Annotated in this window: 56 protein-coding genes and 1 pseudogene (2 of these 57 running past the window's edge); 26 read left to right on the forward strand and 31 right to left on the reverse strand. The window is 65.9% G+C overall.

Annotation, left to right across the window (positions count from 1 at the left end; translation table 11 throughout):
* Nucleotides 1–262, reverse strand: the start of a protein-coding gene (locus tag IXW21_RS14170; protein WP_194764905.1) for a 5-oxoprolinase subunit B family protein. The gene continues 449 nt to the left of window position 1, outside the view; the window shows 262 of its 711 coding nt (coding positions 1–262); the start codon lies at nt 260–262; its stop codon lies off the left edge, out of view.
* Between the two features lie 9 nt (nt 263–271).
* Complete coding sequence (locus IXW21_RS14175; RefSeq protein ID WP_194764906.1) at nt 272–1,042, reverse strand: LamB/YcsF family protein; 771 nt, start codon at nt 1,040–1,042, stop codon at nt 272–274.
* Between the two features lie 227 nt (nt 1,043–1,269).
* On the opposite strand from IXW21_RS14175, the gene IXW21_RS14180 reads away from it, so the two are divergent.
* Nucleotides 1,270–2,280: a LacI family DNA-binding transcriptional regulator gene (locus tag IXW21_RS14180; protein WP_194764907.1), complete on the forward strand. Its 1,011-nt coding sequence runs from the start codon at nt 1,270–1,272 to the stop codon at nt 2,278–2,280.
* A gap of 216 nt (nt 2,281–2,496) precedes the next feature.
* On the opposite strand, the gene IXW21_RS14185 is transcribed toward IXW21_RS14180, so the two are convergent.
* From IXW21_RS14185 to IXW21_RS14200, 4 genes are all read right to left on the reverse strand, one after another.
* A complete protein-coding gene (locus IXW21_RS14185; RefSeq protein ID WP_194764908.1) occupies nt 2,497–3,849 on the reverse strand; it encodes an MFS transporter in 1,353 nt (450 codons plus the stop codon).
* Between the two features lie 293 nt (nt 3,850–4,142).
* The gene (locus tag IXW21_RS14190) at nt 4,143–4,958 is read right to left on the reverse strand and encodes a DUF1206 domain-containing protein (protein WP_228528573.1); all 816 of its coding nucleotides are present in this window, start codon (nt 4,956–4,958) and stop codon (nt 4,143–4,145) included.
* Complete coding sequence (locus IXW21_RS14195; protein WP_194764909.1) at nt 4,955–5,677, reverse strand: phosphatase PAP2 family protein; 723 nt, start codon at nt 5,675–5,677, stop codon at nt 4,955–4,957. Before IXW21_RS14195 ends, IXW21_RS14190 begins: the two co-directional genes overlap by 4 nt.
* Nucleotides 5,678–5,683: 6 nt before the next feature.
* On the reverse strand, nt 5,684–5,944 hold the full coding sequence (locus tag IXW21_RS14200) for a DUF6458 family protein (protein ID WP_194764910.1): 261 nt from the start codon (nt 5,942–5,944) through the stop codon (nt 5,684–5,686).
* A gap of 117 nt (nt 5,945–6,061) precedes the next feature.
* On the opposite strand from IXW21_RS14200, the gene IXW21_RS14205 reads away from it, so the two are divergent.
* A complete protein-coding gene (locus IXW21_RS14205; protein ID WP_228528574.1) occupies nt 6,062–6,724 on the forward strand; it encodes an ArsR family transcriptional regulator in 663 nt (220 codons plus the stop codon).
* Between the two features lie 66 nt (nt 6,725–6,790).
* Here IXW21_RS14205 and IXW21_RS14210 read toward each other — a convergent pair whose 3' ends face one another.
* Both IXW21_RS14210 and IXW21_RS14215 read right to left on the reverse strand, forming a co-directional pair.
* Nucleotides 6,791–7,834 carry a methionine synthase gene (locus IXW21_RS14210; RefSeq protein WP_194764912.1) on the reverse strand — a complete coding sequence of 348 codons (1,044 nt, stop codon included), beginning with the start codon at nt 7,832–7,834 and terminating at the stop codon, nt 6,791–6,793.
* 117 nt (nt 7,835–7,951) lie between these two features.
* Complete coding sequence (locus tag IXW21_RS14215; protein WP_194764913.1) at nt 7,952–8,980, reverse strand: DUF1852 domain-containing protein; 1,029 nt, start codon at nt 8,978–8,980, stop codon at nt 7,952–7,954.
* 126 nt (nt 8,981–9,106) lie between these two features.
* Here IXW21_RS14215 and IXW21_RS14220 point away from each other — a divergent pair, with 126 nt between their 5' ends.
* Nucleotides 9,107–10,048, forward strand: coding sequence for a LysR family transcriptional regulator (locus tag IXW21_RS14220; protein WP_194764914.1), 942 nt, complete (start codon nt 9,107–9,109; stop codon nt 10,046–10,048).
* A 116-nt stretch (nt 10,049–10,164) separates the two neighbouring features.
* Nucleotides 10,165–10,521, forward strand: coding sequence for a sigma factor (locus IXW21_RS14225; protein ID WP_194764915.1), 357 nt, complete (start codon nt 10,165–10,167; stop codon nt 10,519–10,521).
* Here IXW21_RS14225 and IXW21_RS14230 read toward each other — a convergent pair.
* Nucleotides 10,475–10,924, reverse strand: coding sequence for a BLUF domain-containing protein (locus IXW21_RS14230; RefSeq protein ID WP_194764916.1), 450 nt, complete (start codon nt 10,922–10,924; stop codon nt 10,475–10,477). The genes IXW21_RS14225 and IXW21_RS14230 overlap by 47 nt on opposite strands.
* Entirely contained in the window at nt 10,921–11,160 is a 240-nt protein-coding gene (locus IXW21_RS14235; RefSeq protein ID WP_194764917.1) for a hypothetical protein, read from the reverse strand. Before IXW21_RS14235 ends, IXW21_RS14230 begins: the two co-directional genes overlap by 4 nt.
* Before the next feature lie 215 nt (nt 11,161–11,375).
* Here IXW21_RS14235 and IXW21_RS14240 point away from each other — a divergent pair, with 215 nt between their 5' ends.
* Entirely contained in the window at nt 11,376–11,693 is a 318-nt protein-coding gene (locus tag IXW21_RS14240) for an NIPSNAP family protein (RefSeq protein ID WP_194764918.1), read from the forward strand.
* A gap of 168 nt (nt 11,694–11,861) precedes the next feature.
* Nucleotides 11,862–13,229 carry a D-alanyl-D-alanine carboxypeptidase family protein gene (locus tag IXW21_RS14245; protein ID WP_194764919.1) on the forward strand — a complete coding sequence of 456 codons (1,368 nt, stop codon included), beginning with the start codon at nt 11,862–11,864 and terminating at the stop codon, nt 13,227–13,229.
* Between the two features lie 772 nt (nt 13,230–14,001).
* On the opposite strand, the gene IXW21_RS14250 is transcribed toward IXW21_RS14245, so the two are convergent.
* From IXW21_RS14250 to IXW21_RS14270, 5 genes are read right to left on the reverse strand one after another with little or no spacing between them, the layout of a single operon-like run.
* On the reverse strand, nt 14,002–14,349 hold the full coding sequence (locus tag IXW21_RS14250) for a rhodanese-like domain-containing protein (RefSeq protein ID WP_323742264.1): 348 nt from the start codon (nt 14,347–14,349) through the stop codon (nt 14,002–14,004).
* On the reverse strand, nt 14,346–14,609 hold the full coding sequence (locus tag IXW21_RS14255) for a hypothetical protein (RefSeq protein WP_194764920.1): 264 nt from the start codon (nt 14,607–14,609) through the stop codon (nt 14,346–14,348). Before IXW21_RS14255 ends, IXW21_RS14250 begins: the two co-directional genes overlap by 4 nt.
* Nucleotides 14,606–15,058 (reverse strand): hypothetical protein, encoded by a 453-nt coding sequence (locus IXW21_RS14260; RefSeq protein WP_194764921.1) that lies wholly within the window; start codon nt 15,056–15,058, stop codon nt 14,606–14,608. The genes IXW21_RS14255 and IXW21_RS14260 overlap by 4 nt, the downstream gene beginning before the upstream one ends.
* 13 nt (nt 15,059–15,071) lie before the next feature.
* A complete protein-coding gene (locus tag IXW21_RS14265; protein ID WP_194764922.1) occupies nt 15,072–15,497 on the reverse strand; it encodes a MarR family winged helix-turn-helix transcriptional regulator in 426 nt (141 codons plus the stop codon).
* A gap of 41 nt (nt 15,498–15,538) precedes the next feature.
* Nucleotides 15,539–16,939 carry a carboxylesterase family protein gene (locus IXW21_RS14270; RefSeq protein ID WP_194764923.1) on the reverse strand — a complete coding sequence of 467 codons (1,401 nt, stop codon included), beginning with the start codon at nt 16,937–16,939 and terminating at the stop codon, nt 15,539–15,541.
* A 29-nt stretch (nt 16,940–16,968) separates the two neighbouring features.
* Here IXW21_RS14270 and IXW21_RS14275 point away from each other — a divergent pair, with 29 nt between their 5' ends.
* Nucleotides 16,969–17,583 (forward strand): PadR family transcriptional regulator, encoded by a 615-nt coding sequence (locus IXW21_RS14275; RefSeq protein ID WP_194764924.1) that lies wholly within the window; start codon nt 16,969–16,971, stop codon nt 17,581–17,583.
* On the opposite strand, the gene IXW21_RS14280 is transcribed toward IXW21_RS14275, so the two are convergent.
* The 5 genes from IXW21_RS14280 to IXW21_RS14300 all read right to left on the reverse strand — a co-directional run bounded on the left by IXW21_RS14280 (nt 17,526) and on the right by IXW21_RS14300 (nt 24,498).
* A complete protein-coding gene (locus tag IXW21_RS14280; RefSeq protein ID WP_194764925.1) occupies nt 17,526–19,313 on the reverse strand; it encodes a sulfatase in 1,788 nt (595 codons plus the stop codon). The two genes, IXW21_RS14275 and IXW21_RS14280, sit on opposite strands and share 58 nt — an antisense overlap.
* Entirely contained in the window at nt 19,313–20,125 is an 813-nt protein-coding gene (locus tag IXW21_RS14285) for an ATP-binding cassette domain-containing protein (protein WP_194765043.1), read from the reverse strand. Before IXW21_RS14285 ends, IXW21_RS14280 begins: the two co-directional genes overlap by 1 nt.
* A 68-nt stretch (nt 20,126–20,193) precedes the next feature.
* Entirely contained in the window at nt 20,194–21,954 is a 1,761-nt protein-coding gene (locus IXW21_RS14290) for a dipeptide/oligopeptide/nickel ABC transporter permease/ATP-binding protein (RefSeq protein WP_194764926.1), read from the reverse strand.
* Nucleotides 21,951–22,892 (reverse strand): ABC transporter permease, encoded by a 942-nt coding sequence (locus tag IXW21_RS14295; protein WP_194764927.1) that lies wholly within the window; start codon nt 22,890–22,892, stop codon nt 21,951–21,953. The genes IXW21_RS14290 and IXW21_RS14295 overlap by 4 nt, the downstream gene beginning before the upstream one ends.
* 55 nt (nt 22,893–22,947) lie before the next feature.
* Entirely contained in the window at nt 22,948–24,498 is a 1,551-nt protein-coding gene (locus IXW21_RS14300) for an ABC transporter substrate-binding protein (RefSeq protein WP_194764928.1), read from the reverse strand.
* Between the two features lie 195 nt (nt 24,499–24,693).
* Here IXW21_RS14300 and IXW21_RS14305 point away from each other — a divergent pair, with 195 nt between their 5' ends.
* The 5 genes from IXW21_RS14305 (at nt 24,694) to IXW21_RS14325 (ending at nt 30,246) form a co-directional block, all read left to right on the forward strand.
* Nucleotides 24,694–25,659, forward strand: coding sequence for a formylglycine-generating enzyme family protein (locus IXW21_RS14305; RefSeq protein ID WP_228528575.1), 966 nt, complete (start codon nt 24,694–24,696; stop codon nt 25,657–25,659).
* Between the two features lie 28 nt (nt 25,660–25,687).
* Nucleotides 25,688–28,126 carry a glycoside hydrolase family 3 protein gene (locus tag IXW21_RS14310; RefSeq protein WP_194764929.1) on the forward strand — a complete coding sequence of 813 codons (2,439 nt, stop codon included), beginning with the start codon at nt 25,688–25,690 and terminating at the stop codon, nt 28,124–28,126.
* Nucleotides 28,127–28,217: 91 nt separating this feature from the next.
* Nucleotides 28,218–29,552: an MFS transporter gene (locus IXW21_RS14315; RefSeq protein ID WP_228528576.1), complete on the forward strand. Its 1,335-nt coding sequence runs from the start codon at nt 28,218–28,220 to the stop codon at nt 29,550–29,552.
* Nucleotides 29,549–29,911: a YidH family protein gene (locus IXW21_RS14320; protein WP_194764931.1), complete on the forward strand. Its 363-nt coding sequence runs from the start codon at nt 29,549–29,551 to the stop codon at nt 29,909–29,911. The genes IXW21_RS14315 and IXW21_RS14320 overlap by 4 nt, the downstream gene beginning before the upstream one ends.
* Nucleotides 29,908–30,246, forward strand: a complete 339-nt coding sequence (locus IXW21_RS14325) for a DUF202 domain-containing protein (protein WP_194764932.1) — start codon at nt 29,908–29,910, stop codon at nt 30,244–30,246. Before IXW21_RS14320 ends, IXW21_RS14325 begins: the two co-directional genes overlap by 4 nt.
* A 336-nt stretch (nt 30,247–30,582) precedes the next feature.
* On the opposite strand, the gene IXW21_RS14330 is transcribed toward IXW21_RS14325, so the two are convergent.
* From IXW21_RS14330 to IXW21_RS14340, 3 genes are all read right to left on the reverse strand, one after another.
* Nucleotides 30,583–31,788 (reverse strand): amidohydrolase family protein, encoded by a 1,206-nt coding sequence (locus IXW21_RS14330; RefSeq protein WP_194764933.1) that lies wholly within the window; start codon nt 31,786–31,788, stop codon nt 30,583–30,585.
* An 81-nt stretch (nt 31,789–31,869) separates the two neighbouring features.
* Nucleotides 31,870–32,370: a RidA family protein gene (locus IXW21_RS14335; protein ID WP_194764934.1), complete on the reverse strand. Its 501-nt coding sequence runs from the start codon at nt 32,368–32,370 to the stop codon at nt 31,870–31,872.
* Nucleotides 32,367–33,689, reverse strand: a complete 1,323-nt coding sequence (locus IXW21_RS14340; protein ID WP_194764935.1) for an MFS transporter — start codon at nt 33,687–33,689, stop codon at nt 32,367–32,369. Before IXW21_RS14340 ends, IXW21_RS14335 begins: the two co-directional genes overlap by 4 nt.
* 162 nt (nt 33,690–33,851) lie before the next feature.
* Here IXW21_RS14340 and IXW21_RS14345 point away from each other — a divergent pair, with 162 nt between their 5' ends.
* The 4 genes from IXW21_RS14345 to IXW21_RS14360 all read left to right on the forward strand — a co-directional run bounded on the left by IXW21_RS14345 (nt 33,852) and on the right by IXW21_RS14360 (nt 39,079).
* Nucleotides 33,852–34,769 carry a LysR family transcriptional regulator gene (locus IXW21_RS14345; RefSeq protein ID WP_194764936.1) on the forward strand — a complete coding sequence of 306 codons (918 nt, stop codon included), beginning with the start codon at nt 33,852–33,854 and terminating at the stop codon, nt 34,767–34,769.
* A gap of 121 nt (nt 34,770–34,890) precedes the next feature.
* Entirely contained in the window at nt 34,891–36,012 is a 1,122-nt protein-coding gene (locus tag IXW21_RS14350) for a PLP-dependent cysteine synthase family protein (RefSeq protein WP_228528577.1), read from the forward strand.
* A gap of 82 nt (nt 36,013–36,094) precedes the next feature.
* Nucleotides 36,095–38,647, forward strand: coding sequence for an excinuclease ABC subunit UvrA (locus IXW21_RS14355; protein WP_194764937.1), 2,553 nt, complete (start codon nt 36,095–36,097; stop codon nt 38,645–38,647).
* 63 nt (nt 38,648–38,710) lie between these two features.
* Nucleotides 38,711–39,079 (forward strand): winged helix-turn-helix transcriptional regulator, encoded by a 369-nt coding sequence (locus IXW21_RS14360; RefSeq protein ID WP_091029980.1) that lies wholly within the window; start codon nt 38,711–38,713, stop codon nt 39,077–39,079.
* Here the strand turns inward: IXW21_RS14360 and IXW21_RS14365 are convergent.
* Nucleotides 39,066–39,572, reverse strand: coding sequence for a CGNR zinc finger domain-containing protein (locus tag IXW21_RS14365; protein ID WP_228528578.1), 507 nt, complete (start codon nt 39,570–39,572; stop codon nt 39,066–39,068). The genes IXW21_RS14360 and IXW21_RS14365 overlap by 14 nt on opposite strands.
* 46 nt (nt 39,573–39,618) lie before the next feature.
* On the opposite strand from IXW21_RS14365, the gene IXW21_RS14370 reads away from it, so the two are divergent.
* Entirely contained in the window at nt 39,619–40,548 is a 930-nt protein-coding gene (locus tag IXW21_RS14370) for an AEC family transporter (protein ID WP_194764939.1), read from the forward strand.
* A gap of 37 nt (nt 40,549–40,585) precedes the next feature.
* On the opposite strand, the gene IXW21_RS14375 is transcribed toward IXW21_RS14370, so the two are convergent.
* On the reverse strand, nt 40,586–42,376 hold the full coding sequence (locus IXW21_RS14375; RefSeq protein WP_194764940.1) for a glycoside hydrolase family 3 protein: 1,791 nt from the start codon (nt 42,374–42,376) through the stop codon (nt 40,586–40,588).
* A 9-nt stretch (nt 42,377–42,385) separates the two neighbouring features.
* Nucleotides 42,386–43,663 carry an MFS transporter gene (locus tag IXW21_RS14380; RefSeq protein WP_194764941.1) on the reverse strand — a complete coding sequence of 426 codons (1,278 nt, stop codon included), beginning with the start codon at nt 43,661–43,663 and terminating at the stop codon, nt 42,386–42,388.
* Between the two features lie 120 nt (nt 43,664–43,783).
* Here IXW21_RS14380 and IXW21_RS18675 point away from each other — a divergent pair.
* From IXW21_RS18675 to IXW21_RS14410, 7 genes and pseudogenes are all read left to right on the forward strand, one after another.
* Nucleotides 43,784–43,972, forward strand: a pseudogene (locus tag IXW21_RS18675) (helix-turn-helix domain-containing protein); the annotation flags it as partial.
* Nucleotides 43,973–44,170: 198 nt separating this feature from the next.
* Nucleotides 44,171–45,010: a TetR/AcrR family transcriptional regulator gene (locus IXW21_RS14385; RefSeq protein ID WP_228528579.1), complete on the forward strand. Its 840-nt coding sequence runs from the start codon at nt 44,171–44,173 to the stop codon at nt 45,008–45,010.
* Between the two features lie 67 nt (nt 45,011–45,077).
* Complete coding sequence (locus IXW21_RS14390) at nt 45,078–45,455, forward strand: BlaI/MecI/CopY family transcriptional regulator (protein WP_091030000.1); 378 nt, start codon at nt 45,078–45,080, stop codon at nt 45,453–45,455.
* Between the two features lie 3 nt (nt 45,456–45,458).
* Nucleotides 45,459–46,283 (forward strand): M56 family metallopeptidase, encoded by an 825-nt coding sequence (locus tag IXW21_RS14395; protein WP_194764943.1) that lies wholly within the window; start codon nt 45,459–45,461, stop codon nt 46,281–46,283.
* Between the two features lie 454 nt (nt 46,284–46,737).
* Nucleotides 46,738–46,965, forward strand: coding sequence for a heavy-metal-associated domain-containing protein (locus IXW21_RS14400; protein ID WP_194764944.1), 228 nt, complete (start codon nt 46,738–46,740; stop codon nt 46,963–46,965).
* Nucleotides 46,958–49,015 (forward strand): cytochrome c oxidase assembly protein, encoded by a 2,058-nt coding sequence (locus IXW21_RS14405; protein WP_194764945.1) that lies wholly within the window; start codon nt 46,958–46,960, stop codon nt 49,013–49,015. The genes IXW21_RS14400 and IXW21_RS14405 overlap by 8 nt, the downstream gene beginning before the upstream one ends.
* Nucleotides 49,012–51,261 carry a heavy metal translocating P-type ATPase gene (locus IXW21_RS14410; protein WP_194764946.1) on the forward strand — a complete coding sequence of 750 codons (2,250 nt, stop codon included), beginning with the start codon at nt 49,012–49,014 and terminating at the stop codon, nt 51,259–51,261. The genes IXW21_RS14405 and IXW21_RS14410 overlap by 4 nt, the downstream gene beginning before the upstream one ends.
* A 9-nt stretch (nt 51,262–51,270) precedes the next feature.
* Here IXW21_RS14410 and IXW21_RS14415 read toward each other — a convergent pair whose 3' ends face one another.
* Nucleotides 51,271–51,633 carry a winged helix-turn-helix transcriptional regulator gene (locus tag IXW21_RS14415; RefSeq protein WP_194764947.1) on the reverse strand — a complete coding sequence of 121 codons (363 nt, stop codon included), beginning with the start codon at nt 51,631–51,633 and terminating at the stop codon, nt 51,271–51,273.
* An 87-nt stretch (nt 51,634–51,720) separates the two neighbouring features.
* Here IXW21_RS14415 and IXW21_RS14420 point away from each other — a divergent pair, with 87 nt between their 5' ends.
* Complete coding sequence (locus IXW21_RS14420) at nt 51,721–52,122, forward strand: nuclear transport factor 2 family protein (protein WP_194764948.1); 402 nt, start codon at nt 51,721–51,723, stop codon at nt 52,120–52,122.
* Between the two features lie 80 nt (nt 52,123–52,202).
* On the opposite strand, the gene IXW21_RS14425 is transcribed toward IXW21_RS14420, so the two are convergent.
* Together IXW21_RS14425 and IXW21_RS14430 are read right to left on the reverse strand one after the other, a co-directional pair.
* Complete coding sequence (locus IXW21_RS14425) at nt 52,203–52,781, reverse strand: class I SAM-dependent methyltransferase (protein WP_194764949.1); 579 nt, start codon at nt 52,779–52,781, stop codon at nt 52,203–52,205.
* Between the two features lie 79 nt (nt 52,782–52,860).
* A complete protein-coding gene (locus IXW21_RS14430) occupies nt 52,861–53,463 on the reverse strand; it encodes a DUF5134 domain-containing protein (protein ID WP_194764950.1) in 603 nt (200 codons plus the stop codon).
* Between the two features lie 61 nt (nt 53,464–53,524).
* Here IXW21_RS14430 and IXW21_RS14435 point away from each other — a divergent pair, with 61 nt between their 5' ends.
* Nucleotides 53,525–54,949 (forward strand): PepSY-associated TM helix domain-containing protein, encoded by a 1,425-nt coding sequence (locus IXW21_RS14435; protein ID WP_194764951.1) that lies wholly within the window; start codon nt 53,525–53,527, stop codon nt 54,947–54,949.
* A 59-nt stretch (nt 54,950–55,008) separates the two neighbouring features.
* Here IXW21_RS14435 and IXW21_RS14440 read toward each other — a convergent pair whose 3' ends face one another.
* Together IXW21_RS14440 and IXW21_RS14445 are read right to left on the reverse strand one after the other, a co-directional pair.
* Complete coding sequence (locus IXW21_RS14440; protein ID WP_194764952.1) at nt 55,009–55,851, reverse strand: SDR family oxidoreductase; 843 nt, start codon at nt 55,849–55,851, stop codon at nt 55,009–55,011.
* A gap of 70 nt (nt 55,852–55,921) precedes the next feature.
* Nucleotides 55,922–56,637: the 3' portion of a PDR/VanB family oxidoreductase gene (locus IXW21_RS14445; RefSeq protein ID WP_194764953.1), read on the reverse strand. The gene runs 232 nt beyond the window's last position; only the last 716 of its 948 coding nucleotides appear in the window; the start codon falls outside the window, past its right edge; its stop codon occupies nt 55,922–55,924.

The raw sequence follows: 56,637 nt of genomic DNA on the forward strand, positions 1-56,637 counted from the left end.
GCGGTCGGTCGTGGTCGAGCCCTTCGACCACCTGCGCGAGGTAGTCGCCGAGTCGCGCGAGCGACACCTCGGCGGGATCCACCTCGATCAGCACGGCGTCGTAGGTGGGGATCGCACACACCACACCGGGCACGCGGGCCTCGTCGACGAAGCGCGCAAGGTGATGCACGAGCCGCCACCCGGCCTCGCGGTCGGACAGGGCACTCGCGACGCGTACTGCGGCGGTGCCGCTGGGCGAGATGACGACGGATGCCGGTGCCATGACGGTCGCCTACTCCAGCCAGTCCGCGAGCGGGGCGATCTCGACGTCGGCCTCCTCGAGGCCGGCACGGATCTCTGCGGCCAGAGCGACCGCGCCGTCGGTGTCGCCGTGCACCAGCACGGTGTCGCAGGCGACCGGGATGAGCACGCCGTTGCGGCTCTCGATCACGCCGTCGACGACCATCCGCACGGTGCGGCGGCGGATCTCGTCGCCGTCGTGGATCACGGCTCCGGGCTCGGTGCGGCGCACCAGTGTGCCGTCGTCTTCGTACGCCCGGTCGGCGATGCCGACGATGCCGACGCGGAGTCCGGCGGCGCGGGCGGCATCCGCCAGCATCCCGTCCTGTGCCAGGACGATGAGGTCGGGGTCGATGCGGCGGGCGGCGGTGGCGACGGCATCCGCGTAGTCCTCGCGGACCGCGACCAGATTGCCGAGTCTGCCGTGCGGAGCGACGTGCGAGACCTTCGTGTTGTGGAACGCGGCGATCGCCTGCAGCGCGCCGAACTGGTAGAGCACGTCGGTGCGCACCTCGTCGGCCGTCAGCCCCATGTCGCGGCGTCCGAAGCCCTGCAGGTCGGGGAAGGACGGGTGGGCGCCGATGCCCACGCCTCGCTGCACGCATGCGCGCACCGTCTCGTCCATGATCTGCGGGTCACCGGCGTGGAAGCCGCAGGCGATGTTCGCCGAGGTGAGCACGTCGAGCAACGCGGCGTCATCGCCCATGCGCCACGGTCCGAACCCCTCACCGAGGTCCGCGACCAGGTCGATCCTCCGGGCCATCGCCAGCTCCTCTCGTCGTCGATTCCGCTGTGGGATCAGGCTAGGACGAATGGCATCGAGGGATGCGGGTTAATGCCGCTTCTGTGCCACATGGCGCTCAGAATTCCCAGAAGTACGTGGACTTGCTCGCCGACATGTGGCAAATTTCGTGCCATATCGATCGTTCACTTCGCACGCTCTCGGGTACCATCGAAGACGCACCGATCGCCGCACCGAGGAGATGTCCCATGGTCGTACCAGCCCGCCGGGTGCAGCGACGCGTCACCCTCACCGAGATCGCCGAGGCCTGCGGCGTCGCACCGTCGACGGTGTCGCGCGCCCTCTCGAACCCGAACAGGGTCAGTGCCGAGATGTATGAGCGCATCACCAGCAAGGCCCAGGAGATGGGATACAGCTCGGCACTCCTTCCCGCGACGGAGAGCAGGATCGCACGCGGGACCATCGCTCTGGTGCTGCCGAACCTCACCAACCCGTTCAACCTCGACGTCACGCGCGGCGCGCAGGCGCAGATCCGCGCCGCGAGCTACCTGCACCTGCTGGTCAGCACCGAGGAGTCGCTGCCCATGGAGGAGCAGTGGCTGCGCGAGATGGCGCGCACGGTCGACGGCATCGTCGTGTCGTCGCCCCGCATCGACGATGACGCGCTGCGCGCCGTCGCCCAGATCGCACCGACCGTGATGATCAACCGTGAGGCGCCCGGCCTCTCGGGAGTGGTGATCGACACCCCGGCAGGTCTCGGTCAGGCGGTGCATTACCTGAACTCGCTCGGGCACACGCGCATCGCCTACGTGCGCGGGCCGCACGGATCGTGGACCGACCGCACGCGGTTCGATGCGATCACGACGGCGGCGAGCGAACGCGACGTCGATCTCGTCACCGTCGGCCGCTATCAGCCGACGCTCGCGAACGGAGCGGCCGCCGCCGACGCGGTCGCCCTCACCCGCGCCACGGCCTGCATCTTCTTCAACGATGTCCTGGCCATCGGCGCACTCGACCGCTTCCGCCAACTGGGCGTCTCGGTGCCCGACGATCTCAGCGTCGTGGGCTGCGACGACATCTTCGGCTCGTCGTTCTCGCACCCGCCACTGACCACGGTCACCTCTCCCGGCGAGAGCGCGGGCCGTGCCGCCGTCGACATGCTCATCGGCCGGTTCTCGACGCGGGACCGCTCCGACCGCATCGACCACATCTCGGCGCATCTCACAGTTCGCTCCTCGACGGGGCCACTGCCCAGCTGAGGGAAGACCCCGGCTCGACCCCGGCCCGGCACCGGGCTCGACCCCGACCCGGCCCCGGCCTGGCACCCGGTCGGGCGGAGTTCGCGGTCTCGGGCGGACGCAGCCGCTGCATCTCTCCGCCCCACGGCGAGTTCTCCGCCCCACGTGCGGACACACACGAGGAGGGCTCAGGATGCCGTCGGCATCCTGAGCCCTCCTGCCTGCTGCACCCCGTGATCAGGGGATCAGGATGGACGCCGTCACGGCATCCTTCTCCTTCTGGGTCTGCTGCACGTCGTCGACCTCGTCGAGCGAATAACGACGCGTCTCCTTGGCGGTGAGCGCCGAGATCACCGCGATCAGCATGAGGCCGATTCCGAGCAGAGCCGGACCGCCCCAGCTCTTCAGGTCGTCGCCGGCCAGGGCGGTGGATGCCACGGGACCGATGGCGCCCGCGATCGCGAAGCCGATCTGGGTGCCGACGGCGAGGCCCGAGACGCGCACGCGGTTCGGGAACATCTCGGCGAAGAACGCCGGCCATGCCGCGTTCGCCGTCGAGTAGAAGAGTCCGTTGCACAGGATGCCGAGCACGAAGATCAGCGGCCAGTCGCCCTGCGTGATCGCCCACAGGTAGGGGACGGTCGTGACACCCGCGCCGACCGCTCCGATGATGAAGACCGTCTTGCGTCCGATGAGGTCGGAGATGTAGCCGGCGACCGGGGTGTAGAGCAGCGCGAGCAGGCTCGCGAGCACAGGAACCCACAGCATGGTGGGCTTGTCGAGCCCGTACCCGGTGGTGGCGAAGGCGACCGAGAACGTCGCGAAGAGGTAGCTCACGCCGGCGATCATGGCGCAGGCGGCGACGCGGATGATCGACACCCAGTGGAAGCGCGTGACCTGCTTGATCGGCGCGAGCTGCACCTTGATCGCCTGCGTCTCGACGAACGAGGGCGGCTCCTCGAGGTTGCGGCGGATCAGGTAGGCCACCACGACCACGACGGCCGAGAGCCAGAACGGGATGCGCCAGCCCCAGCTCAGCAGGTCCTCCTGCGGGAGTGCCGCGAACGGGATGAACACGGCCGTGGCGAGGAGTCCGCCTGAGGCCGAACCGCTCGTCACGAAGCTCGTGGTGAACCCGCGACGATTGTCAGGAGCATGCTCGAGGCTCATCGAGATCGCGCTCGCCTGCTCACCCGAGACCGAGAGCCCCTGGAGGATGCGGATGACCACCAGCAGTATCGGTGCGAGCACTCCGATCTGCTCGAACGTCGGCAGGCAGCCGATGATGAAGGTGCAGACGCCGATGCCGAACAGCGTCAGCATCATCACGAACTTGCGGCCGAAGCGATCGCCGAGCGGTCCGAGGATGAAGGCGCCGAGCGGGCGGACCACATATCCCACCGCGAGCGTCGCCATGCTCAAGAGCACGCGGATGCCCTCCGGCAGTTCGGGCGGGAAGAACAGCTGATTCAGGACGAGCGCCGCCGCCGTGCCATAGACCGCGAAGTCGTAGTACTCGAGTGTCGTGCCGACCCAGGAGGCGATCGCCGCCTTGGCCGGCGTCTTCCTGGGTGCAGAGATGGTCGTCATGTCGCCTCCATTGGCGGTTCCGCAGCGGGGTCGGCGATCGGGTCGGGTGCCGATGCCCCGCTGTGCGGGTACCGCTGGTCGGGTTCTCGTGGGCGGCGGGGGGTCGCTCGCTTGAGGGAACTGTATGGATCTGCAACAGGGCGAAACAAGCAATGTGCCACGGAAGTGCCAGATTATCAGCGGGATTCCGTGACTTTCCGGGATGATTCGATAGTGCGGGCGCCCGTTTGTGCCATCGGCTTTGCCACGAAGCGAGCGCTACGGATGCCCACCCGCCGTCTCGTCCACGGACGTCACATGCGCGCGTAGCGGGCGCGGGCGATGCAGAACAGGCCGTACAGAACGAGGCCGGCGCCGACGATCCAGAGGATCACGACGCCGAACGGGAGTCCGGCGAGGGCGCGCAGCGCCGAGTCGAGTCCGCCCGCGGTCTCGGGGTCGTGCGCGAGCGCGGCGATCACGAAGAGCACGCCGGCCACGCCGACGGCGATCCCCTTCGCGATGTACCCGGCGACGCCGAAGGCGACGATGCCACGTCGCGCCGTTCCGTTCGGCGGTGTGAGGTTCTTCATGAACGCCTGAGTGATGCCGCGCACGATGAACGCGATGCCGATCGCGGCGACGACGAGCCCCACCAGCACGAGCAGCACGACACCGGCGGGCACCGCCAGCAGCTGGGCGCTGAACGACTGCGACGACTCGGACGACTGCGACTGGCCGCCCATCGCGTAGACGAGGGCCGTGCCGCCGATCGCCAGGTACGCGGCGGCGGTGCCGAGGAACTTCACCCGGTGCGCCCACTTCTTCTTCGTGTCGGGGTCGCGCTCGACGACGGCCTCGGCGATCTGCCAGATCGCGAGGGCGAGCAGCCCGAGCACGATCAGCCACAGCAGGAAGACGCCGGCGGGCGTCTGCTGGATCTGCTGCAGAGCTCCGCCCTGGTCGGCGTTCTCGCCGCCGCCTCCGGTCGCGATCGAGATCGCGATGCCTCCGATCAGGATGTGCAGGATGCCGAGCACGACGTAGCCGACTCGGGCGAGGACACGGAATGCCGTGGAGTCCTGGGCCGCGCGGGCCGTCGACGATGCCGACGCACTGGTGTTCATCATGGCGCACTTCTTTCGATCGGAGATTCGCGGGACGGTTCTGCCCGCAGGGGGTCTTCTCGCAGAGCGTCGTCGTGAGGGTGTCGTGACTGCTCCGCCTTCGCGCGCGCGGCGCGGCGGGAACGCCAAAGCGAGACGCACGCCCAGACGACCGTGGCGACGGCGACACCCTCGAGCATCCCGGCGACCACGTCGCTGAGCCAGTGGGCGTGCAGGTAGGTGCGGCTCCACATCATCGTGAGCACCCAGATCGCGCCGAGCATCCACACGTACCAGCGCCGGAAGATCAGGCCGAGGATCACCACGACGGTCGTCGCGACGGCCGTATGGCCGGACGGGAACGAGGTCGCCACGCTCTCGGCGAGCGAGTCCTCGGGCCGCGTGCGGCCGATGACGGCGGCCATCGTGGCACCGATCGCGACGACGGCGACCATCGCGATCGCGAGCGTCGCGGCATCCCATCGTCGTCTCCGCCAGAGCAGCCAGACGATCAGCAGGGCCCCGATCACGATCATGCCGACGGTGCCGCCGACGATGGCGGGCACCCAGGCCACGACGATCCAGACGTCGCTCGTGAGTGCGCCCATGAGCTCGTTCCACCAGTGATCGATCGGCAGCGGCTCATGCCCGCCGATCGCCACGACGGCGCGGAGCGCGGCGAAGGCGAGGGTCGCCGCGACACCCCAGACCAGGGCCGTGGTGCCGCGGGCGACGTCTGCCACGACGGATCAGGCGATGGGGTCGTTGTTGCGCATGCTGCGGCGCGTGACCCGCTCGCCGGTGGCCGGGTCGACGGCGGTGCGGTCCACCGTCTCCACGCGACGGCTGCGCATCACGAGCACGAGGCTGATCAGGAACACGATGGCTCCCGCGATCATGAGGATATAGCCGATCAGATCGAGGTCGACGTAGCCGCCGGTGTCGATGTTGAGCGCGAAGACGAGGATCGCTCCGATGACGACGAGCGCGATTCCGGTTCCGATTCCCATGGTGTCCATTCCTCCCCGAGGCCGCCCCTGCGACCTCGCGACGACAACAATATGGTCAATGAGCACTGAGTCAATAGTCATGGACACGACCCCTCCCACGTGGTATGGATGGGAACGATGACTGAGCTCGAACGCCGCGCGGCGATCTTCGCCGCCCTCGCCGATCAGACGCGCCTGCGCATCGTCGATCTGCTCACGCTCGGCGATCTGTCGTCGTCCGAGATCGGATCAGCCCTCGATCTGCGCTCGAACCTCATCGCACATCACCTCGGCGTGCTGGAGTCCGCACAGATCATCAGCCGCACCCGCTCGGAGTTCGACCGGCGACGCAGCTACATCGGACTCCGTCCCGAGATCTTCGACACGCTCGCGCCGCCCAGCGTCGATCCCCCGCGGCGGGTGCTGTTCGTGTGCACCGCGAATTCCGCGCGATCGCAGCTGGCCGAGACGATCTGGCGCGACGTCAGCGCGATCGAGGTCGCCTCCGCCGGCACCCGGCCCGCCGCAGGCGTGAACCCGCAGGCGACAGCAGCCGCCGCCCGCCACGGGCTCGCGATCGATCAGAGCCGTCCGCCCCGTCACGTCGACGAGGTCCGCACCGACGGCGACCTCGTGATCACGGTCTGCGACGACGCCCACGAGAGCCTGCTGAACCGCGACGACCTGCACTGGTCGGTGCGCGACCCGGCCCGCATCGGCACCCCCGCCGCGTTCGACGAGGCATTCGACGCACTCAGCCTGCGGATCCGCGCGCTGTCGTCCCGACTCATCGCGGCCTGAGGGTCGACGGCGAACCCGAGATCCTCCCTCTCGCGACCCCGACGCCCGGGATGCCTGAGCCCGCTCTCACGCGGTCGCAGCGGCCCCCGCCAGCTCCTCACGAAGGAGAGCGGCGCCCGCGCTGAGCGCCTGGAGCTTGCCGCGCGCGACGTCGCGGGGCAGTGGTGCCAGACCGCAGTTCGTGCTCGGGACGAGCTTGTCCGCGTCGACGAAGCGCAGCGCGTCGCGGAGCGTCTCGGCGACCTCTTCCGGCGTCTCGATCGCGTGATCCGCGACATCGACGGCACCGAGCATGACCTTCTTGCCCCGGATGAGCTCGATGAGCTCCACCGGCACGTGCGAGTGGTGGCTCTCGAGCGAGACGGTGTCGATGCTCGAGGCCTGCAGCAGAGGGAACGATGTCTCGTACTGCCGCCATTCCGCGCCGAGCGTGGCCTTCCAATCGGTGTTCGCCTTGATCCCGTAGCCGTAGCAGATGTGCACCACGGTCTCGGCGCGCAGCCCCTCGGCCGCCATCTCGAGCACCTCCACGCCCCAGTCCCTCACGTCGTCGAAGAAGACGTTGAAGGCCGGCTCGTCGAACTGGATGATGTCGACGCCCGCCGCCTCGAGTTCCCTCGCCTCCTGATTGAGGATCGTCGCGAACTCCCGGGCAAGCTTCTCACGGCTCCCGTAGTGGCGATCGTAGAGCGTGTCGATCATCGTCATCGGGCCGGGCAGCGCCCACTTGATCGGCTGATCGGTCTGCGCGCGCAGGAACCTCGCGTCGTCGACGAAGACCGGTTCCTCGCGGCTCACGGCGCCGACGATCGTCGGCACGCTCGCGTCATACCGGTCGCGGATGCGGACGGTCTCCCGCTGGTCGAAGTCGACGCCCGAGAGGTGCTCGATGAACGTGGTGACGAAGTGCTGGCGCGTCTGCTCTCCGTCGCTGATGATGTCGAGCCCGGCAGTGCGCTGCTCCTGCACGGCGATGCGCAGAGCATCCTTCCGCCCCTCGGCCAGAGCCTCACCCTCGAGCTTCCACGGCGACCACAGCGTCTCCGGCTGGGCCAGCCACGACGGCTTCGGGAGGCTGCCGACGATCGAGGTGGGCAGGAGCGTGTTCATGGCGTGGAGTTCTCCGAGGGTCGGGTGAGAAGGCGGTCGGGCGAGAAGGTGGTCGGGCGAGAAGGTGGTCGGGCGAGAAGGGCGGTGCGTCGAGAGGGATGCTCGGCGATGGGCCGGTCAGGCGACGGACACGAGGTCGTCGGCAGGCACACGGTCGTCGACGGTGGCGCCGTAGCCGGCGGCCCACTGCTCGAGCAGCTCGCCGTGCGGCTGCATGAGGTGCTCGTCGGTGAACCGGCCCTGCTCGGTCGCGAGCCGGCTGCGCTCCTCGCGGTCGTACGCGATCTTCGTCACGGAGTAGTCCTGCTGCTCGAGCGTCGGCTGATAGACGCTCGCCGCGGTCGAGTTCGCGTTGTAGATCTCGGGTCGGTAGATCTTCTGGAACGTCTCCATCGTGCTGATCGTGCCGATGAGCTGGAGGTTCGTGTAGTCGTTCAGCAGATCGCCGCGGAAGTAGAAGGCCAGCGGCGCGACGCTGCCACGCGGCATGAAGTAGCGGACCGAGAGGCCCATCTTGGCGAAGTACGCGTCGGTGAGCGACGAGTCCTTCTGCTCGTACTCGACACCGAGCACCGGGTGGTGGTTGTCGGTGCGGCGGTACGTCTTGCTCGTCGAGACGCTGATGCAGATCACCGGCGACAGCGAGAATCGCTCGCGGTACGCCTCGGAGTCGAGGAAGTGCTGGAAGAGTTTGCCGTGCAGATCGCCGAAGTCGTCGGGAAGGGCGAATCCGCCCGCCGCTTCGCTGGCCGCCGGCAGCCGCACACTGAAGTCGTAGTCGCGCACGTACGACGAGAAGTTGTTGCCGACGATCCCGTGCGTGCGCTTTCCGGTCAGACGGTCGACGATCTGGATGTCCAGCACCTCGAGCAGGGGGAACTCCCGGTCCTCGCCCTCCGCGGCGAACTGCACCGCGACCGAGATGATCTCGAGCTCGAGGGTGTACCGGTCGGCGCCCGGGTTGTCCCACCGGGCCAGATCGTTGAACCGGCGGTCGATCATGGTCAGCGCGTTGCGAAGGTTCTGCTGGCGGTGCTCACCGCGCGCCAGGTTGGCGAAGTTCGTGGTGATGCGGGAGTCGTGCGAGGGCGAGTAGTCCTCGTCGAACCGGGTCGTCGTGATGCGGAACGTGAACTCGTGCGCCATGGGGTGCCAATCGGTGAGCTGATCGGCCGGGCTCGGCCTCGCGGAAAAGGGGATGACTCCATGGTGCGGCCAGACCGCTCCTATCGAGTAATGCGCGCGAGCTATGCCAGGGCATAGGCTGTGGCTATGGTCAGGCGGTCGAGCGGCATCACGCTGCAGCAGCTCACCTATTACATCGAGGTCGCGGCAGAGGGCTCGATCAGCGCCGCCGCCGATCTGCTCTACGTCGCGCAGCCCACGATGTCGGCGGCGATGAAGGACCTCGAGGGCCGAGTGGGCCGCGACCTGCTCGTCCGGTCGGCGCGCGGCGTGACCCTCACCACCGACGGCGTGGAGTTCCTCGGCTACGCCCGGCAGGTCGTCGAGCAGGTCGCGCTGCTCGAGCAGCGCTATCTCGGGCGGCCACCGTCGCGCCGCCTGCTCGGAGTGTCGACGCAGCACTACTCGTTCGCCGTCGACGCGATGGTGCGGATGGTGAAGGCGACCGAGGCCGCCGAGTACGAGTTCTCGCTGCGCGAGACGCGCACATGGGACATCATCGAAGACGTCCGCACCCTCCGCAGCGAACTCGGCATCCTGTATCGCAACGACTTCAACCGCAACGTCATCGACAAGCTGCTCCGCGACTCGGGACTCGCGTTCCGGCCGCTCTTCATCGCCGAGCCGCACATCTTCATCTCCCGCAAGAACCCCCTCGCCGCCCGGGATCGAGTGACCCTCGACGATCTCGCCGAGGTGCCGCGGCTCACGTTCGACCAGGGCGCGAACAACTCCTTCTACTTCGCCGAGGAGATCCTCTCGACCCTGTCGAGCACGAGGGAGATCAGAGTCTCGGACCGCGCGACCATCTTCAACCTCATGATCGGACTCGACGGGTACACGATCTCGACCGGAATCATCAGCGACGACCTCGACCCCGAGATCGTCGCGATCCCCCTCGACGTCGACGAGCGGATCGAGATCGGCTGGATCGGCCACTCCGCGATACCGCTCACAGAACAGGCGCAGCGCTACCTCGCGGAGTTGCGCACCGTCGTGGCGAGTTTCGGGGTGACGCTGCTCGGCTGAGCGCACTCCCCCGCTGCCCGCTCCGCCCGCTCCGCCCGCTCCGCCGCTGCTAGCACCTCGCCATCATCGCGCGCAAGAGCCATCTGTCGTCGCCGCGCGCGTGCCACGATCAGCACATGAGCACCCGACGCATCCCTCCCCTGATCGGGGATGCATCGTCGCGTACCGAGGACGACCTGATGGTCGACATCGCCTCCGGCAGCCAGACGGCTTTCGCACAGTTGTACGACCTCACGTGCGCGCGTGTGTTCGGACTCATCCTCAGCGTGATCGAAGCCCGAGCATCTGCCGAGGAAGTGCTGCAGGAGACCTACGTGCACATCTGGGCGCACGCGCGGGAGTTCGCGGCGTATCGGGGAAGCGCGGAGACCTGGATCGCGGAGACGGCGCATCGCCGTGCACTCGAACTCAGCCGGGCACTCGAACTCAGCCGCGCGACGGGACCGACTCCCGAACGCGGAACCACAGCGTGAGCTCCATGATCGCGCGGCCGATCATGTCGTGATCTCCCACGCGGAGGTCGTCGAACGAGTCGCGGTATCCGGATGCCATCGCAGGGTCCGCCGCGACCAGCGACTGGTACCCCATCGTCCATTCGGCGAACCGCCGCTCGTGCAGGGGCTCTTCGATCAGAACGCGTACATCGTGGTGCCGTGGATCGCGACCGATCTTCTCCATCACCTCTTCGACGTCGGACCTCGGTCCTTCCAGGATCTGGACGAACTCGCCTCGCCGGTAGAGAAGCATCCCGGTGATGTCGCTCGCGCTGTTCCGCGCTCGACTCACGGCCAGCAGTTCGGCGAGCTCCCGCTCGTCGAACGGGCGCGTGGCACTGCTGCTGTACACGAGCGAGACGAGCGGGTTCGCGTCGGTCATCCGGCATCCTCCTGCTGTCCCGCAGTGTCGTCGGCGTCGGCGGTCACGGCCGCCATCGCCAGATGGTGGTCCGCATGGTCGCCGAGGGAGCGGGACGCGGCGTCGAACGCACGCCATGCGCCGTCGACCTGGCGGTCGACGTATCCGAGAAAGGTGCCTTCCCGGCTGCCCACGTAGAACCCGTCGGCCACGCTCGCCCACAGGGGGCGGACGGCCGGCGGCGACTGATCATGCATGTGATCAGCGTACCTTCGCGAACACGGCCGGGGTCGGATCATCCTGCGGAGGGATGCATGTACCTCCGACGCGAGCGAGATCACCGTGCGCGCCAAGACGGTCTTCGCGTGCGGCGACTGGAGCGTGATGGCGTCGGACGACGGCTGGTTCGGGTGGTCGCCGAACTCCGACGAAGAGCGGAGTGCCGCCGCCGCGCTCTGCCAAGCTGGTCGACATGATCACGGTTCACCTGCGCTACGAGATCGACCCTGACAAGCTCGACGACTTCACCGAGTACGGACGCCGGTGGATCCGTCTGGTCGCGAAGCACGGCGGCACCCACCACGGCTACTTCCTGCCGAGCGAGGGCGACAGCGATGAAGCGTTCGCGCTGTTCACCTTCCCCTCCCTCGCCGCGTACGAGGTCTACCGCACGGCCTCGAAGACCGACCCCGAGTGTGTGGAGGCCTTCGAGTTCGCGCGCAGGACGACGTGCATCCGCCGGTACGAGCGCCGCTTCCTCAGCCCCGTCTTCTCGGGGGACGCGGACTGAGACGGCGCGGGGCACCGGATCGAGTCCAGCCGATTCTCTGATCGGCTGGGCTCGAGGCCGACGCACTCTTGTCCCCCGAACGGCCGATACCGGCGGCGGCGAGCATCCACGAGGATGGTCTTTTCCGAAGATTGCGAGCGACAGGTGACGCGCGATGAGGGGCTCTCGATGACGGCACCGGATCACCCGGTGGATGCGCTGTCCGATTTCGCGGACCTCATGACGCACGAGCAGGAGTTCACCGACGGTCAGGTCGATCCCGGGGTGCGCAGGAAGCGCAGGCGTCGGGGGCTCGTCATCACCGCCGTCTGCCTCGTCCTCGTGCTCGCCGTGACCGGCGGCTACATCGGGTGGGCGCTCACGGCGCCCACGAATCCGCCGACGGTGACCAACCGCACACCGCAGGTGCCGGTCGGGGCCGCTGCCACCATCGCGACGCCGATCGCCACGGCGTCAGCGATCAGCATCGCCGGCGCCGATGCCTATCTGGGCGAGGGGGCGAGCGGCATCTGGTCAGCGACGGGCACGGGCGAACCGCTCCCGATCGCGAGCATCACCAAGCTCATCACCGCCCTCGTCATCCTCGATGCGTCGCCGCTCGCCTCGGCGGACGACCCCGGGCCGACCATCACGTTCGACAAGGCCGACCACGATCTCTACGACGCGTACTACGTGCTCGACGCGACCATCGCTCCGATGCCCACCGGCACCGCCATGTCGCTGCACGATGCCCTCGCCGTCATGCTCATCCCCTCGGCGAGCAACTACGCCGAGGCGCTCTCGTCGAAGATCTTCGGATCGCAGAACGCGTTCCTCGGCGCGACGCGCGACTGGCTCGCCGCCCACGGGCTCACCGGCACGACGGTCACGGATCCTACGGGCATCAGTCCGCGCAACACGAGCACGCTCACCGACCTGCTGTCCATCGCGAGGCTCGCCGCCGCGAATCCGGCTATCGCCCGGATCGTCGCGACCCCGTCGATCTCGGTCCCCGGTGCCGGTGCGGTGTACAACACCAACGGCCTCCTCGGCACGGTCGGGATCACGGGGCTGAAGACCGGGAACCTGGGCATGGGCACGCACAACCTGCTGTACACGGCGACGCTCGACGTGGGCGCGGCCGCTCCGCTCGCCGTCACCGGCGTCGTCCTCGGGGCACCGACGCGCGATTCGGTGAACGCCAGCGTGATCGCCGCACTCGAGAGCATCCGCTCCGGGTTCCACGCGGTGCCCGTCGTGACCGCAGGGCAGGAGATCGGATCGATCTCGACGCCCTGGGGATCCAGCGCCACGCTGGTCATCGACGAGGACGCGTCGATCTTCACCTGGTCGGACACCCCGATCGAGGTGGCGGTCGACATCGACACCCCGCTCACGTACCGCGACGGCACGGTCGTCGGAAGCGTCACCTGGACGGCCGGCCCGAACACCGTCACCGCACCCGTGACGATCGCCGGCAGCATCGACCCGCCCACCGAGTGGTGGAGACTCACCCACCCGTCCGAGCTCAGCTTTCTGGCGGATGCCGGGGGCTGAGGATTCTTCGCAGCACGGTTCGCCTCGGCAGGTCGATCGTGAAGCCGGGCGGGATCTCCCCCACAGCGTCGACTACTCATCGTTCGCCTGCAGGATCAATATCCGCGCCCTCGCGCCCTACCGCGCCCGCTCGTCGCAGCACGCGTGGATCTTCACGGAAGACGACATCCAGGTGTTCCGGGACGAGCTGAAGAAGCGCCCTCGGCATCGACTCCCACTGGCAGCACGAGGACGGCGTCATTCCCGCGACGAGACCTCCTCCAACGATGAGGCTGCTCGTCATCGTTGCTGTTGCCGCAGCGTCGCCAACCAGGCCAGCCCCGACGGCAGGCGCGGTTCGCAACTGCTCGTACCGCGCGAACAGGATAGACGCCTGCTGGATCCGCGGCAGATTTCGGCAGGCGTCCTCAGTTCATCCTCGTCCGTGAGCTCGACGGCCCAGCCATACCCCCCCCCCTGACCTCGGCTCAACCGCAGACCGCACCGTATTCCTCGGTGAACAACACGCACGGTCGACGTACCGCCTGGGCGTCCGCTCTCAGCTTCGCCATCATGTCCGCGTGTCGCGCTGACTCCCCGCACCAGAACTGGAAACGCGCCCTCACCTACTCAGCCCCTTTTTACTTCCTTGTCTGGCCGTTCACCGACGATAAGACCACTTATCGCAGCTATCCGGCGCAACCTCATCTCACTTCACCGTCGCGTCCGTTGGACATGAAAGCACCTCGCCTCCGCGCATGACGCGCAGCGATCGGGGCGACTACGGAGCGATTCACGAAAGCGCGTCTCCCTCGACGAGTTCGCCTCCTGTAGACCGCCAGCCAACGAGCCCACGCGTCATGTTCGCTGCGTCATATCCGAACTCAGCGAGCAGGTTCGCCGCGCCGCTCGACAGCAGGCCGCCGGTGCAGAACGTGATGAGCATCCGATCCGCGGGCAGTTCATCCATACGTTCCTCGAGCTGCGCGAGGGGTATCAGCACCGATCCCGGTATGTGATGCCGCCTCCACTCCCGCATGCCACGCACGTCCACGATGAGCGCGCCGGACGCCGCCAGCACTCGCGCTTCCGACGGGCTGACCGTCCGGGGGCGACGGAAGAAATGCCGCGTCGGTGTCACCGACGAGCTTCCCTTCGCACATTGACCAGCGTGAGCACACCGCCGAGCACAGGGATCAGCGCCATGAGCCGCGTTCGCAGCAGCAGATCACGGCCGAACAGCGCCGTGACCGCGACGGCGAGATAGAGCGCTCCGTGGATCGGCCCGATCATCGGGGCGACTCCGTCAAGGTCCACCGAGAAGCGATTCACGAGCAGGACCGCGATACTCAGCAGCTCCAGCACCGAGAGCACCTCGAGGGCGCGCAGCAACGGCTTCATTCTGCACCCGGCCGAACGATCATGAGCACCACGACGGTGACCCACAGCAGGTTGAACACTCCGGTCATCGCCCGCATGCCGCCCAGGCCCCCGCGATCCGGCACTGAGGCGAGCGCATCTCGTTGCGCGGGCACGATCCGCAACACGAGCAGAGCTCCGGCGATCGCGGTGAGCACCATCGCGATGGTGATCCATATCTCCCCCAACCACCCCTGCACGGCGGCGAGCGCAAGCCCGACGAGTGGAACGGACAGCGCGAGGATGCCGTAGGTGCGGGTGATCCGATGCAACACCCTCGCTGCATCCACCCCCGCTACCGGGCCATCGGTGGCGGAAGCGTCACTGGCGATCTGCGGAGCGAATCGCGGGAAGAGACTGGTGGTGACGGCGACAGGACCGATGAAGAGGATGCCGGCGACGACGTGCACGGCGAGGAGAGCATGTTCCACACCTGTAGTTTACCTAAAGGTCGACGATGCCCGCAAACGTCGCCAGCATGTGTACGCGCAACGCGTCGGTGAGCTCTATATGCTCCTGAGAGAATGCTCTATCGAGGTCGGCCACACGCTCTGCAGCGTCTGCGAGCAGGTCCTGACCACGGCTCGTGACCTCCAGCCGAGAAGCGGCACCCGCACGCGCCGTGGCGTCGGTGACCAATCCCGCCTTCTTCAGTGCACCGACAGCGATATGGGCGCTCGCCGCCGTGATGCGCGATCGTCGAGCCAGCTCACTGAACGAGATGCCCGGCGTGGCACGGACGTGTCCGAGCAGTGCGTACTTGCGCAGCGTCAGGTCGAGCGGCTTCAGCGCATCGGCGACACGTTCCTGCCAGCGCGCTGCAACAGTGAGCAGCGCGATCGTGGGGCTGAAGGGTGGAGTCTCGGTCACTCGCTCAGGCTACTCGCCGGGGTGGATCAGAGACCGCCCTATCATCGCTCCGGATCTCTGTAGGTGTCGCGCAGAGTACCGAGCGGATCCATCTGCATGCGGACTCTCTCCCCGATGACTGCGACATCTCGGCCGGGCCCCATGGGCGCCCATACTTCACCGAGCACCTCCCTGTCCCCGTGAATGAAGTCCCGCCAGAGAACGGCGAGTTGTGACACCTCACTCTCGTCACCTGGGGAGAACAGCAGATCGAGCTCGGCATTGTGAACCGGCGCGGCTTGCGGTGTTCCGGTGAAGAGATAGGCGTACGTCGGTGCTGGTGCGGACAGCCTCGCCGAGAGAATCCGCTCCGTCGGCTGACGATAAGCACGGTCGGTGCACCAGGCGGTGCTATCGTCGCCGACCTCGAGACCGGACCTGCGAGCCCGCTCGAGTGCCGATCGATATCCCGAATCCGCGTTCTCTGACGCACGTCGCGCCGCCGGCAGAACGCTCGCCATCAGAGCCGCCTCCCGGAGGTTGGTGCCGATCAGAAGGGGGATCCCTTCCGCAGCGCCCTGCTCGAACGCCTGCAGCGGCGACTGAACGAGAGAGGGAACACCGAGGACGGGCCGGAACGGCGTCGGGAGTTCCCATGCGCCCAGTGAGGCGCGTTGCAGAAGTCGCCCCTGGGCGGCGACCACGTCAGCCTCCGGCCGAGAGATCAGCTGCGCGACTCCCCCCATCGAGGCGGACATCACCGAGGCGACCGCGTTCGCCTGGGCCACCGTGTGAACGCGCTCCGCTGTGCCGCTCTGCATGATGGCACGCGACACCAGTGTGGCGCCCCACTCGGTTGCCAGCACCGTCGCCACCATCGCGGCCCCTGCGGACTGCCCGGCGAGCGTCACCCGAGAGGCGTCCCCACCGAAATGTTCGACGTTGCGCCGCACCCATTCGAGGCCGACCCTGATGTCGTGCAGCCCGGTGTTCCCGGAATCCGCGTACTCCCCTGCCCCGTCGTGCCCCAGATGGAGGTGCCCCAACGCTCCCACACGGAAACTGAGCGCGATCACGACGGCGCCGAGCGACACCGCCAGCGCCCCAGCATCACGTTCCGTACTCGAGCCCGCGAAGCCGCCTCCCCCATGGAGCCACACCAGCACGGGGAGGCCCCCCACGTCGACCGGACTCCAGACAGACGCGTGGATGCATTCACGGCCGTCGCCGATGACCGGACCCGGGTCATCGAATCGAAACGCGTGCAGATGCTGGGGAGCTACCGCGGGATGCGGATCATCGTCCCTGATCCCTTCCCAGGCGACGCCGTGGACCGGAGGAAGAAAGCGTCGTTCGACCCGAGCGATCGGGATGCCGCGAACCCTCATCGCCGTCGTATTCCCGACAGCGATCACGCGCTGGCGAACACGGCCCTGCGGCAGGGCGATGGTTCGAGCGATCACGATCCCTCATCCTTAGACTGGGCGATGACATGAACTTCGATGACATCCTCCTTTCTCTCATCGCGCGCCGCGCCCGCAGCGGATATGAGCTGAAGAAATGGCTCGACGTTGAGGGCATCTTCATCCGCGCCAATGCCGACCAATCCCAGATCTACCGGACGCTGCGGCGACTGGAGAAGCATGGGTTGATCAGTCACGACGTCGTTCGCAAGGGGGGTCCTGATTCGAAGATCCACAGTGTCACCGACGCCGGAGCAGAGCACCTTCGACGGCTGGCCGACGCTGAGTACGAACCGCCCGCTCGCTGGCAGGAAGCCGATTTCCTGGCTCGGATCTCGCTTCTCGGCCCCGTCTCGCCAGCTTCGATCGTGTCGACCATCACGCGCGAACTCGCTTTTCGACGTGACCAGATCTCCCGCTTCCGCGGACGGGATCGCGATGACCAGGGGGAACCGGGGCCGATCGAATTCGATAGCCTGCTGATCGAGCAGCTCGGTGCCGACATGGATCGGTTCGGACGCCAGTCGATGGACGCATGGATCGCCTTCCTCGAGGAGCAGCACACACTGTGGGTGGCGAGACTCGATCAGGGCCTCGATGCCGAAGCCACCCGTGCGAGCTCTTCCTCAAGCTCTTCGAGCTGATCCAGTCCGACTCCGGGGATCGCAGCCGCGGCGACGAGGAGAGAATCGGCGCCGACGAATCCGGCAAACATCTCGCTCCGGAACGCCGGGATCCGATCACTGATCAGCTCGCGTCGATGCTCGTCTTGGAGGAGCTCGCGAACCGGCGTCGCCGCGATGATCGCGTCGGCAGGAAAATCCGTTCGGCGCGCGGCGACCACGCGGGACCGCTCGATGACCGGCCACTGCGAACGGATCAGCAGATGCTCTGCCGTCACCGGACCCGAGACCGGAAGTCCGAGCCGTTCGAACTGATCGTGCGGCGCATCGCTGGAGCGCATCACCCCCACCAGCAGTTCAGCCATGCGGAGTTCGAGCTCATCGTCGCACAGCGGGTCCTCTTGATCGGGGTCGTTCTCGAGGTCGAACAGTAGCGTTCCGAACTCGGCGGGGTTCCCGAGAGCCCACGCGGGGATCCGGAGGACCGGCACTCCCTTGGTGAAGTCGAATCCCGGGACGAGCTCTGCGCTGCGCAGTTCCTCCACGGTGAATCGTCCGCGCATGTGGGTGGGCATGAGGGTGTAGTCGAAGAGCGGTTCGTTATCAAGGGTGGCGCTCGACCGCATGTATACATATCTCCCGTCCGTCACATTGACGTGCCCGCCGTGCGCGCCGAACAACGCGGCGTCTCGGATCGGCTCGTCGGTCGCAACGGTGTCTGCGAGTGATCGGCCCTGCATGTCCGGCGTGCGCTCGAGGTCGAAGTAGTCGAGCAGAGTCGGACCGACATCGATCGTCTGGACGAGGCTGTTGCGCCGCTCTCCACGGATACCGGCGCGCGGGTCCCAGACGTAGAGAGGAGTATGGATCGTCTCGTCGTACCAGGGCATGACCGACTTCCCCCACCAACCGTGCTCGCCGAGGAGGAAGCCGTGATCGGTGCAGACGATCAGAAGCGTGTCATCCCACATGCGGTGCTCATCCATGAAGTCCAGCACCCGCCCCAGGGAGTTGTCGCACATGGTCACGAGTGCCATGTACGCATCCCGCGCGCTCTCCGCCTCCGCCTGCGACTCCGTGACGCGGCGGTACGAGGGCCAATCGAAGGTCGCTTCGGCCTCAAGCCCTTCCGCTCCGTAGGCCTCCCGATAGCGGTCGTAGCTGAAGAACGGCTCGTGCGGATCGAAGGTCTCCAGATGCAGCAGCCACCTGTCTTCGTCGAGGTTGGTCTGCATGAACTGCAGCCCCGCATCGAAGGTGAGCGTCTGCGGATGATCCGCCTCGTCCTGCAGATACTGCCGGTTGATCCAATCCTGACGAGACAGGAAGTGCTTCGGGTTGAGGTTCTCCGGCGGCGTCGGATCGGCGACGTGCCCTTTCCACAGGTCACCCTCCTGACCGCGGAAGAACTCGTAGCTGTTGAACCGGTTGTGGTACGTTCCCCCGCCGTCTTCCCAGTAGTGCTGGTGGTCCGTCACCATGTGCGTGTAGACGCCGGACTTCTTGAGCATCTCGGGCACGGAGTCGTCGAACGGTTCGAGCGGACCCCAGGAGCGATGAAGGAAGTTGTACCGCCCGGTGTGCAGTTCCCGCCGAGCCGGCATGCACGGCATGCTCCCGGCGTAGCACTGATCGAAGCTCGCCGTGCGCTCTGCGAGACGCTCGAAGTTGGGGGCTTTGACGTCGAGCCCGCCGTACCCCGGCAGCATTCTCCGGTTGAGGCTGTCGAACATGACCACGATGGCTTTCATCACATGACTTCTTCCTGCTGGATACCGATCGACTGTGCATCGAGGAACCGACGTCGTTCCTCTCGACGGTCACGTTGCATGACCGGGTCGGCGATCGGCGCGGCCATGAGGAGCCGCTGGGAGTACTCGTGGTCGGGAGCGGCGGTCAGCTTGTCACCGTCGCCGAACTCCACGATGTCTCCGCGATACATGACTGCGACGCGATGGCTGATCGCGCGCACCACCGACAGATCGTGGGAGATGAACAGATACGACACGCCTGTGCGCTCCTGGATCTCGATGAGCAGATCCAGCACCCGTGCCTGGGTCGACAGATCGAGGGCCGAGACCGGCTCGTCGCACACGATCAAGCGAGGTTCGAGCGCCAACGCTCGCGCGATCGCGATACGCTGACGCTGCCCTCCGGAGAACTCTTTGGGATAGCGATCGACCGCGTCCCCAGGCAGATTCACCGCATCGAGCAGTTCCTTGATACGCGCACGTCCATCTGCCGCGCTGACCCGCTTGCGCAGCAGCGGCTCACCGAGGATGTCGCCGATCGTCATCGCCGGGTTCAGCGAGCTGTACGGGTCCTGGAAGACGACCTGAATGTCATCCGAGAGGTCGCGACGCTGCCGCGGGCTCAGCTCGGCGATGTCCCGGCCGTCGAAGTCGATGGAGCCGCGGGCGACAGGAACGAGACCGAGCACGGCTCGTCCCAGCGTCGTCTTTCCCGACCCGGATTCGCCGACCAGACCGAGGGTCTCTCCGGGACGGATATCGATGGACACCCCGTGCAGGGCCTGGAACGGCGGCTTCCGCCATCCTTTCATCGGAAACTCCACGACGACGTCCTTCACATCGAGGAGTCGGTCTCGTTCCACGTTCTCGCTCACGGCGATCACCGTTCCTCTCGTGCGGTCGCCAACGGGCCGCGTGCATCGACGCCGTCGAGCGTCGATCCGAGCAGCATCCGAGTGTACGGATCCTGCGGATTCTTGAAGATCTCTTCCACCTCGCCCTGCTCGACCACCCGGCCGTGCTGCATGACGACGACGCGGTCGCAGATATCTGCGACGACACCGAGATTGTGGGTCACGAGCATCACACCCATACCGGATTCACGCTGCAGCTCGCGCAGCAGATCGAGCACTTCCGCCTGCACGGTGACATCCAAGGCGGTCGTAGGCTCGTCGGCGATGAGCAGACGAGGGTTGCAGGAGACCGCTCGCGCGATCAGCACCCGCTGTGCCATCCCTCCCGAGATCTCGTGCGGATAGGCGTCGAATGTCCGCTTGGGATCGTTGATGCCCACTCGCGCAAGCAGCTCGAGGGCACGAGAGCGCGCTGCCGCAGCCGAGAGTCCGAGTACGGCCCTCATCGGCTCGACCAGCTGATACCCGATCCGGAACGAGGGGTCCAGATTGCTCATCGGCTCTTGAGGCACATAGGCGATGCCCTTGCCTCGGAGTTGCTGGAAGACGTCCTGACCGGCGCCGGCGAGTTCTCGACCGTCGTACCGAATCGATCCCGCCACCACTCGCCCGCCTCGGGGAAGCAGTCCGAGAAGCGAGAAGGCGGTCTGGGTCTTGCCCGACCCCGACTCTCCGACGACGCCGACGATCTCTCCCTCGCTGACGTCGAACCCGACATCGTGCACGACGACGGTCGGCGAATCCTCGCTCCCGTAGGCGATGCTCACCCCGCGAACCGAGAGCAGCTTCTCCGAATCGCCCGGACCGTCCGGCGTCGGCAGGGAATCCGATCCCCGCCGCGCGGGCAGCGCGCCGGCGACGCGCCGTCCCTGGAGCGAGTCCCTGATGGCGTTTCCGAGCAGCACCAGCGCAGCCACGGTGATCGAGATCATGAGTCCAGGCCAGAGCACGGACATCGGAGCGATGAAGATGTTGGTGAATGCGTCCTGCAGCATCCCTCCCCAGGTCGGTGTGCTGGGGTCGCCGAGTCCGAGGAACTCGAGTCCGGACTGGATGATGATCGCGATGCCGGCGACGATGGCCGTCTGGATGATGATGGGCGACCGCACGACCCGAAGGATGTGACGGACGATGATGCGGACGTCGCTGAGCCCTGCCACCCGCGCCGCGTCGACGTACAGCTCACGCTTCACCGAGAGCACCTGGTTGCGCACGAGACGGAAGAAACCGGGAGTGAGCATCACGCCGAAGACGGCCATGCTGGCGTACACCGAACCGCCCAGGCTCTGATAGAACGCGAGGAGCACGATCATGGCTGGAAGGGCCAAGATCACGTTGGAGACCCAGCTGGCGATCCCGTCGAACGCGCGTCCGAAGTACCCGGCGATGAGGCCAGCGGTCGTCCCCAGCACGAGCGCGATCGATACGGCGATCAGCGCACCGATGAGGGTGTTTCGCCCACCCGCGACCAGCCGACTGAGAATGTCGCGTCCGGCGCCGTCGCCGCCCAGCAGATACTCGCCACCGGCAGGGGCGAGGATGAGCTCGATGTCGACCGCCGTCGGCGAGTGTCGTGTCAGGAACGGGCCGATGATGCTGAGGAGGATGACGAAGCCGAGGATGATGACGGCGACGATTCCCAGGGGATTGCGGAGGACGGCGCGCGTCAAGGACACTCGCGCGGTCGGCGTCGTGGCCAGGGCCACGGTATTCGGAGCGCTGGTCACTGAAGTCTCGCTTTCGGGTTGATCCAGCCGTTCGCGAGGTCGATCAACAGGTTCACGATCACGACGACGATGACGAGAGCGACGACGATGCCCATGATGGCCGGGATGTCGCCCTGGATGGAGGAGTTGACGGTGAGCGTCCCGAGACCCGGGATCGCGAAGATGCGCTCGATCACGACGGCGCCGCCCAAGAGCCCGATGAACTGCAGGGAGAGCACCGTGAGGGCCGGCGGAGCGGCGTTGCGAAGCACGTGCCGGAGCAGGACTGATCGACGGCTGAGGCCGCCCGCCTGGAGTGTGCGCACATAGTCGAGCTCCAGCACATCGATGAAGGCCCCGCGGATCTGCTGGGCGGCGGAGGCGATTCCTCCGATGACGAGGGCCGTCACCGGGAGCACGAGTGAGGATGCCCATGCAAGGGCATCCACCTCGAACGGGACATACCCTGTGGCCGGCAGGAGCTTCAGGTTCAGCGCGAACACGATGACCAGCATCAGCGCAACCCAGAAGTTGGGAAGGGCGAAGCCTGCCACGGAGACGAACTGCAAGAGCCGGTCGACGGCTCCGCCGCGCACGGCGGCAGTCACGCCGAGGACAGCGCTGATGATCGCCGTCACCACCACGGCGAGGATGACCATCGACAGCGTGACGGGCAGCCGGTTCGCGACCATCTGGGAGACAGGTTCGCTCGTGAACCACGATGCGCCGAAGTCGCCGCGGACCGCGTCGGTGAGCCACGACAGATACTGCGCGAGCAGGGGTCGGTCCAGACCCAGCTCCGCGGTCTTGGCCACGACCTGTTCGGCTGTCGCGCTCTCGCCGAGGATGTTCCGAGCGACGTCGGATGCGGTCGAATAGATGAGAAGGAACGTCACCGTCGAGATCACGAAGACCAGAACGATGCCGGCGAGGATGCGCCGGACGATGAAGGAAAGCATGATGAGCTCCGCAGGTTGAAGCGGGGGCGACTCCGTGGAACCGCCCCCGCAGATGTCATGACGCCGGAGCGAAGTTCCGGATCCAGGGGACGACATTCCATGCCTGAGGCGTCGCCTTCACATCGGAGGCGGTGGCCAGGAGAGAATTGACGCGATACCACGGCGCCATCCAGGCCTGATCCACCAGGTACTCGTTGACCGCCTGGAATGCCGCGCCCTGATCGTCAGCGGTCGCGGACTGCGCCGTGGTCAGGAGGGCCGACATCTCGGGGTCATCGAGGTGAGCGGTGTTCCACGGAGATGTCGGGAAGGCGAACTTGCGGAAGTCCTGCCATTCGCCCTGGCTGCCGAGCGAGAACCAGAACATCGGGTACTTTCCGGACAGCAGATCTGAGATGGCGGCATCGGCAGCGACCTTCTCGAACGTGATCGTGATGCCGATCTCACCCAACTGCTGTTCGAGGATCGGGGCGACCTGAGGGAACTGGGCCAGATCGGGCATCGTCACTGTGAAGCCGTCCTCGTAGCCCGCCTCAGCCATGAGCGCCTTGGCCTTCTCGAGGTCGAACTCATACGCGGTGTCGAGCTTCTCGACGTAGGCGCCGCTCTCCGTGTTGAAGGTCTGCGAGGTGGTCTCGCCCTCACCCCGCGCCAGGTTCTTCAGGATCGCCTCCTTGTCGAACGCCAGGTTGATGGCCTGGCGCACGCGCACGTCTGCAAGTGCCGGCACTGTGGCGCCCGCACGATCGTTGAGGAACAAACCCTGCCAGTCGGTCGGATACCGCTCGACGGTGAGTCCGCTTCCCTCAGCTTCCGCGACGTTCGTCGCCTGCACCAGACCGACCTTGACCTGTCCGGACTTGAGCGCATTCAGTCGTGCAGTCGCATCGGCGATCGGCTTGACGACGATCTCGTCGTACGGGAACGCATCCTGGTTCCAGTAGTCCTCGTTGCGCTCGTAGACGTACTGACTACCCGGCGTCGCCTCCGTGAGGACGTAGGGTCCGGAACCGATGGCGCTCGTAGCCGGGTCGCCCGCACCGAGAGTGGCTGGGCTGGCCATCGCACCGCCGACGGCCGCGAGGTAGCTTTCGAGCCCGGGATCGGGAGCGATGAGGTGGAGCTTCACCTCAGTCTCACTGACGACTTCGATCTCTTCGATCGACCCCGCCATGTAGGAGTTCTGCCCCGTGCCGTTCTTGAGGTATTCGAGATTAGCCTTGACCGCCTCACCGTCGAACGGGGCACCGTCGGTGAATTCCACTCCCTCACGGAGAGTGAGATCGAGCACGGTGGCGTCCTCGTTGTAGCTCCATTCCGTTGCGAGGTTCGGTTGCAGCTTCGCCTCCGGATCGAGCACGAGCAGCGTGTCGTACACCGGCATCCAGAAGTGGACACGGTTCCCGATCTCGAGCGCCGCGCGATCGAAGGAGTTGTTGTCGAGGGCGGCTGCGATCGTCAGGGTGCCGCCGCCGGCGCCTTCGGTATCGCCCGAGCTTGCAGACCCACCACCTGGACTGCAGGCGACAAGGGCCGATCCTGCCAGCACGAGTGCGGCTGCTGCGGTCATGGCCCTCTTGACGGGTCCGGTCATGCGTCGTTGCACGAGCATTCTCCTTTGAATGATTGGGTGTGGCATGTCTGTCTGCGATTTGCCATCTATGGGACAAGTCCATTAGCTACTGGATTCGTCTAATAGTAGGGCCCTGCGGATGGAAGTCAAGATCTATTTCCTCGCATCAGTAGCGGACTTGTCCTATAGTTTGGTGATCGGAGCTTCGGCATACACAAAGGAGTGGCGATGACGCCTATCGAACGCCGCGCAGACACCGCAGCCTGTGGCTGCACCCCGTCTCGCTCGATGATCGACATCGACGGCGCGCCTACGACAATCCCCCTTGGCACGGCCGCCACGCACTCGATCGAGCAGGCAGCCATCCCACCCGGCACGTTCTCGATGGGGGATTCGTCAGGCGACCACAATGCGGGCGATGGCGAACTCCCCGTCCACCCGGTGACCCTCGAGGGGTTCTCGATTGACGTCACCACAGTCACCAACGCGGCCTTCTCACGTTTCATCCGAGCGACCGGGCATCAGACCGACGCCGAACGCTTCGGATCCTCGGCCGTCTTCTACCAGCACGTCGCCACCGAGACAGCCGAATCTCTCGTCCCGGCTGATGACATCCCCTGGTGGGTGGATGTTCCCGGCGCCGACTGGGCGCATCCGGGGGGTCCGCGCAGTTCTCTCGACGGCCTGGACGATCACCCGGTGGTGCACGTGAGCTGGAACGACGCCGCCGCATACGCGAAGTGGGCCGGGCGGCACCTTCCGACGGAAGCGCAGTGGGAGTACGCCTCTCGCGGAGGCCTGGGAGAGGCGAAGTTCCCTTGGGGCGACGAGGACATCGCCAGCGGGGGGTGGCGCGCGAACATCTGGCAGGGTTCGTTTCCCACACTGAACGCTGGAGAGGACGGATGGCTCGCCACCGCTCCCGCCCGCGAGTATGCCCCCAACCCTTGGGGGCTGTTCCAAACCGTCGGCAACGTCTGGGAATGGTGCGACGACTGGTTCTCGCCGACCTACTACGCGAACTCGCCACGCAACGACCCCGCCGGTCCTCTCTCGGGTGGCACGCGAGTGCTTCGCGGGGGCTCATTCCTGTGCCACGCGTCCTACTGCAACCGCTACCGGAACTCCGCCCGCTCGGCGAACACGCCACTGTCATCGATGAGCAACGCGGGCTTCCGCACGGTCAGCCGCTGACCTTCCGACCACTGATGAATGGAGAATCATGACAGCCCACGATCCCGCCGAGAGCGCGCTGCGCCTTCGTCTCGACGCGCTCACCCTTGACGAGAAGGTGCAACTGCTCACCGGGCGAGACTTCTGGACCACGTGGCCGATCGAGAAGATCGGCCTGCGCCGCATGCTCGTCTCGGATGGACCGAGCGGCGTGCGCGGCGAACAATGGGATGAGCGATCGCCATCCCTCAACCTGCCGTCCGCGAGCGCGCTGTCCTCGACCTGGGACGCAGGGATCGCGGATGCCTACGGCGCGGCGTCTGCCATCGAAGCGCGGCGCAAGAAGGTCGACGTCGTGCTCGGACCGACCATCAACCTGCATCGCTCCCCTCTCGGCGGGCGGCACTTCGAGGCCTTCAGCGAGGATCCCCTGCTGACGGCGCAGCTTGCGGCGGCGTACGTGGCCGGAGTCCAGCGCAACGGTGTCGGGGCGACGCCCAAGCACTACATCGCGAACGATTTCGAGACTGACCGCTTCACCGCCAATGTCCAGGTCAGCGACAGAGCGCTGCGCGAGCTGTATCTGCGGGCGTTCGAAGACGCGATCGTGGAATCCCGCGCGTGGTTGGTCATGTCGGCCTACAACTCGATCAACGGGGTGACAGCCACCGAGAACAGCCTCCTCGAGAGCCCCCTCAACGATGAGTGGGGTTTCGACGGCGTGGTCATCAGCGACTGGACAGCGGTGCGCAGCCTCGCCAGCGCCGCAGCCTCGCAGGACCTCGTCATGCCGGGTCCGGACGGGCCATGGGGGCAGGCTCTCCTCGAAGCCGTGCGTTCCGGCGAGATCTCCGAAGAGACGATCGACCGAAAGGTGTTGCGACTTCTCGCCCTCGCAGCTCGCGTCGGAGCATTGGAAGGGTTCGAACCGGTCGCTGCAGAGCCGATCGACGTACTCGATGGGGTGGCCTTCGCCCGCGAGGCGGCGGCTGAGGGAACGGTGATGGTCGCGAACGACGGCATCCTTCCCCTGTCCGCTCCGCGCTCCATCGCAGTGATCGGACACAACGCCCAGCACGCACGCACACAGGGTGGCGGCAGCGCGACTGTCATACCCGAGCGCGTCGTGTCACCGCTCGACGGCATCACCGCAGCGTTCCCCGACGCAGAGGTGACGTATTCCCTCGGGGCCGTGGTGCAGGACGGGCTCAGTGAGCTCGAACCGACCGCCATGGTGAACCCCGCGACGGGGACTGCGGGCGCACGCGTCGAGCTGCGCGACGAGCATGGCACCGTGATCTTCACCGAAGACCGTCTCGCCAGCGCCCTCGTCTATTTCGGCGGAGATGCCCCGATCTCCGATACCGCGCGTTTCGATTTCATCACCGACTACACCCCCACGTCCTCCGGAGACCTCAAGCTCGGGTTCGCCTCCGTGGGCCACGGTCGCGTCTATGTCGACGACGAACTCCTCATCGAGCAGTCCTCCGCCAGCGAGGGCATGGACCTTGGTGCAGCGTTCCTCGCGCCCCCAGTCGTCTCTGCTCCGGTCCGATTCGAGCGCGGCCAGATGCGGCGCATCCGTATCGAGCTGGAGACCGAGAAGCTCGAGGGCGGCCTGGGAAACGCCATGAGCATCACGATCGGCACCGAGCCGGCCGACATCGACCCTGATGAGCTCATCGCCGCGGCCGCTGAGGCCGCTGCCGGCGCCGAGACCGCGATCGTCGTCGTCGGAACCAACGCCAGTGTCGAATCCGAGGGCTTCGACAGGAGCTCGCTCACCCTCCCCGGCGCGCAGGATGCTCTCGTGCGGGCGGTCCTGGCGGCCAACCCACGGACGGTCGTCGTCGTCAACGCCGGCTCCCCCGTGCTGATGCCGTGGCGAGAGGATGCGGCGGCAGTCCTGCTGACCTACTTCGGCGGACAGGAATACGGCAACGCTCTCGGCGACCTCCTGCGCGGCGACAGCGAGCCCGGCGGGCGTCTGCCCACGACCTGGCCCGCCTCCGACGCAGATGTGCCGGTGATGGACGTGACACCGGTCGACGGCGTCGTCACCTACGACGAAGATATTCACATCGGCTACCGGGCGTGGCTCCGCGCCGGCAGGACACCGGCCTATCCGTTCGGCTTCGGGCTGGGCTACACGACCTGGTCGCTGGATCAGCCGCACATCTCGGGGTTCAGCGACGGAATCGCCACGGTACGCGTCACCGTCACCAACGACGGCGACAGGGCGGGCAAGCACGTCGTGCAGGTGTATGCCGAGAAGACCGATTCGACGATCGACCGTCCGGTCCGATGGCTCGTCGGGTACGCAGTGGTGCGTGCGGAAGCGGGTGGCTCCTCCGAGGTCGAGATCAGCATTCCCCGGCGCGCGCTGGCCCACTGGGATGCCGGCTGGCAGTACGAGCCCGGCACCTACATCCTGAAGCTGGGCAGCAGCGTGCTCGATCTGCCGCACGCGGTCGCCGTCACCCTGTGACCGAAGCGGTCGGCGCGTCGCCTTCCGCGCGCGCCGACCGCCCCTGGATTGCACGCACGAACACCTGAGAGAGTAGTGCTGTATGTCAACGATGACCGACCCAAACGCGACTCCCGCCGCGCCCGTATCCGATCGGGTGCCGCATCGGTGGAGAAACCTCGCCGTGCTGTCGAGCGCCTCGATCGTGGACAACACCGAAGCGGGTCTCGTCAACAACGTGTTCCCCTCGATCGCAGCGTCGCTCCGACTCGACAGCGGTCACCTCGGCGTGATCGCCGCGGTCGGCAAGCTCGCGAGCGCACCCGCAGGCCCGCTCTGGGTCTGGCTGGCGACACGGATCGGACGCCGCTGGGTCGTCGCCCTCACCTCGTTCCTCGCCGGCGTCTTCGGCCTCGCCGGCGCATTCTCGACCGACTTCGTCACGCTGCTGATCTTCACCGCACTGATGGCGGCGTCGGCGATCGGCGGCAGCCCGGTGTCGATGGCCGTCATCTCCGACTCCTTCCCCGATCGCCTCCGTGCACGCGCGATGGGGTTCTACTTCGCCTCGCTACAAGTGGCGACCCTGGCGCTCGGTCCGGTCATCGCACTCTTCCTCAACCTGGAAGACGGGTGGCGATGGGCGATGGGCGCTATGGCGATCGCGTGCTTCCTGATCGGCGGGTGCGTCCTGCTTCTGTTCCGCGACCCGGGAGTCGGCGCCTCCGATCGGCTGCTGCGCCCCGGTACCACGACAGCAGAGCCCCCCAGAGTGGGGCTGCGCGATGTGCTCGGGCTGTTCCGAGTGCCGTCGTACGTGGTGATGATGTTGTCGCGTCTGCTCTCGGGACATCTCCTCATCCTCATCTTCGGCGTACAGTTCCTGGTCACCGAGCGCGGGATCGATAACGCTCTGGCGGTGCTCGTGGTGCTCCCTCTCGGGGTGGGGTACACGATCGCGACTCTCTCGATCGGCTTTGCCCTCCCCGTGCTCGACCGCCGGCTCGGCGCGCGGGGACGGGTGTTGGTGCTGCAGCTGGCACAGGTGCTGTTCGCGATGAGCGCGCTGTTCGCGACGCAGATCGAGTACGACGCCGTGTGGCCGTACGCCCTTCTCTGGGCGGCGATGGGCGCCTGCCAGGGCCTCAATCCCCCCGTGAACAGACCCATCGTCGCTGCGATCGTTCGTCCGGAACTGCGGGGCCAGGCCTTCGCCATCTGGCTGACGATCTTCGAGACGATCGGCTGGGCGATGTTCGCGCTGGCAGCCGGCAGTCTCGCCGTGCAATTCGGGCTGCAGTCCGTGTTCCTCTGGATCCTGGTGGCTCTGATGCTGGTCAATGCCGCAGTACTCTCGGTGCTGTACGTGACCTACCCGCGAGATGTCGCCAGGGCGCGGGCCACGGTCGCCGCGCGGGACACCGCTCCCTCGGAGTCCGCGTCGTGAGCCGTCGACGCTTCCCGCAGGCGGTGTTCCGACACGGCAGCGAGCCGGACCCCCGATTCACCTTTGCCAACGAACGGACCTTCCTGGCCTGGATCCGCACGGCGTTGGCACTGATCGCGGGCGGCGTCGCGCTGGAACTGCTCGGTCTCGATCTGCAGCCGCAGCTCCGTCTCGCCGCATCGCTCCTGCTCGTCGGCACCGGTGCGGTGCTGCCGGCACTCTCGTGGTCGAGTTGGATCCGCAGCGAGCGTGCGATGCGGCTCGCCGCGCCACTGCCGGGCTCGGTATTGAATCCCTTCATCGCCGCCGTGGTCGGGCTCGCCGGGGTCCTGCTGATCATCGCCGTCGCGCTGCGGTGAGCCTGTTCGATCCCGGGTTGCAACCGGAACGCACGGAGCTCGCGTGGCGACGCACCGCACTGTCTCTCTCGGTCGGATCGCTCATCGCTCTGAGGATCCTGCCGCAGGCGCTCGACTCGGTCTTCGGCATCCTGCCGGGCCTCTTGGGACTTGCCGGCGCTGCCTTTCTGTGGTTCACCGCAAGACGGCGCTATCGACGGGTGAATGCCGTCCTGCTGGGCGATTCAGACCGGTCGCTGCTGCCAGACGGGACGGCCCTCGCATTGACGGCGCTCTCGACGACCTTGCTCGGAGTAGCCGGCGTCACGGTGGCACTACTTCGAGCCATCTCCTGAGCAGTGCGTGTGCGATGGCGATCGCATCACGACGAAGAGCTCGCGGTGGCTTCGCCATCTCATGTCATCAGACGCCCATCGAAGGACGTTGCCGTGCAGGTCCCCCGCCGTGTCTGATCAGGGCCTACTCCGGATCATGACCCCCATCCACGGCGAAGACAGCGAAGTCATCCCGCACCACCTCCGCGAGCACGCCGATGCCCGAGGTGTACTGCAGGTGAGTATGCGCATTCACGAGACCCGGCGAAAGGACACCCGCGTGCTCTCCCCGGGGAAGAGGCCGCTACAGCACCCCCGAAGGAGGGCTGTAGCGGCCTTTTCATCTCAGCGGTGAGATCAGCGGTGCGACTGGACCTCGACTTCGCGGATCGGAGCGGGCGAGTTCCGACTGCGAAGGGCACGAATCTGTCCGTTGATGATCACGCCGGCGATCCCGGTGATGTCACCCCGGTTGAGGGCCTTGATCGGGTGATCTGCTGGACCGCCGACCGGCTGCTGCACCAGCACCAGGTCGGCAGGGCGCCCGTCTTCGAGCACGCCCTCCTCTCGGCGCAGAACGCGGGCGGCGTTGCTGGTGGCGTAGGCGATGACGTCCGTCGCCGGCACGCCACCGATCGATGACAGCTCGGCGATCGTCTTGATGATCGCCAGAGGCATCACACCGGTGCCCGACGGGGTGTCGGAACCGAGGATGACCCGGTCCAGTGCTCCGTGCTCGGCCGCCATGCGCTGAATGTTCAGGCTTGCCGAGAGATTCCCGGCCTGCACGAGCTGCAGCGCAGCATCCGACTCCTTCACGAGTCGCTCGACGTCGGCCTCCGGGAGGCTGGTCGTTCCCCCGTTGATGTGGCCGGCGATGTCGGGGCGCATCGCGATGAGATCATCGACCGTGATCGGCGCGACACCGGGAACCGAAGACGCGCCCCCCGAGTGCGACATCACCACGAATCCGGCGTCCTGTGCCCACCGCACGTGCGGGACGGCATCCTTCGGCACGTTGAAGCCGCCGAATCCGACCTTCATCAGCCAGATTCCCTGACCCGCGAGCTCGGCGTAGTCCTCCTGCTCCATATAGGGGCCCGTCATCAGCGACCCGCCGTGGATGCGCACGCCCCCGGGACGGTTGTTGGTGAACGAGCGGTTCGCCGCCACGGCAACCGCCTTCACTCCGTGCCGATCCATCGGCCGCCCGGGGAAGTGCACTTCGCCGGCGGACATCATCGACGTCACCCCTCCGTGCATGTAGCTCTCGATGAAGCCGATCGTGTTCTGCTTCGGGTTGAAGTCGCCGATCGAGAAATGAGTGTGCGTGTCGAACAGTCCCGGAAGTGCGACCGCGCCCTTCGCATCGATCACGACGTCGGCCTCCGAGTCAGCGGAACCACCGATCTCGACGATGCGGTCGCCCTTGATGAGCACCGTCTCGACTTCGCGCAGCGTCTCTCCCAATCGCCCGGTGACGACGCCACGCAGATTCTTGATGAGGAGCGTTCCCTCTGTCGGTCCGAAGAACTTCTCCGGGTAAGTCTCATCCCACGTCATCTGTATTCCACCTATCTGTATCGGCGCCCGCGATCTGTCGCGAGCTGTGTGTCTCTGTCGTGTCTGTCAGCGTGTCGCTTGTCAGACCGGATCTGCGCGCAGGAGGGCGATGACCTCGACCTCCACGGGGCTGTCTCTGGGGAGCGAGGCCACCCCGACCGCCGAGCGTGTGTGCACTCCTGCGTCTCCGAACACGGCTTTCAAGAGCGAGCTGGCTCCGTCGATCACCTTGGATTGGTCGGAGAAGTCAGGGTCGCTGGCGACGAAACCGGTGACCTTGACGATGCGGGCGATACGGCCCAGATCGCCGATCTCACCATGGAGTGCAGCGATCGCGTTCACCGCGCACTGGGCGGCGAGGCCGGCAGCAGCGTCGAGGCTGACGAGCCCGCTGCCCTCCCCGACCTTTCCCGTCGGAGAGATGACTCCATCGCGAAGCGGAAGTTGACCCGAGGTGAAGATCAGGTGTCCCGCGGCGAGTGCTCCGGTATAGGCACCAATCGGTGCGGGCGGCGCCTCGGGAAGATCGTATCCCCCGTCGCGAAGACGCTCGATGATCTTCGCATGCCGGGAGGAGATCATTCGCGAGCCTTCGTCGCAGAGAGCGTCGGAGTGTCACGGGAAGACTCCCGCGCGATCATCACCGAGACGATGGTGATGATCAGCATGCCGGCGACATAGGCCGCGATCGGGACCCAGCTCTCGAAGCGGCCGTAAAGCGCGACCGCGATGATCGGCGCGAGGGCGCCACCAAGGATGCCCGAGAGCTGAAACCCGAGCGAGGCGCCACTGTAGCGCACGTTCGCGGGGAACAACTCCGTGGTGAACGCCGCCAGCGGCCCGTACATCGCAGCCCAGCACAGCATCCCGACGAAGTCCGCCAGCAGGATCAGTGCGATGTTCTGGGTCTCGAGGAGCGGGAAGAACGCGAATACCCAGAGCATCGCACCTACCGCGCCGCCGATGTACACGGGCCGCCGGCCGACCCGGTCCGACAATGCGCCGAACAACGGGATGAAGAGGATCATGGTGGCCGCGCTGACCAATACGACGAGAGTCGCCGTGGTCTGCTCGATGCCGACCATCTGAGTCAGGTAGGTGACGACGAAGAGAACGAAGATGTAGAACGCCACATCAGTGCCGATGCGCGAGCCCGTCGCGATGAGCAGTTCACGACGCTGGGTGCGCAGCACCTCGAGGATGGGGTGCTTGACCCGGTGTCCTTCGGCGGCCAGTTTCTCGAACTCCGGCGACTCGGTGACGTTGAGCCGGATCCAGAGACCGATCGCGATGAGGACGGCGCTGAGAAGGAACGGCACGCGCCATCCCCAGGCCAAGAACGCCTCATCATCGGTCAGCCAGAGCATGAGGGTGAGCGCGCCATTGGCAAGCAGCAGTCCCAGCGGCACACCGATCTGCGGCCAGCTGGCCGCGAGACCACGGCGCTTCGGGTCACCGTGCTCGAGAGACATCAGGACGGCACCGCCCCACTCGCCACCGAGACCGAATCCCTGCACGAACCTCAGCACGGTCAGCGCGATCGGGGCCAGGATGCCGACCGTGTCATAACCCGGAAGCAGACCGATGAGCATGGTCGAGATACCCATGATCATCAGCGTGATCACGAGAATGCGCTTGCGGCCGATCCGGTCACCGTAGTTCCCGAACACGATCGCCCCGATCGGGCGAGCGACGAACCCCACCGCGAAACTGCCGAAGGCGAGAAGCGTGCCTGTGAGCGGATCCAACGTGGGAAAGAACACCGTATTGAACACGAGGGCTGCAGCGGTGCCGTAGAGGAAGAAGTCGTACCACTCGAGGGCCGTGCCGATGACGCTGCCGCCGATGGCACGTCTCCGGATGCCGCGGTCGTGCGAGCGGGTCGTTGTCTGTGAAGCCATCTTTCCGTTCTCCTTGGAAAAGCTCGGGCCTGCGTTCGCACAACTGATCGCTGGGCTCCTGAAACCGCTCGGGTGATGCGGTTCTCTCATCATCACGACAGTGGGATCAAATGCAAACCATGTTTCACTTGCGCTAGTCAAACCTCTGCTTATACTTCAGCCATGCTCGACACACAGAAGCTCCTCACGTTCGCCGCGGTCGTTCGGCTCGGCAGCTTTGCTGCGGCTGCACGTGAACTCGGGTATACCCAGCCCGGCGTGAGCCAACAGATGAAGGCTCTCGAACGCGAACTCAAGACGACACTCTTTTCACGCGAGGGCCGCGGTCTGAAATTGAGCGAACAGGGTGAGGTACTCGCGTCGCGCGCTGAATCCCTCATCACCGACCTTCGGGCCACGGAGGAGCGAGTCGCTGCGGTCGCTCGCCTCAAGGAGGCCCGCGTCCGCGTGTGCGCATTCCCGAGCGCGAATGCGACGCTGATCCCCTCGGCGATCTCGCGGCTGCGGGCACGCCATCTCGGCATCGAGATCGAATTGTTCGAGGCGGAGCCACCTGAATCGCTCGACGGTTTGGAAAGCGGCGAGTACGACGTGGTGGTGGCATTTCGATACGACGATCAGCCCGTCCCGGACATCGGAGACAGCGTCGTGTCGATCGAGCTGATCGACGAGCCGATGGTCTTGATGCTGTGGGATGACCATCCGCTCGCACGCAGGAAACAGATCGAACTCGCCGAACTTCGGGACGAGCGTTGGGTGGCCGGCTGTGTCCGTTGCCGCCATGAGTTCGTCAGCGCCTGCGCCGTCGCCGGATTCGAGCCTCGCATCGACATCACCACCGACGACAATCTCGCTGTTCAGAGCTATGTCGTCGCCGGGCTGGGCCTCGCGATGATGCCGCGGATGACCCAGTCCTTCGTGAAGCACCCCAAGCTGCGCACGCGCCCCCTGCTGCCTGAGCGTCACCGTCACGTGACTGCGACCGTCCTGCGCTCGCAGCGGCAGAAGCCGGCGGTGCTGCGGGTGCTCGAGTCGCTGAGAGAGGCGGCCGAATCCATGGCTCTCGCCACACATATATAAGCCACGTTTTGTCTCATCACATATTCTCTAGCTTCTCGTTTGGTTTTGCCGGCTTCACACTGTGAATGTGCGCGGCGTTGGAAGCGTCGCGCGTCGACATCGAGAAGCGAGAAGCGAGACCATGATGTACAGCGAGTCCCCGATCACCGACGCGAGCGATGTCATCCGACCGCGCCGAACAGATCGACGGTGGGTGACTCATGCGCTAGAACTCCTCACCGCCGAAGCCGGGCGCAGCGGATGGACCCCGCTCATCCCTTTCCACGCTCCGGGGCTTCGAGAGATCGACATCTACTTGAAGGATGAATCCCTGCATCCGACCGGCAGCCTCAAGCACCGCCTCGCCCGATCACTTTTCACCCACGGTCTCTGCAACGGCGACATCGGCCCGCAGACCACGATCGTTGAAGCATCGAGCGGTTCCACCGCGGTCAGCGAAGCATACTTCGCTCAGATCCTGGGGCTGGACTTCATCGCCGTCATCCCGGCCGCCACGAGTCGCGAGAAGATCGCGCTGATCGAGCGACATGGGGGCCAGGTACTCATGGTCGAAGCTTCCGCAGACGTGGTCCGCACCGCCCAGAAAGTCACTGTCCAGCGCGGCGGACACTTCATGGATCAGTTCACATTCGCGAGCCAGGCGACTAACTGGCGCGAGGGCAATATCGCCAGTGAGCTCTTCCATCAGATGCGCCGAGAGAAGCACCCTGTGCCGGAGTGGATCGTGGTCGGCGCTGGCACCGGTGGAACGAGCACGTCGATCGCGCGATACGCCCGATTCACCGGCCTCGCTACCCGTATCGCCGTCGTGGATCCGGAGGGCTCAGCCTTCTACGAGGGCTGGCGCCGGAACGACATCTCCTACGTGACCTCGACACCGTCGCGGATCGAAGGCATCGGGCGCACCCGTGTCGAACGATCGTTCGTCCCGAACCTGATCGATGAGGTCCTTCCCGTGCCCGATGCGGCGTCGATCGCCACCATGAGATGGGCATCCCGCATCATCGGGAGACGCGTCGGAGCCTCCACCGGCACGAACATCTGGGGCACTCTCCAACTCGTCCAGCGTCTCGGGACCAGCCGACGCACCGGAAGCATCGTGAGCCTCATCTGCGACACGGGCGACCGATACTCCTCCACCTACTACAACGATGAGTGGCTTGCAGCGCAGAACATCGACATCGCTCCGTTCGAACGCACCCTCGAGGACTTCACCTCCACCGGGGTGCTCCGGGCCGCGTGAGTGCTCGACGGCCACATCGGCTCCGGCGATACAGTTCTCACGGACCCTGTCGAAGGGGAGTCGAATCTGAGGGAGACACCAGATGAGCAGCGCCGGTCATGACGAACCTAGATCCGCATCACCCGATGTCGTGCAGATCCGCGGGGCACGGGTCCACAACCTCAAGAACATCGACGTCGACGTACCGCTGCGCGGTCTGGTCGCGATCGCCGGGGTATCCGGCTCGGGCAAATCGTCGCTGGCGATGGGTGTGCTCTACGCGGAGGGCTCGCGCCGCTATATTGAAGCGCTCTCTACCTACACCCGGCGACGGATGTCCCAGACAGCACGCGCGGATGTCGACTCGGTGCGCCACGTTCCCGCCGCGCTTGCCCTCCGCCAGCGACCCGGCATACCGGGAGTTCGATCGACCTTCGGTACGTCTACAGAACTGCTGAACGTGATCCGCGTGATGTTCTCCCGGCTCGGCTCACATGTGTGCCCGAACGGACATCGGCTGGAGCCGACCATCGATGTCGCCGCGAACCTCGACCTGGTCTGCCCCGAGTGCGGAGCGGTGTTCTACCCACCCGGCGCGGAATCCCTGGCGTTCAACTCGGAAGGCGCCTGCCCGACCTGCGCAGGAACAGGCATCGTACGTGCGGTCGATGACAGTTCTCTCGTGCCCGACACGTCGCTGACGATCAACTCGGGTGCAGTTGCGCCATGGGGAATGTTCGGCCTCACCGTGATGCCGCAGGTCGTCGCCGAGTTCGGCGTACGTACCGACGTGCCTTACTCAGAGCTCTCCGATGCTGAGCGGGAGATCGTTCTGCACGGTCCAGAAGAGAAGAAGCACATCGCCGTGCGCTCCAAGAACGGCAAGCTGTTCGAGCTGGACTTCACCTACCGCAACGCGCGACTCGCGGTGCAGGAGGCGCTCGACAATGCGGCGAGCGAGAAGGGGCTGGCCCGGGTCAACAGGTTCATCACTTCGCAGACGTGCTCGGCGTGCCAGGGCACGCGCTTGAGCGACGCAGCGAGACTCCCCCGCGTCGCCGACAGGAATCTGGCCGAGGTGACCGCGATGTCTCTCGACGACATCATGCCGTGGCTGCAGACCATCCCCGCGACTCTCCCGCAGGAGATGCAGACGATGACCATGTCGATCATCCGTCAGTTCACTCAGATGGCGACACGACTGCTCGAACTCGGTCTGGGTTACCTGAGCCTCGATCGCTCCAGCTCGAGCCTCTCGACAGGGGAACGACAGCGAGTGCAACTGGCCAGAGCCGTGCGCAACGAGACCACTGGCGTCCTCTACGTCCTCGACGAGCCGTCCGTCGGACTCCACCCGGCGAATGTCGACGGTCTGATCGGGGTGATGCGAGATCTCCTGTCGAACGGCAACTCGGTGGTACTCGTCGACCACGATGTGCAGGTGCTCCGCGAGGCGGATTGGATGATCGAGATCGGCCCGGGGTCAGGGGCTGCCGGCGGAACTGTTCTCGCCGCAGGCACTGTGTCAGAGCTCGGCACACTGCCTGAGTCGCTGATCGGCGGATTCCTCGCCGATCGTGAGCCGCTGTTAGTGCGCGACCGCGCCGAAGAAGAGAATGTCTTCGCTCGTGGCCGCATGGAATTGCGCACGCGGGAACTGCACACCGTGCGAGCCCTGGAAACTGCGATCCCTCGCGGTCGCTTGACCGCAGTGACGGGGATGTCCGGCTCGGGCAAGACCACTCTGGTGTTGGACAGTCTGGTGCCGGCGCTCCAGTCGCTCATCGGCGACACGAGCCGCCCGGCACATGTCCTCGACCTCATCGCACCGGGCATCGCGCACGTGCACGTCGTGGATGCCGCGCCGATCGGCACGAACGTGCGCTCCACCATCGCCACGTACAGCGGAGCTCTGGACGATCTTCGCAAGGCCTATGCAGCGTCACCCGATGCTCAGTCGCGCGGACTGAAGGCCGCCGACTTCTCCTACAACACCGGGTCTCTGCGCTGTCCACGGTGCGAGGGCACTGGCCAAGTCGTCCTGGATGTGCAGTTCCTTCCTGACGTGGACATTCCCTGCCCCGACTGCGCCGGCAGCAGGTACGGCGCCGAGGGCCATGCGATCCGGCGAAACCCACCCGGTGCTCCCCCGATCTCGCTTCCCGCACTGCTCGAGCTCTCGGTTGCGCAGGCACTGCCCCACGTGACGGACCTTCCCAAGGTGCGGAAAAAGTTGCAGACCCTCCTCGACCTCGGACTCGGATATCTCACGCTCGGCGAAGACACCCCCGCGCTGTCCGGCGGAGAGGCGCAGCGGCTGAAACTCTCCACAGAACTCGGACGCGATCAGTCCGATTCGCTCTTCGTGCTGGACGAGCCCAGTGTCGGACTGCATCCGCTGGACACGCGCGTGCTCCTGAGCGTGCTTGATCGGCTACTCGAACGCGGAGCAACGGTGATCGTGATCGAACATGACCTCGACGTGATCGCGAATGCCGACCACGTCATCGACATGGGTCCGGGCGGCGGCGTCGCCGGGGGACGCATCGTGGCCACCGGAACTCCCGAACGGATCGCCGCTGCCGCGGACAGCATGACCGGTCTCTATCTCGCCGCAGCGTTTGCGCGTCATACCGCCGGCACCTCTCAGGCATAGAGGCCATTGCTACACGGAAAGCATCAAGTACAGATCATGCACTGAAGGCCGTATCCTGAGGCCATGAGATTCGATCATTGCTCGCTGCAGGAGTGCGGCGTCGCGCGGTTCCTCAGTCTGCTCGACGGCCCCTGGGCGACACTCATCGTGCGCGAGCTTCTCAAGAAGCCGCATCGGTTCAACGAGCTCCTCTCTGCTCTGCCGGGAATCAGTGCGCACACGCTCTCGAGCCGACTGCGCAAGTTCGAAGCGCACGAGCTGGTGACCCGCACCGCCTACGCCGAGATCCCTCCCCGCGTCGTCTATGAGCTGACGCCGGTGGGGATGCAGCTGCGCCCGGTGCTCGACGCCATGAACGCCTGGGCGATGACCGTCCCACCCCACCTCTTCGGCCTCGAGGAGGAGTCTGTGTCCCCGGTCACCGTCGACTGACCGGGGCCCGGTGACGGCGAACGGCGTCGTAGTTGCCGCACCTCGCCGAGCAATAAGAGCGCCGTCCATTGCGACTGGTGTCCACGTACACGACAGGGCAGCGATCCCGCTGGCAGGCGCCCAGCCGAGCCCCGTCCGACTCGACGATGAAGAGCGCGAGTCCGCCCGCGGTGACAGCACGCACCCGTGCGACGACATCCTGGGCATCAGGGGCGAAGTGCAGGTGCGGACGGAGTCCGTCGTGCGTCGTGAGATACGGACGAGATGCGCCGGCCGCGAGAAGGCGATTGATGGCGCCGCAGCGCTCGTCGACGGTGACTGCGAGGAACACCGAGACGATCTGATCCGCCCATTCCCGCAGTTGCTCGCCGCCCCGTTCGTTCAGCTCTGCTCGCCGGATCTCGTGGGCGTCCAGGACTGCGGTCGCGGCGCCGACGTCCCAGCCCCGCCGCACGAGGGTCACGAGATCCGCGGCGAGCAGTGGGCCGGTCATATTGTCATGGTTGAACTGCATTGACACATTGCATCACAGTGAGGGGATGGACGTCATCACCGCGGGGATCGCCCCGATCATCCTGCTCCTCGGGGGCGGCCTGATTCTTCGGCGACGCGTGCTGACAGACGTCGGATTCTGGTCGGGACTGTCGTGGGTGAGCTATTGGGTCTTCACTCCCGCGCTCTTCCTCACGTCGATCGGCGGCGCAGATCTCACGGCCGTGGCCGCGGGTCCACTTGCGCTCAGCGTCGGCATTCCCACACTGGTGGTGGCCGCACTGTCGTTCGGCGCGGCGCTCCTCACCCGGGCGGATGGCCCCCAGCTCACATCCCTGATCCAGGGATCCATCCGCATCAACACGTACGTCGGGCTGGTCTTCGCATCCGCGCTGCAGGGGCGAGAGGGAGTGGCGACGTTCGCACTCGCCAGCGCCGTCGTCGTGCCGCTGGTGAACGTGATCTGCGTCACGACGCTCTCGCTCTTCGGCCAGCACGACACCGAGCGACGGCGTCTCGCGCTGTGGAGAGACCTCGCATCGAATCCCCTCATCCTCTCCTGCCTGGCCGGAGTGGCGCTCAACCTGGGCGGCATCGCGATGCCTTCGCTCCTGCAGACGACGATCGAGATGATCGCGGCCCCCGCCCTCGTCGTCGGCACCATGGTCGCCGGTGCCGCACTGCGATTCACGTTCCGCCTGCGAGACCTGATCGATGTCGGCACCGCTGCTGTCCTCAAGCTGGTCGTGCTGCCGCTCGCGGCATTGTCCATCGCGCTGGCGTTCGGAATCACCGGCGCGACTCTCACGAGCATCATTCTCATCACAGCGGTTCCGACTGCACCCAGCGCCACCGTCCTCGCATCGCGCATGGGCGGTGATACTCGGCTCATGGCGGCGATCACCGGCGTCCAGACCGTGCTCGCCATCGTGACGATCCCGCTCCTGCTTCTTCTCGCTGGCACCCTGTCCGCGTGATCTGATCACGCGGACAGGGTCGTCGTGCGGGGCGGGGTCAGCGCGCCCCGTAGCTCAGCCCATGCCCGTAGCGCAGCAGCGGATCGGCAGTGTCGAACGGCACATCGGAGCGCGAAGCCTCCACTGCCGCCATGCTGGACGGAAGATCGAAGGGGAGACGCCCACGTGGCTCGTCGCGACCGAACAGCACGTCGAGCACCGCCCGCGGGTGAGCCCCGTAGTTGGCGACGACAGCATCCGCCGATTCCAGGATCGGGGTGAGGATCGCCGGACGATCGAGGAAGACATCGACGACCGTGGTTGTCGATGCGCTCAGCTTCGCGATGTGCGACACGGTCTCGTCATCCATCTCGAGCGAACCTGCGTGGAAGTAGTTCTCGAAGGCCGTGGACCGCTTCTCATACGGTGCATGGATACGCACGATGGCGAGGTCCGCCTCGAGCGGATCGGCGACGAGAGTGCCGTACTCCGCAGCGATGTCCTCGGGAATGCCCTCGACGTACAAGCGCCGTCGCTCTGCGGCGGGCAAAGTGGAGCGCCCGCCCTCGGAACGGTTCGTGAGCAGCGTCAACGACGCACGCTGAGCCGCGAGGCCCGCGGCGATGAATGCTGGCGCACCGACCACACGAGAGGCTTCCACCGGATCGACGTACGGGTCGTCAAAGAGACCGAGCACGAACTTCTCGGCGAGGAGCCTGCGCGCCGAGACATCGAGCCGAGCTTCCGAGATTTCCCCCGCCTCCACCAACTCGACCAACATCGCGGGACATGCTTCTCCGCCGAACTGATCCACGCCCGCATCGACGGCCTTGCGCATCCGCTGCCGCGGAGTGAGGTCTTCCACGCCCCAGGCCCGCGCGGGGAAGGGCTCGCCTTCCACCGTGGCGTCGTTGATCAAGCCCCAGTCCGTGCAGACGATTCCGTCGAAGCCCAGCTGTTCGCGAAGAAGTTCCGTGATGATCGAGCGGTTGAACCCGAAGCCCACTTCTTCGTACTCCGTGCCGACCGGCATGCCGTAGTACGGCATCATCTGCGACGCGCCTGCGGCGATCGCCGCACGGAACGGCTCCAAGTGCAGATCGAACCGACCGCCGGGATACACCTGCTCGCGTCCGTAGGCGAAGTGCGGGTCCTCGCCATCCTTCTGCGGCCCGCCACCCGGGAAGTGCTTGGCCATCGTCGCGACCGAGTCCCGTCCGAGCGCCTCGCCCTGGAAGCCCTGGATGTACGCGACACCGAGCCGACTCGTCAGTTCGACGTCCTCACCGAAAGTGTCGAGCTGGCGCGCCCAGCGCGGCTCGGTGGCGAGATCGATCTGCGGGTGCAGAGCAACACGGATGCCGACGGCGAGATATTCCTGGCGAGCGATGTCAGCGAACTGCCGAACGACGCCCTCGTCTCGGATCGCGGCGAGTCCCAGGGCTTCCGGCCACACGGAGAACGCCCCGGCGAGAAGTCCGGCGAGCGGATTGTCGCTGTAGGAGTTCCGAGGGTCGGTCGACACTGTCACCGGAATCCCGAGCCGCGTGGTGAGCGCCAGGTCTTGGATGTGATTGTTCCAGCGCGCCATCGCCTCCGGCGACCCTCCGGTGAGGAGGTTGAAGTGACTCATGTGCCGATGTGACACATACTCCGCGTTCGATGGGAGGTCGAACTCTTCATCACCATCGGAGAGAGCACCGTCCTCCCCCATCGAGATCATGGCGTGGAAGAACAGGCCGGCCTTCTCCTCCAGCGTCATCTGCGAGAGGAGGATCTCCACCCGCTCCTCGACCGGAAGACTGCTGTCGCGGAAGCGTACGTCGATGCTCAGATTGTCGGAATCCATGAGTGCGCCTTACTTCGTGCTCTTGACTCGGAAGATGAGAACTGCGCCCGCCAAAGCGGCAGCCGCGCCGACCAGGTAGAACAACGAGTAGCCGCCGATCGCGGTCGCCGCGCCCAGCGCGATGACTCCCGGCGCGATGGCCGGAGCGATGGACTGCGGCAGCGCATTGGCGATGTTGATGACGCCGAGGTCCTTGGCCGTGTCTTCGACATCGGGGAGCACCTGCGTCGCCAGGGCGAGCGAGACCGAGAGGAAGGACCCGATGCCGAGTCCGATCAGTCCCTGACCGACGATCACCATCTCGACGGTCGGCGCGAAGGCGAGAACGACGAGCCCGGCCACCATGATGATGCCGGCGGCGAGGACGAACGGCTTCCGGCGCCCGAGCTTGTCGGAGAGGTACCCCGCGAGCGGCCCGGAGATCGCCTGCGCGCCGACTGCCGCGAGGTTGCAGATCAGGACGGCCGTGATGGCCTCCGCTTCCGTCAGGAGGAACTTGTCGGTCAGATAGAGCGGCAGATACGTGGCGATACCGGCGTAACCGAACATCACCAGGAATGTCGTGAGCCAGGTCCAGCCGAAGTCGGGGTTCTTGCGAGGGTTGAAGACGAAGGATCCGGCGAAGTCCTTCCAGCCGTAGCTCGTAGACGGCGGCGTGAGACGCATCCCATCCTTCAGCAGCATCGCGAACAGCACCGTCAACACCAGACCGATGAGCGCGGGTACCGCGAATCGCGAGAGATCCGAGTCGAGAAAGTTGACCGCGAACGTTCCGCCCAGGATACCGAGCGACGTGGTGATCCCGATGATTCCTGACGCGAGGCCGCGCTTCCAGACCGGCATGCGATCCGCGATGGTGGCGTTCAACGCGGCCAGCGTGCCATTGAGGGCGGCCTGCGCGACGCACCATCCCACGAGGACCATCCAGACCTCGCTCGCCAGACCGATCGTCACGAGAGCCGCGAATCCGACCACGGCACCGAGTATCAGCCAGGGGCGTCGCATACCGAAGCGCGACATGGTGCGGTCAGACAGACGCCCGACGAGCGGGTTGAAGATGATCGCGAAGAGCGTGCCGACGCCCATGACGAGGCTGAGCGCGGCGACCGACTCGCCGCGGTTCGCGGTGATGTGCTCGAGCTTGAAGGCCAATGAGACGAACACCGGCGTGAGCAGCGCCAGGTAGACGCCGAAGTTGGCAAGACCCAGCGTCGGCAAGTAGGCGGGAGAAACGGGGCCGGCCGGCACGGTCCGGGTGAGGGGTGTGGTGGTGGAGGGTTCAGTCATCGTCGACTCCTTGGTCGCGCCCGAAGGGGGTGGGCTCGGGCAAGAGTAGCGTAAAATCGAACATATCGTAAGTCAATATCGATCTATTTGTAGATTAAGTACGCGTGCGATCATGAGACGGTGAGATCTTCCGAGCACGCTTCGTCCCGCGCCGCATCGACCGCGCTGACGCGACGGCGGATTCTTGCCTCGGCCAGAGCGTTGATCGGCTCACGAGGCGGCGCACAGGTCTCACTCGAGGACGTCGCAGCCGCATCGGAGATCACACGCCCTGGCCTCCTCGGCCACTTCCGCTCGACGGATGCACTGATGACAGCAGTGGAAGCCGAGTTCTGCGTCGAGACCGGGCGGCAAATGCCCCTCGGTCCCGATTCGTGGGCGAACCTGATGGAGATTCCCGACTACTGCTCGATGTCTGTGCAGTTCTTGAGCCTCGCATTGACATCCGAATCTCCGCCACCTTCCAGCGCCTGCCACCATCGGCAACTCCTCGAATCGGCCGAAAGTATGGTCACCGACGACTCCAGTTCGACCGCACTGACCCCCCAGGGGCTGGTCGCCACGTGGGAGGGCTTGCTCGTGTTGCAGGCTTACTTCCCATCGCTCGATCCCGCGCGAATCATCCAGGCGTGCCTCGATCCGGCGCACGCCCGGCCACCAGCGCCCTCCTCCCGCACTTCCCCTGTATCTCCGGCATCGCTGATACCCGCCGAGTTCGGTTATGCGCGTGGTCGCTCACGTCGGCGGCAGATCATCGAAGACGCCACCGTGCTCTTCGCCCGCAACGGATACCACGGGACCACCATCCGGCAGCTCGCATCCGAGGTGGGCATCTCCACGTCCACACTTCTCCACCACTTCGGACACAAGGCGGGTCTGCTCGCCGAGGTGCTTCGCCACAGAGACGAGCAGCTCGTTCATCGGCGAGGGCAGCGCGACATGGATGCGCGCACGGAACTCGCGGAGCTCGGCAATGAGGCCCGCCGAGATCTGGAGGTGGAGCGAGGGCTTGTGAACATGTACGCCGTCCTCTCCACCGAGGCCATTCACCCCGACCATCCGGCGCACGCCTACTTCACCGATCGCTTCTCCCGCACGATCGACTACTTCGAGGGCCTCATCGCGAACAGCGACTCCGGGTCTCCGGATCCACGGCTCGACGCCGTGTGGCTCGTCGCACTGTGGGACGGACTGCAGTATCAACTGATCCTGAGTCCTGACGACATGGATCTCCCCGCACAGCTGGATCATCACATCCAGACATCCCTGGGAATCACTCCGGCGACGAGAAGCTCGATCCTTGACGAACCGTACACCCCGGACCAGCGCACATCCTCCACGGTGTAATACAGTAGCTACCAGGTTTGTAGAGTAATCCGTTTCGGACCTCATACCCCAGTCGGAAGGAGGAGCCATGGCCGGAGAGAGAACTCGAGAGCGAGGCGAGCTCGAGGGCGAGGTCATGCGGCTGCTCTGGAAGCACGTGGATCCCATGAGCGCACGCGACCTGCAGGACCTCTTCACGGGACCGGTGCCCGCGTACACGACCCTTCTCACAGCGCTCACCCGCTTGGAGAAGAAGGGCCAGGTCATCCGCTCGGGAGACTCTCCCCGCAAGGTGCGCTTTCAGGCCGCGCGCTCGGGAGAGGATTTCACGAGCGATTCGATGCTCTCCGCCTTGGATCGCGCGGGAGACCGCCACGCGGCACTGCTCGCTTTCGCCGGAACGCTTGACGACGACGACGTCGCCCTGCTGAAATCCGCCTTCGGTCGGAAGTCCTCGAAGCGCTAGCAGATGCTCTTCTGGGTTGTGCTGGCCTGCGGCATCGCATCGATCACGGTCGCACTCCTCGCACCCCTTCTGCTCACCGTGGGACGCTGGCAACTTCTGCACCCGCGCACCGCCCTCTCAGTGTGGTTCGGGGCGTTCTTCATAGGCATCGCACTGGCCCTCGCCGGGCTGATCATCGGCGTTGCGGGCGCCGTCGCCGCCTCGCATACCCCGACCGGTTCAGAGACGCTGCTGATGACGATCCTCGGCTGGGCGGGCTTAGGAGCCTTCGGCGCGATCGCCGCTTTCGTCGCCGTGTCCGCCGAGCCGGTGCTCTCCTCCGAGACAGGGGCGCTGCATTCGCTGGCGCCGATCGCCATCAGCCGCGAACAGCGACGCGGGTTCACGCTGGTCCGGTTCGAATCGGATCAGCCGATCGCCTTCGCCGCACCAGGCAGACCGCCCGAGATCCTGCTTTCGACGGGCATGGAGTCGCTTCTCCCTTCCGCTCAGTTGCAAGCCGTCCTCGCTCATGAGTACGCGCACCTGAGGCAACATCATGCGTGGGCCACCCGAATCGCTCGCATCAACGCTCTCTGTCTCCCCAGAACGCACTCCGCGCGCGCGCTGCGAAGAGCAACCACGCTTCTTGTCGAATTGGCGGCGGATGATCAGGCAGCACGTCTCGCAGGCCCTGCCCAGCTGGCGAACGCTCTCTCGACCCTCGCGACAGCCTCGAACGACGTCAGCCTGGAGCTTCGCGCCGAGAGACTCGTGGACAAAAGGTGGCCCGGCGCCGTCAAACGACGCCGAGCCCCAGCCGCTTTCGCTCGCGATTCCTCGAGTTGACGTGGGGGCTCTCGGGACCGCTCCGGCTCGCGCCGCCTCCGCTACGGAGTTACTCAGGCCCGAGGCTTCCAGCCGCATGCACGGAGCACCCATGACCACGCCGTGCACACCCTGCGGTGGAGCCGATAGATGAGAAATCTCGTCTCGTCCCACTCCTCAGCGAGAGTGGACGGGCGGTCATCCTGATCCCGCGGGGGCGCGGTGAGTCCGATCACAAGGATCAGCACCAGGAGCGCCACCAGATGCATGATGGCCGAGATCATGCTCACTGTTGCGACTCCGTTCTCTGACTCACCTCGCAGCGTGTGCCTCTTTGGGGAACCGCGATACGGGCCTCATCGAGATCCGAAGCAGGTAGTGTTAACGCTACATCCAGTAGTTATCTTTGCCTTCGCGGGGCGGTATTAAAACTACACGATGTAGACTTGATTCCAGCAAAAAGAGTGGAGAGAAAATGTCGCAGTTCACATTCGAGGTCATCGGAATGACGTGCGAGCATTGCGAGGACGCGGTGGGATCAGAGCTGTCCAGACTTCCCGGCGTCCAGAATGTCGTCGCTGATGCGGCGACGGGACGCGTGAGTGTCACCCATGATCTCCCGGTGGACCGGAGCTCTTGGGAAGCCGCGGTGGGTGAGGCCGGGTACGAAGTGGGTTCGTGGCCTGTAAGCCACGATGCGTGAAGAGCCTGAGCCGAACGCACCCCGCGATCCCGCTCTGCTGCTCCCGTCCCGTCATCTCCTGATCGGGGGCGGCCTGGCCGCTGCCTTCTTCGGCATCGGCCTGCCTGTTGGCATCACGGTCGCACTCGGAGACGCGCCGTACAAGAAACTCTTCCAATCCTTTCCCGGCCTTGACGTCGGGGTGACGACCACCGCTCTCTTGGTGGCGGCCGACACCGGGATTCTGCTCAGCATGGGCATCCTCACTCACCTGCTCTTCCTCCGAGCCACGCCTGCGAAGCGCGCGATGCGTCTTGAGCACGGCTTCGAGCTCCGCGTTCTCCGAGTCACCGCGTCGGTCTGGGCAGCGAGCGCCGCCGGGCTGGCCGTGTTCGAAGCATTCGACACCAGCGGCGTGCCCCTCTCCCGCATCCTCGAACCGGGAACGATCGCGTTCCTGTTCGAGGCGAGCTACCCGCCCGCCGCCTGGACGATCAGCTGTGCGGGAGCTCTCGTGGTGCTGTTCGCATCGTTCTTCGTCGACCGCTGGACGGGGATGCTGATCCCCTTGTGGGCATCGTTCCTCGCCACGCTGGCTCCCGTCGTGTCGGGCCAGATCCTCGTCGGCCCCGATCACGACTTCGGCGGCGATGCCGCCGTCTTCCAATCGCTCGCGATAAATCTGCTCTTCGGCGTCGTCGCGGTCTACTGGCTGCGGGTGTGCTCCGGTCGATTCATCGACCCGGAGTCCCTGCGGCGACTCTTCGTCCTGGCGGCGCTCCTGCTACCGGTCATCGCCGCCTCGGACGTCGTCATCACCTTCTTCAAGCTCGCCGGAACGCCCCTTTTCGGGTCGTTGACCGGCTGGCTGATCGTGGGGCGATGGGCGGCCCTCCTCATCGTCGCGCTCCCCCTGATCGCGCTTCGCTCGCTCTGGCGCCGCGCACGCGTTCGCGCGGCACACATCGTCTCCTGCCTCTCGGTCGCATCCTTCGGGGTCATCGCATGGATAGGCGCCACAGCCGCGATGACCCGGCAGCCCCCGCCGCAGTACTTCGTGCCCACGAGCATCTCGCAGACGTTCATGGGTTTCGAGGTCGCGGATCCACCGAGCATCGAGGTGCTGTTCGGCCATTGGCGACCGAACGTGCTGTTCCTGACGATCGCGACGGCAGCCGTCGTCGTCTACCTCGTGGCAGTGCGCGCGCTCCACCGGCGCGGCGACCAGTGGCCCCCCGGCAGAACCGTCGCCTGGCTGCTGGGCTGGGCGATCATCATCTTCGCCACCAGCTCAGGGTTCGGCAAGTACTCCGCACCGGACTTCGGTATCCACATGATCGTCCATATGAGCCTCAACATGCTGGCACCCGGCATGCTCGTGCTGGGCGGGATCGTCACGCTGCTGCTGCGCGCCACGCGCTCAGTGCCCGGATCACCCGTGGGGCCGCACGACTGGATCACCTGGGTGCTGCACTGGCGGGTCCTCCATTTCCTCTACAACCCCCTGATCGTGTTCGTGGTGTTCATCGGCTCCTACTACGGGCTGTACCTCACGGGGATCTTCGGCGAGTACATGCGCTTCCACTGGGCGCATCAGCTGATGAATCTCCACTTCCTGATCGTCGGCTACCTGTACTACAGCCTCATCATCGGCGTCGATCGCCCGCCCCGCCCGCTCCCCCATGTGGGAAAGCTGGGGTACGCGCTGGCCGCCATGCCCTTCCACGCGTTCTTCGGCATCATCCTGATGACGAGCACGACCCTGATCGCCGAGAATTTCTACCTCTACCTCAAGCTCCCGTGGGCCGACCTTCCCGCACAGCAGTATCTCGCGGGCGGCGTCGCCTGGGCGGGAGGAGAGATCCCGCTCCTGATCGTCATCATCGTGCTTCTGATCCAATGGGGTCGCCAGGACTCGAAGGAAGCACGGCGCAAGGACCGGCACCTCGACACGGGGAGGGATGTGGAGTTCGACGCCTACAACGAGATGCTGCGCCAGCTCTCCGCCCGCTCCGCAGCGAGCGATGAACTACGCCCGGGCCCGCAGCCCGAGAAGGAGCCACAGCGATGAACACTCAGACCGTGCAGCTGCTCGAAACCCCCCTCGAGCTCGATGTCTCCGGTATGACGTGCGCAGCGTGCGCCGGCCGCGTCGAACGCGCTCTGAACAAGCTCGACGGCGTCACCGCAACCGTCAACTACGCGACGGAGCGGGCCGTGTTGACCGGCATCTCGACCGAGGAGTCGGCACGGGCGATCGCGCAGATCGAGAGCGCGGGCTATGGCGCCCATCTGCGAGACGGGTCGGACGACGCCTGGTCGCAGCGTGCTACCGAGTTCCGAATCTCCTCGCTCCGGCGACGGCTGGCAGTGGCCGCCCTTCTGACCGTCCCGCTGATGGACATCACCCTGGTCCTGGCCCTCGTCCCCGGATGGCGATTCCCCGGCTGGGAGTGGGTCTGCGTCCTGCTCGCACTGCCGATCGTGACGTGGGCCGCGTGGCCGTTCCACCGCGCCACCTTCCGCAACCTGCGTCACGGCATGGTGAGCATGGACACGCTGGTGTCCCTTGGCATCGCGGCGTCGTTCGGCTGGGCGGTGGCGACGCTGCTGTTCGGCGTAGGTGCCGGGTCGGAGGGCTATTGGCTCGGCTTCGGCTCGACCCCCGAGGGCGCCGACTCGATCTACCTCGATGTGGCCGCGGGCATGACCACCTTCCAGCTCGCGGGCAGATACTTCGAGACACGTTCCCGCCGGAAGGCCGGAGACGTGCTCGGCGCACTGAGCGCCCTCGCTGCCACGCATGTGCGAGTGCTGCGCGACGGGGTCGAGACGGTGGAGCCGGCCGGCCAGCTGCGCTCCGGTGACGTGTTCGTCCTCCTGCCGGGCGAGACCATCCCCGCAGACGGGATCGTGGTAAGCGGGAATGCGGCCGTCGACGCGAGCATGATGACGGGCGAGCCCATGCCCGTCTCTGTGGCGAGCGGCGACGCGGTCACCGGCGGAACCATCAGCACCGATGGGCGGCTCGAGGTGCGGGCGACCTCAGTCGGCGCCCATACCCAGCTCGCCCAGATGGCTGCGCTCACCGAGCAGGCGCAGGCGCGCAAGGCAGATGTGCAAAAGCTGGTCGACCGAGTGGTGACCTGGTTCGTTCCCGTCGTGATCGGACTCGCGATCGTCGTCGGCATCGCGTGGGCGCTGAGCGGCGCCCCCGATGACAAGGCGATCGGCGTCGGAATCAGCGTGCTCATCATCGCCTGCCCCTGTGCGCTCGGACTCGCTACCCCCACCGCGCTCATGGTCGGCATCGGGCGAGCTGCGACGCTCGGCATCCTGATCAAGGGGCATGATGCGCTGGAGGCATCCGGTGCCGTGACCACCGTCGTTCTCGACAAAACCGGCACGCTCACCACAGGCACGATGACGGTGCAGGGTTCCGAGGCCTTCGGAGTCTCCGCGCGCGATATGTGGATTCTGGTGGCGTCGGCCGAACGAGGGTCGGAGCATGCGATCGCTCGAGCGATCGAGAAGGCGGCCTCGCCCTACGTCGACGACCTGCGCTCGTTGACCGAGTTCACCGCGATGCCGGGATTGGGGGCGGTCGCCGTGATAAATGACACCCGCGTCATCGTCGGCAACGCGCGGCTGCTCGAAGGCGAAGGCGTGAGCATCCCCGCCGAAGCTCGAGCCGCGATGGAGCGCTTCGAGCGCGAGGGTCACACGACGATCCTGGTCGCCGCCGACCACGATGTGATCGGCGTCCTCGCACTCTCAGACGCTCTCAAGCCGCGCGCGGCAGAGGCCGTCACTGCTCTGAGAGCGCAGGGACTCGAGATCGTGCTGCTCACGGGCGATTCGCCGGCCGCAGCCGCTCGTATCGCTTCGGAACTGGGTGTCGACAGCGTGCACGCCGGCGTTCTTCCTGCGGAGAAGGCCGACGTGGTCCGCTCCCTGCAGGCGGATGGCAAGCGCGTCGCGATGGTCGGCGACGGCGTCAACGACGCGGTCGCACTGGCCACCGCCGACCTCGGCCTCGCGATCGTCACCGGCACCGACATCGCCCTGAAAGCCGCGGACATCATCCTGGTGCGCGATGATTTGCTCGTCATCCCCGATGCGATCGCGATCTCCCGTAAGACGCTGCGGACGATCAAGATGAACCTCGTCTGGGCGTTCGGTTACAACGTCGCGGCGATTCCTATCGCCGCCGCGGGCCTGCTCAACCCTCTGATCGCCGCCGCCGCGATGTCGCTGTCCTCGGTGTTCGTCGTCTACAACAGCCTCCGTATCCAGAAGGTGCGCGGCTCGCGCTGACGCCCCTGGCTAACGCAGGTCGTACGCCTCTCGCGCCACGAGCACCTCTTCGATGTGACGCTCCGCCCACAGCCCCAGCGCGCTCAACGGCTCGCGAAGCGTAAGCCCGAGCGGAGTGAGCGCGTACTCGACACGGGGCGGCATCTCGTCGTAGGCCGTGCGCGTCAGAAGACCATCGCGCTCCAGGTCGCGAAGCGTCTCCGAAAGCACCTTCGCGCTGATTCCGCCGACGCGGTCTCTGATCGTTCCGAACCGCGCCGGCCCGTCACTCAGGACGATCACGATCATGGCTGTCCACTTGTTGGCCACCCGTGCCAACGATGTGCGCGATGGACACGTCGCCAGCATCACGTTCCAGGCCGGATCAGCCATTTCGGAAACCCACTCCCTTAGTTACGTTGAGGTAACAGGTTACCATATGTAACCATGGGGGCACACCCCTCATCCAAGGAGAGAATCATGACTGACACCACCCCCGCCGGCATCGCCACCACGTACTTCGACGCGCTCGCCCAGGGTGACATCCCCACCGTGATGGCGCAGTTCAGCCCCGACGTCGTCTGGCACCAGCCCGGCGGGCACCAGTTCTCAGGCCTGCACACGGGCATCGACGGCGTCGGCGCCCTCCTCGGCGGCATGATGGAGGCGAGCGAAGGAAGCTTCGCCCTCGTCGTCACCGGTCCGGCGATGATCAACGGCGAGATGGTCGCGCTTCCCGTGCGATTCTCGGGCACCCGCACGGGCGCCTCGATGGACATGGCCGGCGTCGACCTGCTCACGGTTCGCGACGGCAAGATCGTCGCCGTCCACCTGTTCTCCGAAGACGGCGCCAGCGAAGACGCTTTCTGGGGTCAGGCCTGATCCCAGGCGACGCATCGATGCTGCTCGGCGACATCACCGCCGAGCAGCATCGTCATCTCCCACCTCACACCATGATGCGGCTAGCATCCACGGGGATCGGACGCGCGATGCACAGCACTCAGCACTGATCCGTGAACGGATCTCGGCTCCGCGATCTCACTGAACCCGGCAGTCTCGAACAGTTGACGCAGGCTTGACGGAGGCCCCCCGGACGGCGGCGTGAAGGCGCAGACCACAGGAGCGCCGTCTCGCAATACTCGTCGCACCTCAGCCAGACCCGCAAGGGGGTCGGGCCAGAAGTGCAGGTTGTCGACGAAGATCGCGGCATCGAAATGCTCGTCCGGCAACGGGAGCGCGCCAGCTGTGCCCATGAGCAGGTGCAGGCGTCCGCCTTCGATGGCTGTGGCATTCCGCATCGCGGCATGCCGGTGGCTCACCTTCGAGGGATCTACTCCGACGATCTCTCCCTGGGAGAAGGTGCTCAGCAACACCTCGAGTCCGACGCCGGGACCGAACCCGATCTCGAGCACCCGCGCCCGGGAGTCATCGACGCCCAGCAGTGCCACCGCCTCCAACGCCATTCCGCGCCCTGCCTGCGCCATTGTGCGCAGGCCTCTCTCACCCGCGGCACCAGCGGGCCGGACGAACATGTCTTTCATAAGACCAGTCTCGCGTGCCGACGGAGGTGTGGGGCCGCCGCCATCGAGATCCTCCGAACCTCTCCGTCGAATCGACGCATCATCCGTTCATCAGCACCAGCATCCATCCCATGCCGGCAGCCATGGCGACATGACAGACAGAGTGGATGCGGTGATGCGGCGAACGGATTAGGCGCCAGATCCACCAGACGGTGGCCGCCGCGCACAGCGCGATGAAGCCGGCGTTCGCGATGTCCGCCCACGCCGGTGTCGTCTCGATCATGAGCCCGCCGCCGCCGTGGTGCCCCGCATGGGCACCACCGGCGTCTCCCGACATATCCATCCCCGCCATGAGGAGCGGCATCGCTGCGAGCATCCAGATCATCGCGACGTCGAGCACGATGTGGCCCACGAGATCGACGGCCTGTGCTCCCCTTGCCCCCCGGAACGACGGCACGAGGGCCAGGACCAGGATGGCGAAGATGGCGACCTGCGCCCACGTCACCGCGTCCCACACGGTCCACCACGTCATCACGATCATGGCGACACTCATCACACCGTGAGTGATGTCGATCAGGTCTGAATCCGTCAAGGCGGAGTTCGTCCGCCCCTTTCGGGAGCGCCCGATCAGGCCGCTGAAGCAGATGACCGCAGTCATGACGAAGACGAAGGTGAGGAGGATATTCCACGGTGCGGCGATCACGGCTTCAGTTTAGTACTACATTATGTAGATATCTGATTCCGCCCATGGAAAGGTCGCGACGATGACCACGATCGACATCGAGTCGACTGGCACCCCGGACAAGACAGTGCCCGCCCCCTCTCGGAAGATCAATTGGTTCGGCGCCTTCTGGCGCTGGCACTTCTACGGCGCACTCCTGGTCATCCCCGTACTTTTCGTGCTCGCCGTGACCGGTATGACATACCTGTTCCGCGCGCAGATCGACGCGGCGATGCACCCGGGCGTCATCACGGTCGCCGTCCCGGACGGCGCGGATCGACTGCCCCTGTCCGCCCAGCAGGAGGCGGTCGCAGCGGAATTCCCCGACCGTTCGGTCGTCTCGCTGTTCGACAGCCTCGGTGACCGCTCGACGGTCTTCGTCACCGAGCTTGCCGACGGCACCACTCAGAACGTCTACGTGGACCCGTACAAGGGAGTCGTCACCGGATCACTGACCGACGATCAGCTCATCTCCGACGTGTTCATCCGCATTCACGGCAACCTGTTGGCGGGAGACTTCGGCGATCGGCTGATGGAGCTCGGCGCCAGCTGGGCCATCGTGCTGACGATCACCGGCTTCCTGATCTTCTTCCTCGGGCGCAGGCCGCGAAAGCTCGCCGCGCAGAAAAAGGCCAAGGGCGCACGGCTGCGCAGCGCGCACGCACTCGTCGGCCTCCCCGTCGGCCTCGGAATCCTGATGCTCGTCACCTCCGGACTCCCCTGGACCGGACTGTGGGGCAGCGTGTCCGAAGAGGTCGCAGCGACCGGCGGGTCTTCCTTCTGGGGAGCCGATCCGGGCGCGGAGTCCACCATGAAAGACCTCATCGAGCAGACGGACGGCTCCAGCGCGCCCGCAGGCTGGGCCGTGGGCATGGGCCCGACAGGACAGAGCGCGGGCCAGGGCGCAGGAGTCTCGATCGACGCTGCCATCGCAGCCGCCGAGGCCGAGGGGGCACCGAGCCCGTACTACGTGATCTACCCCGTGGACGAGGCAGGCGTCTTCAGCGTGATGAGCAGCCAGTGGTATCAGCAGGGAAATCCCGCGGAGTCCGATGTCACTCTCGAGCAGACGGTGCACGTGGATAAGTACTCGGGCGAGGTCGTCGCGCAGTACGGCTACGACGACTACAGCCCGCTCGCCCAGGTCGTCTCACATGGAATCGCAATCCACGAAGGGCGGCACTTCGGGCCGATCAACACGATCCTGACGACGCTCTTCTGCCTCGCTGTGATCTTCATGTGCGTCTCCGCTCCGATCATGTGGTGGCGTCGCCGCGGCACCGCGAGCGGCATGGCAGCGCCGCGCGCGCGACTCCCTCTGTTCGGCAACATCGCGCTGCTCGTCGGCGTGGTGTCCCTGGGCATCTTCCTGCCGATGTTCGGTCTGTCTGTGCTGGTGATCCTGGCTGTGGATCAGCTGCTCATCCGTCGCATCCCCGCCTGGCGGAAGTTCTTCGGCACCGTGTGAGTTCGGGGAGGGCACTCACGCCATAGGCCGACTGCCCTCCCCGGATCCCGCATTCAGGCTCAGACCGCGAGCTCACCCAGCCAGCTCTCGACGCTGCGCGGGGTGATTCCGAGAAGCTTCTGCGCCGAGCGCTCCTCATCGATCACTTCACCGGGCATGGTCCAACGGAAGTGATAGGAATCGACCACCGGCCGCGCCCCGTCCGCGCCGAACAGCGGGATGATCAACTCCCCGTATGCCTCGGGATCCTGCGCCTCGAAGACGACAGGCGAGGCGAAGTAACGAGCGAAGCCCTGCGCGACATCCTCTCCGAGCAGCGGCGGGAGTGCACCGGCCGTGACGACGCCCGTCACGGAGTCATCCGTCAGCAGTCGGACCGCAATATCGGCCATGTCGAGGTGAGAGATCCACGAGACAGGGTAGTCATCACGGATCGGGTAGCGCAGCACTCCATCTTCGCGCGCCGGACCGAGAGTGACCGGAAGCAGAAGATTCTCAAGGAAGACCTGGGGCGCGATGAGCGCATACGACACGCCGGACGCGGCCAGGGATTCCGCCAACACCCCGTGTGCGGTCGGCGTTCCGTCAGGAAGCGCGGTCGGATAACCACTGGTCGAGAACACGACTCGACCAGGACGTGCCTGAGAGACGGCCTGACCGATCGCCTTGGCGTAGGCGAGCTGCTGGTCGGGGCTGGCGAGCGGCAAGTGCACGAAGACCGCGTCCGCACCTGCGTAGGCCTGCACCAGCGAGTCCACCGAAGCGTTGTCGATGGAGAGTGAGGGGCCCGCAACCTTCGCACTGTCACGAATCGCCGCAGTCGGACTGTGACCTGCCGCGGCCAGGCCAGCAAGAACGGGGGAACCTTGTGCGCCGGTGGCGCCATGAACGATGATTGTCATATCTCTATTAGTGCATATGATGCATCGGTTATGTCAACTGCACTAATGGAGATCGAGCGAGCTCGGTCAACTATATGTCGAGCGTCAGTTCGGCGGTGAGCGCACGCGAACAGCACACATTGATCTGAGAATGCGTGGCGTGTTCCCGCTCGCTCTGCACGTGGTCTCGATGATCAGGCACGCCCGCCAGCACCGGCACGATGCATGAACCGCAGATGCCCTGACCACAGGACCGGTACGTTTCGTAGCCGTTGCGCTCGAGCACGGAAGCGATCGACTCAGTGGCCTCCACCTTCATCTTCTGGCCTGTCGATGCGGCGACAACCGTGAATGCTTCATCGACAGGAGAGCCAGGCGCCGCGTCCGAGGAGAAGCGTTCCGTGACGAACTGGTCGTCGCGCCACCCCGACTCCAGTGCCCGTTCTCGCGCGAGCGCGATGAACCCGTCCGGCCCGCATGCGTAGATCATGCCGTCGACCGTCGGCTCGAGGAGACTCCGAGGCCCACTCACGCGGAAGGAGTCACCCTCGTCACTGAAGTGCGGCACGACTGATGCCGCATATGGGCGCGACCGCAGGTATTCGAGGAGTGGGAGGGACGCCGCACGTGCGGCGTACGCGTGCAGCTCGAAAGCGCCCCCGTCGCGATGCAGAGACGATGCCATCGACACGAGCGGAGTGATACCGACTCCACCCGCGAGCAGAAGTGATGTCGCCGCTCCGGATGCCAGTGCGAAGGTGTTGCGCGGCGGAGAGATGTGCAGCCGATCCCCGACGCTCACGCTGT

It is taken from the genome of Microbacterium sp. UFMG61 (genome assembly GCF_015354505.1).
Classification (GTDB): Bacteria; Actinomycetota; Actinomycetes; order Actinomycetales; family Microbacteriaceae; genus Microbacterium.

Coding starts and splice junctions, on each gene's coding strand:
- IXW21_RS14340 (WP_194764935.1), bottom strand. CDS start 33,689: ATGGCTTCACAGACAACGACCCGCTCGCACGACCGCGGCATCCGGAGA.
- IXW21_RS14215 (WP_194764913.1), bottom strand. CDS start 8,980: ATGGCGCACGAGTTCACGTTCCGCATCACGACGACCCGGTTCGACGAG.
- IXW21_RS14205 (WP_228528574.1), top strand. CDS start 6,062: ATGACTGAGCTCGAACGCCGCGCGGCGATCTTCGCCGCCCTCGCCGAT.
- IXW21_RS14220 (WP_194764914.1), top strand. CDS start 9,107: ATGGTCAGGCGGTCGAGCGGCATCACGCTGCAGCAGCTCACCTATTAC.
- IXW21_RS14425 (WP_194764949.1), bottom strand. CDS start 52,781: ATGAAAGACATGTTCGTCCGGCCCGCTGGTGCCGCGGGTGAGAGAGGC.
- IXW21_RS14185 (WP_194764908.1), bottom strand. CDS start 3,849: ATGACGACCATCTCTGCACCCAGGAAGACGCCGGCCAAGGCGGCGATC.
- IXW21_RS14395 (WP_194764943.1), top strand. CDS start 45,459: ATGCTCTTCTGGGTTGTGCTGGCCTGCGGCATCGCATCGATCACGGTC.
- IXW21_RS14365 (WP_228528578.1), bottom strand. CDS start 39,572: ATGACCGGCCCACTGCTCGCCGCGGATCTCGTGACCCTCGTGCGGCGG.
- IXW21_RS14355 (WP_194764937.1), top strand. CDS start 36,095: ATGAGCAGCGCCGGTCATGACGAACCTAGATCCGCATCACCCGATGTC.
- IXW21_RS14370 (WP_194764939.1), top strand. CDS start 39,619: ATGGACGTCATCACCGCGGGGATCGCCCCGATCATCCTGCTCCTCGGG.
- IXW21_RS14400 (WP_194764944.1), top strand. CDS start 46,738: ATGTCGCAGTTCACATTCGAGGTCATCGGAATGACGTGCGAGCATTGC.
- IXW21_RS14240 (WP_194764918.1), top strand. CDS start 11,376: ATGATCACGGTTCACCTGCGCTACGAGATCGACCCTGACAAGCTCGAC.
- IXW21_RS14230 (WP_194764916.1), bottom strand. CDS start 10,924: ATGACCGACGCGAACCCGCTCGTCTCGCTCGTGTACAGCAGCAGTGCC.
- IXW21_RS14410 (WP_194764946.1), top strand. CDS start 49,012: ATGAACACTCAGACCGTGCAGCTGCTCGAAACCCCCCTCGAGCTCGAT.
- IXW21_RS14225 (WP_194764915.1), top strand. CDS start 10,165: ATGAGCACCCGACGCATCCCTCCCCTGATCGGGGATGCATCGTCGCGT.
- IXW21_RS14345 (WP_194764936.1), top strand. CDS start 33,852: ATGCTCGACACACAGAAGCTCCTCACGTTCGCCGCGGTCGTTCGGCTC.
- IXW21_RS14180 (WP_194764907.1), top strand. CDS start 1,270: ATGGTCGTACCAGCCCGCCGGGTGCAGCGACGCGTCACCCTCACCGAG.
- IXW21_RS14255 (WP_194764920.1), bottom strand. CDS start 14,609: ATGAAGCCGTTGCTGCGCGCCCTCGAGGTGCTCTCGGTGCTGGAGCTG.
- IXW21_RS14175 (WP_194764906.1), bottom strand. CDS start 1,042: ATGGCCCGGAGGATCGACCTGGTCGCGGACCTCGGTGAGGGGTTCGGA.
- IXW21_RS14285 (WP_194765043.1), bottom strand. CDS start 20,125: ATGAAAGGATGGCGGAAGCCGCCGTTCCAGGCCCTGCACGGGGTGTCC.
- IXW21_RS14440 (WP_194764952.1), bottom strand. CDS start 55,851: ATGACAATCATCGTTCATGGCGCCACCGGCGCACAAGGTTCCCCCGTT.
- IXW21_RS14390 (WP_091030000.1), top strand. CDS start 45,078: ATGGCCGGAGAGAGAACTCGAGAGCGAGGCGAGCTCGAGGGCGAGGTC.
- IXW21_RS14415 (WP_194764947.1), bottom strand. CDS start 51,633: ATGGCTGATCCGGCCTGGAACGTGATGCTGGCGACGTGTCCATCGCGC.
- IXW21_RS14385 (WP_228528579.1), top strand. CDS start 44,171: ATGGTCACCGACGACTCCAGTTCGACCGCACTGACCCCCCAGGGGCTG.
- IXW21_RS14275 (WP_194764924.1), top strand. CDS start 16,969: ATGAACTTCGATGACATCCTCCTTTCTCTCATCGCGCGCCGCGCCCGC.
- IXW21_RS14245 (WP_194764919.1), top strand. CDS start 11,862: ATGACGGCACCGGATCACCCGGTGGATGCGCTGTCCGATTTCGCGGAC.
- IXW21_RS14305 (WP_228528575.1), top strand. CDS start 24,694: ATGACGCCTATCGAACGCCGCGCAGACACCGCAGCCTGTGGCTGCACC.
- IXW21_RS14235 (WP_194764917.1), bottom strand. CDS start 11,160: ATGCATGATCAGTCGCCGCCGGCCGTCCGCCCCCTGTGGGCGAGCGTG.
- IXW21_RS14210 (WP_194764912.1), bottom strand. CDS start 7,834: ATGAACACGCTCCTGCCCACCTCGATCGTCGGCAGCCTCCCGAAGCCG.
- IXW21_RS14295 (WP_194764927.1), bottom strand. CDS start 22,892: ATGCTTTCCTTCATCGTCCGGCGCATCCTCGCCGGCATCGTTCTGGTC.
- IXW21_RS14315 (WP_228528576.1), top strand. CDS start 28,218: ATGACCGACCCAAACGCGACTCCCGCCGCGCCCGTATCCGATCGGGTG.
- IXW21_RS14350 (WP_228528577.1), top strand. CDS start 34,891: ATGATGTACAGCGAGTCCCCGATCACCGACGCGAGCGATGTCATCCGA.
- IXW21_RS14405 (WP_194764945.1), top strand. CDS start 46,958: ATGCGTGAAGAGCCTGAGCCGAACGCACCCCGCGATCCCGCTCTGCTG.
- IXW21_RS14330 (WP_194764933.1), bottom strand. CDS start 31,788: ATGACGTGGGATGAGACTTACCCGGAGAAGTTCTTCGGACCGACAGAG.
- IXW21_RS14435 (WP_194764951.1), top strand. CDS start 53,525: ATGACCACGATCGACATCGAGTCGACTGGCACCCCGGACAAGACAGTG.
- IXW21_RS14200 (WP_194764910.1), bottom strand. CDS start 5,944: ATGGGAATCGGAACCGGAATCGCGCTCGTCGTCATCGGAGCGATCCTC.
- IXW21_RS14420 (WP_194764948.1), top strand. CDS start 51,721: ATGACTGACACCACCCCCGCCGGCATCGCCACCACGTACTTCGACGCG.
- IXW21_RS14280 (WP_194764925.1), bottom strand. CDS start 19,313: ATGAAAGCCATCGTGGTCATGTTCGACAGCCTCAACCGGAGAATGCTG.
- IXW21_RS14190 (WP_228528573.1), bottom strand. CDS start 4,958: ATGATGAACACCAGTGCGTCGGCATCGTCGACGGCCCGCGCGGCCCAG.
- IXW21_RS14360 (WP_091029980.1), top strand. CDS start 38,711: ATGAGATTCGATCATTGCTCGCTGCAGGAGTGCGGCGTCGCGCGGTTC.
- IXW21_RS14380 (WP_194764941.1), bottom strand. CDS start 43,663: ATGACTGAACCCTCCACCACCACACCCCTCACCCGGACCGTGCCGGCC.
- IXW21_RS14310 (WP_194764929.1), top strand. CDS start 25,688: ATGACAGCCCACGATCCCGCCGAGAGCGCGCTGCGCCTTCGTCTCGAC.
- IXW21_RS14335 (WP_194764934.1), bottom strand. CDS start 32,370: ATGATCTCCTCCCGGCATGCGAAGATCATCGAGCGTCTTCGCGACGGG.
- IXW21_RS14375 (WP_194764940.1), bottom strand. CDS start 42,376: ATGGATTCCGACAATCTGAGCATCGACGTACGCTTCCGCGACAGCAGT.